Below are 57156 nucleotides of genomic sequence, written 5' to 3'. Positions count from 1 at the left end.
GGCATACGGCCTCTACGGCCTGGCCTTCACGAGCTGCGGGCGTCCAGCTCGCCGATGTCCTCGTTCCACACGGCGGGATTCTGGTCGATGAAGGCGCGCATCATCGCGGCGCACTCCTCGGAGTCGAGGTTGACCACTTCCACGCCGTGATCGCGCAGCAGGTCCTCGGCGCCGAGGAAGTTGCGGTTCTCGCCCAACACGAGCCGGGGGATCTTGTAGAGCAGGACCGCTCCAGTGCACATGTGGCACGGCGAGAGCGTGGTGTACATGGTCGAGCGCGCGTAGACGCTCGCCCGGAGCCGGCCGGCGGCCTCCAGGGCGTCCGTCTCACCGTGCCGGATGGCGCTCCCGTCCTGGAGGCGGCGGTTACGACCCGCCCCGAGGACCGTCCCATCATCGGCGACGAGAACTGCGCCGATCGGGATCCCGCCCTCCGCGAGTCCGGACCGCGCCTGCTCGAGGGCTAGCTGGAGAAAATGTTCGTCGTTCATGGCGCTCCTTCGAGGGGTCACGTGCGGCGGTAGGGCTTGAGGTAGGCGCCCGGGTAGCGGAGGCCCCGACCCGCAACCGCGAGGGCGATGATCACCGCCAGGTAGGGCAACGCGATCATCAGTTCGCGCGGGACATGGGCGAACGTCGGGGTGATGGCCAGCTGGAGCTGCGCAGCGTCGACGACGGCAAACAGGAGGGCGCTCGCGACCGCGGGCCAGATCCGCCACCGGGCGAAGATGACCAAAGCGATCGCGACCCAACCGCGACCGTTGGTGATGTTGAGGGTGAAGGTGCCGAGGACCGCGAGCGTGAGGAAGGCGCCACCGACGGCCATTAGCGCGCCGCCTATGACCAAGGCGACATAACGCGTCCGCTCGACACTGATGCCGGCGGCGTCGGCTGCCTCGGGATTCTCCCCCACGGCCCGCAGGCGCAGCCCTAGCCCGGTCGATCGGAGAAGCCACCATGCCAGCGGGGCCACCACGGCGAGCCCGAGCATAGTGAGCAGGTACATCTCCAGCACGGGTACCCCCGTGAACAGGAGGGCGAACTTCGCGGTCTGGGTGAGCGAGCCGCCACCGAAGAGCAACCGGTTGCTGAACTCGCTCGCACCGATCAGCAGCAGAGTGGTGCCGATCCCGGCGACATGCTGGTTGACCCCGAGCGTGACAGTGAGCAGGCCCATGAGGCCGCCCGCGAGCATCCCGGTGACGACCGCGGCCAGCAGCCCGAGCAACGGGGAGCCGGTGTTGGCGGTGACGATGAAGCCGCCGAAGGCTCCGGCATACATCGTTCCCTCGATGCCGAGGTTGAGGATGCCGGACCGCTCCGTGATGATCTCGCCGATCGTCGCGTAGAGCAGCGGGGTCGCGGTGACCAAGGTGGCGGCGATGAGGGCAACGACGTTCATGAGGGGTCTCCCGCGCTTGAAGGGGCACGAGCGCGCCGGCGCCGCAGGGCGGGGAAGGTGACACGATACCTGCGCAACAGCATCAGGCTGACGGCGCTGAGCAGCAGCGTCGCCGTCACGACCCTGCCCATCTGGGGCGGGAGCTGCAGGACCCGGTTGGCCATCTCCGCGCCAACGACGATGTCGGCGAGGAGCGTGGCGACAGCGATCGCCGCAGGGACCGAGAGCGCTGCAAGGGTAGCGACGACGATCCCGGTGTAGCCGAAGCCGGTCGAGACTTCACCGGTGAGGCGACGTTGCAGACCCATGACCTGAACCGCTCCGCCGAGACCGGCCAGGCCGGCCGACGACAAGGCGGCCCCCAAGAGAGTGCGGCCCACGGAGATGCCGGAGAACTGCGCTGCCCTTGGGTTGAGGCCAGCAGCCCGCAAGGTCAGGCCGATGCCCGTCCTGCTCAGCACGAGCCACAGGGCGAGCGCGACGAGCACGGCCAGGACGAAGCCCCAGTGCAGCCGGTGGCCCGTGAGGATGGGAGCCAGCTCGTAGCCGGATCCGATCCGCGCCGACTCGGGAAACTGCGTTGTCGGGTTGCGAAGGGGGCCGTTGAGCAGGCCCTGCAACAGCAGCAGCGCGACGGGATTCAGCAACAGGGTCGTCACGACCTCGTCGACCCCGAGGCGCACCCGTAGCAGCGCCGGCACGAGCCCCCACAGCGACCCAGCGACGACGCCCACACCGAGTCCGAGCGGGAGGGCAAGCGGGGGTGGCAGATCCGGCAAACCCGTAGCGACGACCGCGGCCGCAATGGCTCCCGCGATGAACTGGCCCTCGGCTCCGATGTTGTAGAACCCGGCTCTGAAGGCCAGCAGAACAGCGAGCCCGGTGAACAACAGGGGCGTGGCAGCGAGCAGAACCTCGAGGAAGGTGTACGTCGAGGACAGGGGGCGCAGCAGGTAGAAGTCGTAGGCCGACCCGGGGTTGGCGCCGGCCAGCCGGATCGGGCCAGCCGTCAGGATGAAGGTGCCGAGTGCGGCTGCGACGACCAGCGCCGGGGTCAACCATCGGGGGGCGTGTCCGCGCAGGAGCAACCTCATGCGCTCAGCTCCGCGAGGGGGGTCCCGGACATGAGCAGGCCGAGCTGTCCGCGGCTCACGACGGACGCCGACACCACGCCCATGATGCGTCCCTCAACGATGACCGCGATCCGGTCGGACAGGGCGAGGACTTCGTCGAGGTCTTCGCTGATCAGCAGGATCGCCGCGCCGAGCGATCGGCGGCGAAGCAGCTGCTTGTGGACGAACTCGCTGGCCCCCACATCCAGGCCACGGGTCGGCTGCGCCACCACGATGGCTTGCGGATCCCGTTCAAAGACCCGGGCGAGCAGTACCTTCTGCATGTTGCCGCCCGACAGGCCGCCGACAGGGTCGGTCGGAGCTGCCTTGATCGAGAACTGCTCGATCAGGCGCTCCGCGTGTCTGCGGATGGCGCCGCGGTCGAGGAAGGGGCCGCGACGGAAGCTGTTGACGTTCTCGAGGATGAGGTTGTCCTCGACGGAGAGGTCCTCGACCACGACACCGTGCCGGTCCTCGGGCAGCCGCCCGAGGCCGGCCTGGACGATGCGGGCGGGGCCGGCGCCTGCGAGCTCGACGCCACCAAGCGTCACGCTGCCCGAACTGGGCTCGAGCACCCCTGAGAGGACGTCGGCGAGCTCCCGCTGGCCGTTGCCGCTCACGCCTGCCAGCCCGAGGATCTCGCCACCGCCGACGTCGAGGTGGATGCCGTCAAGGCGTGGCTTTGCTCCCGAGCCGGGCACGGTGAGCGCGGAGATCCGCAGCAACACCTCACCATTCGGGCGGGCAGCGGCGAGGGAGGACCGGTCGTCGGCGCGCTCCGCGGCGATGAGCGTTGCACCGACGCTGCCCTCGTCATCAGGGCGAAGGACGGCCCGGCTCACCCCGCTGACCGCCCGCCCGACCAGCAGTTCCGCGAGCTCCCCGGTGCTGGCGGTCTCCGTCGGGACCGTGGTCACGACACGACCGTGGCGCAGCACGCTCACCCGGTCGCTGATCGCCTTGACCTCATGCAGCTTGTGGCTGACGAACAGGACCCCGATGCCGTCGTCGGTCAGGCGCCGCAGTGACTTGAAGAGTGCAGAGCACTCTTGGGGGACGAGTACGGCTGTCGGCTCGTCCAGGATCAGCGCCCGTGCGCCTTGGTAGAGCGCCTTGACGATCTCGACGCGCTGCTGTTCCCCGACCGACAGGGTCCCGACCACGGCATCGGGATCGAAGGGCGACCCCAGTTGGGCCGACAGCTCGGCGATCCGCAGGCGGGGCTCTTCGGTGCTGACTGGTCCGAGCGGCAGCGAGGACAGCAGGATGTTCTCGAGGACAGTCATGGGGCGGACGAGGGCGAAGTGCTGAGTCACCATGCCGATGCCGCAGGCCAGGGCATCCTTGGGGCTGCGGACCATGACCGGCACGCCGTCGACCTGCATCACCCCGTCATCAGGGACGGTGAGGCCGTAGATGATCCGCATGAGCGTTGTCTTGCCCGCGCCGTTCTCGCCGAGGACGGCGTGGACCTCGCCGGCGCGCACCGTGAGGTCGATCCCGTCGTTGGCGACCAGATCTCCGAAGGTCTTGCGAATCCCGCTGAGGGACAACAACGGTGGAGTGGAGTCGGCCTCCTCTGTCAAGAGAGCTCCACCGAGCCGGCTGGGGTGGTCTCGATCACTGGTGTGGTGAAGGCGCCTGACTTCATCTCGGCTTTGCGGGCCGCGACCCTGCCAACCAGGTCCTGCGGGATGCCGCCGGCGACGGCCGTGTTCACCTCGGTGAGGTCTGAGCCGCCGTTCTTCATGAAGCTGTGGTCCTTGAGGTTGGAGGCACTGAACGTGCCTGACTGCACCGCCTCGATGACTGCGCGGACCGTGGGCTCCATGTTCCAGGTCACGGATGCCATGACGGATTCGGGTGCTTGCTCTTTCTGGTCGCCCATGCAGCCGATGGAGAGCAGGCCCTTCTCCTTCGCGGCCTCGATGACGCCGGCGCGTTCGGCGAACAGCACGTCTGCCCCTGCGGCCACCTGGGCCAGCGCGGCTTGCTTCGCCTTGGCCGGGTCGAACCAGCTGTTGATGAAGGTGACCTTGACCGAGACTTTGGGGTTGACCTCCTGCGCTCCCTTGATGAACGCGTTGACGATCCGGTTCACCTCGGGGACGGGCAGGCCGCCGACGACGCCGAGGACGTTGCTCTTGGTCATGCCCCCGCACAGCATGCCGGCGAGGTAAGCGGGATCGTGGATCCAGTTGTCGAACACCGAGTAGTTGGGCGCAACCTCTTCCTCACCCGAGCCGAACGCGAACGCGACGTCGGGGAAGTCCTTGGCAACCGCACGGGTGGGATCCTCGTTGCCGAAGGCGTCGCCGAAGATGATGGCCGGCTTGTCCGTGTTGCACACGTCGCGCAGGATCCGCTCCATGCCGCCGTCGTAGCCGATGTTGTCCGAGTGGGTGTAGGTGATCAGCCCCTCGTCAGCCACCTTCTGCAGGGCCTGGTGGATGACGCCATCCCACGGCTCCTCGATGGGCGTCGCGTAAGCGCCGAAGACCTTCAGCTTGCTGCCGGCGCCGCCCCCGGTGCTTCCCTGGGCTGGGGCTGTCCCTGCAGGGACATCGCCCGTGCGGCCGCCGCAGCCGGTGAGGGCCAAGAGGGCGCCGCCGAGGCCCGCGCCGATGAAGATGCGACGAGAGGGGTTGACATGCGCAGCCATGGTTTCCTCCGTGAGCCGGGGACGGTGGTGGCCATTCCATCGTCTCGGCTGGATGGGGACAACCACCCGCCGGGTGCACCGAACCGGACCAGATCTGGACATGATGTCCATAGTCGGTGAGAGTGGTCCATGCTCATGCGGCCGGACGCCCTGACAGTGGCGGAGATCTTGGACCTGGACGTCGTCGTGGCCGCCCGCCCTGAGCTGGTCACCCCGGTGGAGACGGCGCAACGGCGCGTCAGATGGGTGCACACCTCCGAGATCTACGAGATCGGTCCGCTCCTCAGAGGCGACGAACTGCTGCTCACGACCGGGCTCGGTCTGGTGGGTGCCAGCCCTGAGCGGCTGCGGAACTATGTCGACTCGCTCGCCGACCGCGGCGCGGCCGGCTTGTGCCTCGAGCTGGGGCGCCCGTTCGAACGCATGCCGCCACCTCTTGTGCAGCAGGCCCGGGACCGCGGCCTGGCCCTCGTCGCGATGCACTCGGTGGTGCCCTTCGTCGAGGTCACCGAGGCCGTTCATGAGCTGCTCGTATCGTCGCGTCTTCGTCGGGCCCGAGCCGTTGACCTGCTCGCCGACGACCTGCTGGCGCAGATCCTCGGCGGGACGACGGTCGAGGCGCTGTTGCGCTCGGCCTCGGTGCACGTCGGATGCGCCCTGCGCCTGCTCGACAGTCGAGGCGGGCTCATTGCGGAGTCGCCGTCCGTGCCAGGTTTGCGCCCGATCGCTGAGCTGCCGGCCGGGCCCTCTCCAGCCGGCTCGTCGCTGGAGGCCGACGTCGTCGTCGGGGGACGAGTCTGGGGGCGCCTGGTCGGCGACGCGCGGGCTGGGCGGGACGCGCCGGCCCTGTTGCACCGGGCTGCCTCGCTCGTGGCGGTCATGCTCCTGCGGACCGACGCCGCGACGACGACGCGCGGGCTGGCCCGTCGGTCCTTCATCCACGCCATCAGTGGCTCGGTCACGCCGCATTCGGGGGCGCTGGAGGAACTGGCGCGTCGGGCCGGCATGACCCTGCGTGCCGGGCAGCAGGTCGCCGTCGCCGGACTCGACGTGGCTCATGTCGAACCGTCGCTAGCCGCTGCCTCGGTCGAGGCGGCTCTGCGTCGCAACCTGGGGTCGGCCATCGCGAGTGAGCTCGACCAGGGGGTGCTGGTCCTGGCGGCGGTGCCCGGTGGCTCCCCTCAGGCCGGCCGAGCGCTGCTCGTGGACACGTGTGACGCCGCCATCCACACTTCTGGTGGACGCGTGCGCGCGATCGTGATCGGTCCAGCAGTGGCCGACCTCGGCATGCTGCACGGCGCTGTCGGGGAAGTGCGGGAGGGGCTGGGGGTGAGCCCGGCATGGCCGCACGCGGCCGGAGAGGGCTGTCCCGTCCTGTCCACCACCGACCTTGCGTTGGCCATCCTCCTTGCACGGGGACTGCCCACGGGGGCAATCGACCAGCTGGTGGACCGGACCCTGAGACGTGTGCTGGAGCATGACGCGCGCCGGAGCGCGCCACTGCTGCCCACGCTCGAGGCGTATCTCGCAGCGGGCGGTAACAAGCGAGGCGCGGCCGCGGCGCTGGGCGTACAGCGGCAGACCCTCTACTCCCGTCTCGCGCGTCTCGCGGAGCTGATCGACCTCGACCTGCTCGATCCGATGTCTCGGACCACGCTGCACGCCGCAGTACTGGCCTGGCGCCTGCGCTCTGGCGGCAGCGGATTCCGGATAGGAGCCAAGACCTCGCCAAGCTCGCCCCGCTGAAACCGTGCCTAGGTGCCGAAGCGAGCTCAGCGGCATACAGCAGCGTCTGGTGTGTAGCGGGTCGTCGAGCGGGTAACTAGGGGCATATGAAACTGAGCCACCTGCCCCTGCGCCTCGCGACGGGCGCGTTCATCCTCAACTCCGGTCTCGGGAAGCGTGGCCTCCAAGGTGAGGCCGCCGAGGGGCTGCACGGGATGGCCTCCGTGACGCTCCCCGGCTCCATGAAGCAGATGGACGCTACCGAGTTCGCCAAGCTGCTGTCGAGCGCCGAGGTGGCCCTCGGGGTCGCGCTGCTCGCGCCGTTCGTGCCGTCACGGTTGGCGGGGGCGGCGCTCACGGCGTTCGGTGGCGGGCTGCTCAGCGTCTACATGCAGACGCCGGGGATGCGCGAGGAGGGCAGCATCAAACCTACCCAAGCGGGCACGGCGCTGGCCAAGGACGTCTGGCTCGTGGGCGCGGGACTCAGCCTGCTGCTGGACTGAGCGCTCAGCCCTGCTCGATGGTGGCGGTCAGCCCCAGTGAGTTGAAGAGCTCCGTGAGGCTCTGCTTCGTGTTGACCGCAGCCTGGGCGCGCAGCTCGGACTCCGCGGCCGCGGCGGCGATCTTCTGCTCCGCGAGGAGATAGACCTTCTGCTGGTCCTTGGGTGAGATCGCGTCCTTGAGGCGGTTGTAGATGCCGCGGTCCTGCGAGAAGAGCCGCGTCCGCTCCATGTCGAGATTCGGCTTGTCGAGCTGCGGCTCCGGGATCCGGACGGTCACCGCTTTGCCGTCCTCCGACAGGGTGAGGTCGTCGCCGGCGAGGTCGGAGAAGTCGACGTAGGCGTTGACGGTGCCGTGTGCGACGAAGAGTGACCGCTCTCCCGCGATGAAGTCCGGCACCCAGTTGACGTCGTCCTCGACGTCGACGACGACCTCGAAGGTCCCCACCGCGGCGTGGTACTGGCTCAGGTTCTGGATGGACTGCAGGAGGACGGGCTGGCTGTGGTCCGTGGTGCGGGTCTGGAACGGCAGCCAGCCCATGGCCCCTGCGATTCCGATCAGGGCCAGCGCGCCCACCAGCGCCCCACCGATGACGCGCGCCACTCCGCGCAGACGTGAAGATGCCACTCCGACTCCTTGATTGAGGGTTTGTGCTCAGGAAATGGGGAAGACCCGCTTGGCCACTTTGCCGATCGAGGTCGTGAGCGTCGCATCGATGGCGCCTCCCACGAGGGCGCTGACACCAGGTACCACCTTGGTGAGGGTGAAGGCGGCGCGCTGAGTGCCGTACTTGGCGACGAGGTAGAAGCCGACCTTCTTGTTGATGGACCGGATCGTCTCGACCGATACCTTGGCGATGGCCCTTCTGCTGAGTTGCTCACCGACCTTGAGCCCGAGGGCCGCGGCGGCGGACTGGGCGCTGCTTCCCGCCACCACCAGAGGGAGCATCGAGCGCACGAACGGGTCCTCCAGCGAGTACCCGCGCAGGTAGGCGATCGCCCCCACCATGCGTGCGTTGATGACCAGGTTTCCCGCCACGTTCGCGGGGATCGAGACTGGCATCGTGATGAATCCGCCCAGACCTGTGAGGAATCCGTTGGATCCGGCGGTCAGCTGTGACTCGCGGATGATGCGGCGGATGGCGGCCTCTGCGTCTGGCCCTCCAGCGCCGGAGAAGATCGTGGGAGGCGCGCCGCTGTCTCCGCTGGCGAAAGAGTGCGTCGTCGCGGTCTTGGGTAGCCTGCTGATGGCGTAAGCGACGGACCCGGTCACGGGGCCCACGCCGTCGGTGACGGCTGTCATGACGAGCTTCTGCAGCCGGTCCCCCGCCTTCACGATTACACCTGCAGGTTCGGCTGTCCCCTGTGCCACGTTGTTGCCCTTTCGCGTCCGACGTCGGAGCAACACATATCAGGCGAGGACGACATCCGGGCCAAAATGCTTCGGTTTGTGCCGAGGGACTCGTCCGGACCCGACGCTGCTCGTAGGAGTGAGCCTTCCGGGTCGGGCGAGTCGCCTAGGCTGGCGCCTCGTGAGTGCGACTCTTGTGGCCAAGGACCTCTCCGGAGGGCATGCCCATCGCACCCTCTTCGAGCACCTCGACCTGACGGTCGCCCCCGGTGATGTCGTCGGGGTGGTGGGCGCCAACGGTGCGGGCAAGACGACCCTGCTCCGTATCTTGGCCGGCGTGGCCGCTCCGCTGGCCGGGGCGGTGATGACGGCGCCGTCCGATGCGTTCGTCGGGTGGCTGCCGCAGGAGCACGAGCGGGTGCCGGGGGAGACGGTGGCGGGCTACATCAGTCGACGGACCGGAGCGGCTGCCGCGACGGCGACGATGGAGGCGGCGGCTGCTGGTCTCGGCAGCGGCAGTCCTGCGGCCGACGAGACCTATGCGGTGGCGCTGGAGCACTGGCTTGCCAGTGGGGCTCCCGACCTCGAGGACCGGATCCCGCCGATGCTGGGGGAGCTCGGGCTCGACGTCGGCCCCGATGCCCTGATGACGGCACTCTCGGGTGGTCAGGCCGCCCGCGCGGCGCTCGCGGCGCTGCTGCTCAGCCGGTTCGACAACGTGCTGCTCGACGAGCCGACCAATGACCTCGACCTCGCCGGGCTCGAGCGACTCGAGTCGTTCGTCCGCGGGTTGCGGGGCGGAGCGGTGCTCGTCTCGCACGACCGTGAGTTCCTCAGCCGGTGCGTCACGCGCATCGTCGAGCTCGACCTCGCGCAGAACTCCGTCATGGTCCACGACGGCGGCTACGAGTCCTACCTGCAGGAGCGGGCGGTGGCGCGGCGGCATGCCCGGGAGGCCTACGAGCAGTACGCCGACACCAAGGCCGACCTCGAGTCCCGGGCCCGCACCCAGCGCGAGTGGAGCAGCAAGGGCGTGCGCAACGCGATGCGCAAGAGCCCCGACAACGACAAGATCCGCCGCGCCGCCGCCACGGACTCCGCCGAGAAGCAGGCCCGCAAGGTGCGCCAGATGGAGTCACGGATCGCCCGGCTGGACGTCGTCGAGGAGCCGCGCAAGGAGTGGGTGCTGCAGTTCTCCATCGGGGCCGCGCCGCGGTCGAGCTCCGTCGTCGCGACGCTCAACGAGGCGAGCGTGCGGCTCGGGGGGTTTGAGCTGGGGCCCGTGTCGCTGCAGGTCGAGGCGCGCTCCCGGATCGGGATCACCGGTCCGAACGGGGCCGGCAAGACGACGCTGTTGCGGCTCCTGCTCGGGCGCTTGTCTCCGGACGCCGGGTCCGCTGCACTCGGGGCGAGCGTCGCCGTCGGCGAGATCGACCAGGCGCGGACGGGTCTGCGGGAGGACCTGACCCTGGGTGACGCGTTCGGGGAGGCCGTGCCCGACCTGGCGCCCGCGGACCGCCGCACGCTGCTGGCGAAGTTCGGCCTGCGCGCCGACCAGGTGAAGAGCCTCGTGTCGCGCCTCTCACCGGGCGAGCGCACCCGGGCCGCCATGGCGCTGCTCCAGGCGCGCGGGGTCAACCTCCTCGTCCTCGACGAGCCGACCAACCACCTCGACCTGCCCGCCATCGAGCAGCTCGAGCAGGCCCTCGACTCCTACGACGGCACCCTCTTGCTCGTCTCCCACGACCGGCGCCTCCTCGAGAACGTCCACCTCGACCAGCGCTGGCACGTCGAAGCCGGTCAGGTCACCCGTCGCTGACCGCAGGGGACTCTGGAAGCCAGCCCAGCGGCATACGGACGATGCCGTATGCCGCTGGGCTGGGACCGCGCCCACCCGCGGTCGCCGCGCTCCCGTCAGGGATGCAGGCCAGGCATGGTCATGCACCCGACAGGGGTCCGGCGCATGTACATGGGGACAATCGGGTTGCCGGAGATGATCCGCGCGGCCGCCGTGCCGTCGTTGCACGCCGCGTCGGGGAGCATCTGATAGAGCGGAGCGTCCGCAAGGGCGGGCGACGCGCCGACCAGGACGAGACTGGCGCCAACAGCCAGTGAGACGAGAAACCTTCGCATGGCGCTCCCTTTCTCTGGGATCAAGAGGGTCGCAAGCGCGGCACCACTTCGAGCGTAGAAAGTCCGAACTGCCGCGGGTATTCGCCGTTCGGCGTATGTTTTGTCAGGAGGGGAAGCGATGACCTACCTGGCACGGAGCGATCTCGAGTCCCTCCTCGACTTCGTGGGCGACGTCGGTGAGCTGGACTTCGACGAGCCGTACCCACTGGAGCTCGTCAGGAGGCTGATGGACGTCGTGCCCTGCGACGCCATCACGTACCAGGAACTCGACCCCAGAGCCCAGATCTTCACCGTGGAAATCGGGTTCGGTGCCGACGAGGATGACGATCCCGACGGCTACTGGCGCCACGGCCCCTGCCCGACCCTCGCCTATCGAGAGCGGACGGGAGACCTCGAGGCGGTGAGGACCTCCGACCTGATCGGTCGACGCAGCTTCGTCGAGCTGCCGGTGTTCCGCGACTACTTCAAGCCGGCCGGGCTCGAGCACGTGCTGGACCTCGGGCTGCCCTCGGCCCGACCGCAGCTCCGCTCCTTCGTCCTGTTCCGGCGACTCGGTGCCAGGGACTTCTCAGAGCGCGACCGCGTTGTCCTCGAAGCCCTTCGGCCGCACCTCTATCGGCTCGAAGCGCACGCCGCCCTGCGCAGGCGACTCGCCGAGGCGCTGCAGGAACTCGACAACGAGGCCAGCCTCGATGCCTACTCGGTCCTGACGCCGAGGGAGAGCCAGATCGCCGAGCTCCTCGCGGAGGGCAAGACCAACGCACAGATCGCCGCGGTCCTCTGGATCGCGCCGAGCACGGTGAAGAAGCACCTCGAGCACATCTACGCGAAGACGGGTGCCGTCAGCAGAGCCGCCGTGGTGGGACGTTCCCGGCATTCATGATGTGGGTCGTCGATCCGTGGGCGGCGCCCAGGCATAGCGGAGCAGCTGCGACAAGTGATGGTGAGCGACGCGGTGCCATTCGCCTGAGGACACTTCCCCCGGCTCTCGCCTGGCAGCTGACGATCAGGTTGGTTGGTGGCGGCCGAAGACCGCTGTGAGTGCTTCAGTAATCTCCCCCACGGTGGCGTAAGCCTTGACTGCCTGAATCGTGGCGGGGATGAGGTTGGCCCCGCTCCGCGCATCCGACTGCAGGCGGGCGATGGCCTCGGCAACGACGTCCGCGTCACGTTCAGTGCGAAGCGTGGCGAGCCCGGCGACCTTCGAGTCCTCTCCTGACCTGTCAACGCTGAAGGGACGAACGGGCTCTGATGAGTCCTCGCGATGGACGTTCACGCCCACGATCGGAGTTCGTCCAGACTCGACATCGAGCTGGAACCGGTAAGCTCCTTCAGATAGTTCGCCGGCGAAGTAGCCATTGTGAATGCACGTGAGCGCTCCGCCCATGGCATCGATCTTTTCCAGTTCCGCCCAGATCCGCTCGGCCAGCTGCGTTGTCAGGGACTCGATGGCCCAGCTCCCTCCAAGGGCGTCGGCCACGCCTGCTACGCCGCTCTCCTCGAGAATGACTTGCTGCGTTCGAAGCCCCAGCATCGCGGCTTCCTTCGTCGGCACCCCGAGAGCCTCGTCGTAGCCCGAGACGTGAAGCGTCTGAACCCCGCCGAGTACCGCTGCGAGTGATTCCAGCGCGGTGCGCACAGCATTGTTGAGGGGTTGCTGTGCAGTCAGCGAGGAACCCGCCGTGAAGGCAAAGATCCGTAGCGCTCCGCTCCGGGGATCCTGCGCCGCAAAGCGCTCTGATATCACGCGAGCCCAGGTGAGGCGGGCCGCGCGGAACTTGGCTACCTCCTCCAAGAAGTCAATGTTGGTCGAGAGGAAGGTGAACAGTGATGGCGCGACTGAGTCGACGCTGAGGCCCTTGTCAATGGCCGCTTCGAGGTAGGCAATCCCATTGGCGATACTGAATGCGACTTCCTGTACGGCGTCCGCCCCGGCCTCTCGGATGTGATAGCCGCTCAGGGTTACGGGCGTCCAGTTGGGCAGGTTGTGCGCGCAGTACTCGATAACGTCTGCCACGATGCGCATTCCCTCCTCAGGAGGGTGGATGTAGGTGCCCCTGGCGAAGTACTCCTTCAGGACGTCATTCTGGATGAGCACCCCAATGTCGTTGGGGTCCGTGCCGTTCTTCTCGCACAGGGCGACGATGAGTGCCAACCAGATGTGTCCAATGGCGTTCGCCGTGGTGCGGATCTGCCTGAGGGACGTGAGGTCGACGCCATCAAACAAGATCTCGATGTCTCGAAGGCTGTCGATGGGTACGCCTACTTTGCCGACCTCCCCGTGGGACAAGGGGTGGTCCGAGTCGAGGCCCATCTGGGTAGGTAGGTCCAGCGCGACGCTGAACCCCGTCTGGCCGGCCGCGATGATCTGCTTGAGACGCTCGTTGCTCTCTTCCGGCGTGCCGAAGCCACCGTACTGACCCATCACCCAAGGTTGCGAGCGATAGCCGTCGGGAGTGATTCCCCGGACGAAGGGTGCCTCGCCGGGGGGGCGAAGCACGTTTTCGCCCACAGGTGATGAGGACGCGTCGTAGTAGACCTGCAGGGGCAATCCGGATCGAGTGGTCCGCTCAGTCATCTGGGACGCTCCTCACTTCTCGACGTGGTCAACTGCCGGGGCGGTGCTCTTCGACAGGAAGGCTGAGACGCCCGCCTGAAAATCTGGGCTCGTCATGAAGGCCCCGCGCACCGCCCGGCCGAGCTGTGTGGCGGACTCACGGGGCAAGCCGTCGATGTCGTGGAGGAATGCCTTTCCGAGCGCCAGCGTGACTTTCCCCAGCGCGGCCAGGTCGGTGGCACGCGACCGTGCCGCCTCCAGGAGGACTTCGTCGTCCACTGTCTCGTGGACGAGGCCGATTCGCAGGGCTTCGTCAGCAGAGAAACGGCGCCCTGTCAGTGCCAGCTCTCGCGCCCTTCGGGGACCGACTGCTTGGCTCAGGGCTGGAAGGATCATGAGCGGGAAGAGGCCAATGCGAACCTCACTGCTCGCGAAGGTCGTCTTCTCAGCAGCGAGAGCGACATCCGCAACGGCGAGAATCCCCACACCACCCGCCATGGCGTAACCGTGCGCCGCCACCACGACCGGTTTGCTCAGTCGCGGGATCAAGGTGAGCAGTGACGCCCAGGCGTCGCCAGTGGCATGAAACTCGTAGGCACTCCCATCCAGCTGGCTGCTGAACTCCGCGAGATCGGCCCCGGCGGTGAACGCTCCACCTTGCCCGTAGATGAGCACGCAGCGCACCTCGTCCGACAGGTCCGCACGGCGGAGTGTGTCGACCAGCCCCGTGACGGTCCGGTAGCCCAAGGGATTGCGCCGCTCCGGTTGGTTGAAGGAGAGCTCCAGGACTGCGCCGTTGAGCGCCAGGTCGAAGAACGCCCCGTCCGGTACATGCAGTAGTTCGTTCATCTGGACCCCTCATCAGGCTAGCGTGCGATTGTTCGTATGGTTATAGTAGGTCGCAGCGAGGCGGAAAGGAAGCACCATGTCAAGCATCGAAGCTGTCGGAGTCCTGTCCGACCGATGGGCCCATGGACGCTCGCGCACAGCGGGACTCGTGGTGGCGGGAGCGGCGTTGACGGGCCTGCTGGCCCAGGTCGCACTGCCGGTCCCCGGGACTCCGGTGCCTTTCACCTTGCAGACGCTTGGGGTGATCCTCGCCGGAGCGACCTTGGGCACCAGACGTGCGGTCCTCTCGATGGGCCTCTACGTCGCCTTGGGGGCGGCGGGTGTCCCATGGTTCGCGCACAACTCGAGCGGTCTGCATCTCCCGACCTTCGGCTACCTCATCGGCTTCATCCTGGCCGCAGCGTTCGTGGGCCAGTTGTCGGCGCGGGGGGGCGGGCGGGGCTTCTGGTCCGCGTGTGGGCTGATGATCGTCGGCAGCCTGGTCATCTACGCCGTTGGCGTCCCTGTCTTGGCTCTCGCTACGGGGGCCTCTTGGGTGGACGCCCTTCTTATGGGTGCAGTGCCCTTCCTGATCGGCGACTTCGTGAAGATCCTGATGGCCGCAGGCCTCCTCCCGGGCGCCTGGGCCTTTGTCAATAGAGGAAGTGATCCAGTGTGACCGCCCAACCACGCCCCTTTGACGGCATCAAGGTCCTGAGTTTCGAACTCCAGGTCGCGGGCCCGTACTGCACGATGATGCTGGCTGACCAAGGCGCCGAGGTGATCAAGGTCGAGCGCCCCGACGGCGGTGACACTGCGCGTGGGGGGGCGCCGATGGTCACCAACGACGCCGGCGAGAAGCAAAGTGGCTACTTCTTGCGGTTCAACCGGAACAAGCGCAGCCTCACCTTGGACTTGAAGTCCGAGGAGGGCCGTGAGATTTTCCGCCGCCTGGCGTCCGAGGCAGATGTTCTCGTTGAGAACTATCGTCCTGGGTTGCTACAGGAGATGGGACTTGGGTATGACGTCCTGTCGGCGGCCAACCCACGGCTGATCTACGCCGCAATCTCCGGGTTCGGGAGCCTCCCCGAATACGCGGGCAAGTACAGCAAGCGACCCGCGTACGACATCGTCGCGCAAGCGATGGGCGGTCTGATGAACACCTGTGGCCAAGCAGGAGGGCCACCTACGTGGCTCGGCGTTGCCCTCGGAGATGTCGTGTCTGGGATGAATGCAGCGCACGCGATCGCCGTCGCACTCTTCCAGCGCGAGCGAACGGGGCGGGGCACCTTCCTGGACATCTCGATGTACGACTCCATGGTCGCCCTCGCGGAGAGGTCAGTTACTGCCTATTCCCTGACCGGCCATGTCCTGCAGCGGGGGGTTGAGCCATACATGGCTCCTTGGGGCCCCTTCCGGACGAGCGACGGCTGGATTGCGCTCGTCGTGGCGACTGATCGCGACTGGGCGAAGTTCTGCGACGCGATGGGTCGGCCCGACCTCGTGGGAACGGACCAGACCTCATCCGGGCCGGCACGCGCGGCCAACATGTCGGGTGAGCTCGGTGCGCAGGTCCGCGGGTGGATGGAGGCCAGAACGACGGCGGAGGTGACCGAAGCACTGCTGTCGCGCGGACTCCCCGTCGGGCCAGTCCAGGATGCCCAAGAGGTTCTGAACTGCGAGCACCTGGCAGATCGCCAGCTCTTCATCGACGTCCCAGACCCCGTGATCGGCTCCGCGAGACTCGTTGGTCCGGTCGTCAAGTCCGCCGACGCGCTCCCTCCCAGGGTCGAGCCGGCGCCGCTGCTGGGGGAGCACACCGACGAGATTCTCTCGGAGCTCGGCCTCGCCGCGACCGAGATTGAGCACCTGCGCAGCATGCGCGCCGTCTAGCACCACGCCACCCAAGGATTGACTATGGAACAAGAAGACATTGCAGTCATCGCTGCGGCCCGCACGCCGTTCGGCAAGTTCGGGGGGACCCTGCGAGACCTTACGCATCCCCAGCTGGGGGCGCATGTGGTCAGGCATGTGCTCGACAGAGCCGGGGCCGACCCGAGTAGCGTCGACGAGGTCGCTTTCGGGGTGAACCTTCCGGGTGCGGACCGGTCCATCGCCCGCCAGATCCTCGTTGACTCGGGCATTCCTCCCGAGAAGGTGGCCTATACGGTCGACCGCGCCTGCTGTTCCTCGTTGGCGGCCATTACGCTGGCCAGCCGGTCACTACGGGTCGGTGACGCGGACGTCGCAATTGCGGGCGGTGCCGAGAACATGAGCCGCACGCCGTACTTCCTCACCCAGCAGCGCTGGGGCCACTCGCTGGGCGACATCACCCTCAAGGACCAGCTGGTCATCGCGTGCCCCATGACTGGCCGCCCGCGAGCCGTCCAAGCCGGCGAGGAGGCCGTCGAGTACGGCATCACCAGGGAGCAACAGGACGTGTGGGCTGCTCGGAGCCATCACCGGTACATCGAGGCTCGGGATGCCGGCAAGTTCGCCGAGGAGATCGTTGCCATTGACGTCGACGCGGGCCGCCAGGGCATGGTCTCGTTCGCAGAGGACGAGGCCGTGCGGCCGGACACCACCGTGGAGAAGCTCGCCAAGCTCAAGCCCATCTACGGCAATCCGACTGTCACTGCCGGCAACGCACCGGGTCTGAGCACTGGCGCAACGGCCATGCTCCTGACCAAGGTCCGAACCGCTGAGGCCCACGGAATGACGCCCCTGGCTACGTTGCACGGGTGGTCCATGGCGTCTGGTCACCCCGATCGGATCGCGTCGATTCCCGCTGAAGCGATCCGTATGGCGCTGAAGAAGACTGGTCTGACTCTCGACGACATGGACGTCATCGAGATCAATGAAGCATTTGCCGCAGTCCCATTGGTCAGCTCGCACATTCTTGCCGGTCACGATGAGGCTGCGGCGGAGAAGCTCCGAGAGCGGATCAACGTCAACGGCGGAGCGATCGCCATCGGTCACCCCACTGGCGCCACGGCCGCCCGGCTCGTCATGACTGCCATGTACGAACTGCGTCGCCGATATGCAGCTGACCCCTCGCGGCCCTACTACGGCGTGGTCGGCATCTGCGGAGGAATTGGAGAGGCCGAGGGCGTCGTCGTCCGGGTCGGCGCCTGACCGGCCAAGCCCAACAACTACTCGAGAAAGTCAGTTCATCCCATGAGCAGAACAGTCCGCATCGGCTCAGGATCCGCCTACTGGGGCGATGTCCTCGAGCCCGCAATCGATCTCGCCCGTGATGGCAAGCTCGACTACATCGCCTTCGACCACTTGGCCGAACTGACCCTGGCAATCCTTCAGCGGCAGCGGGCCAAGGATCCCGACAGCGGCTATATCGCAGACATCATTCCCTGGACTGAGGCGATCCTCCCCATTGCCCGTCAGAATGGGGTTCGGATGCTGACCGACGCCGGCGGGGCGAATCCCCTCGCGGGAGCCAAGAAGGTAGTTGAGATCGCGAAGCGCAATGGCTTCGACGGAATGAAGGTCGGGGTCGTCACGGGTGACGACGTCCTGGAACAGGTGCTCCGTCTGCATGCGGAAGGGCACATCTTCGAGAACCTGGACAACGGGGACACTGATTTTGCCATCATCAAGGACAAGATCGTGGCCGCGAACGCCTACATCGGCGCTGAGGGAATGGTGGAGGCCCTGGACGCCGGTGCTGAGGTCGTGGTGGCTGGGCGCGTGAGCGACAACGCCATGTATGTGGCCCCGCTGATGCACGAGTTCAAGTGGGGCTTCGACAAACCCGAGCTGATCGGGGCGGCGGTCACCATCGGCCACCTTCTGGAGTGTGCAGCCCTGATGACTGGCTCCCTGTCGAACTTCTGGTCAGAGGCCGGCGAAACGTGGAACATCGGGTTTCCCTTTGCCGACGTGTCCGAGGACGGAACCGCAGTCTTCTCCAAGCTCGAGGGGACTGGCGGATTGGTCACGGAGATGACCCTGAAGGAGCAGCTGGTCTACGAGATCTCCGACCCCGCGCGCTACCTGATGCCCGACGGAATCGCGGACTTCACCAAGCCGCACTTCGAGCAGGTGGGTCCGGACAAGGTGCGCGCGACCGGTATGACAGGGATCGAACGGCCTGAGACGCTGAAGGTCTGCATCGGGTACATGGACGGTTGGATCGGCGAAGCGATCGCCATGTTCTCTTGGCCGGACGCCCGCGAGAAGGCTGAGAAGGGCGCCGAGATCGTCCGGAGACGACTCGACAGTCTGGGCGTGAAGCCGCTCGACATCGCGTTCGAGTACCTCGGGATGAACACGCTCCACGGCCCCGTCGCGCCGGCTCTGCAGTGCGAGCCCAACGAGGTGGGGCTACGGATAGCGGCGCGTTGCGCCACCCGGGAAGAAGCGGACATCGTGCGCCGCGAGGCCCTCCATCTTTGGACGTTGGGAGGCGTTGGATCGGCGATCCTTCCCCCTGGGCGGCCGCGGCCGGTCATCGGCCTCTGGCCCACGCTCATCCCGCGTTCGGAAGTTCAGGTCGACGTCGAGATCCTCACGGTCTAGGAGCCACACGATGGGACGAATTCTCGCTGACATTGCCTACGCCCGTTCTGGCGACAAGGGGGACGTGTCGAACATAGGCGTCCTGGCAAAGGACGAGGGCAGCTACCGCGAACTGCTTGAGCTGCTCACCCCCGAACGGGTCAAGCGGCACTTTGGGGACTGGGTCAAGGGTGAGGTGACGGTGTATCCCATGCCGAACATCCATGGCTTCAACGTGCTTTGCCGACAGGCGCTTGGGGGAGGTGCCACCCGGACCGTGCGGTTCGACCAGACCGGCAAGGCGATGTCCACGGCCCTTCTTCGCATGCCGATCGACTGATACGCCGACCTACCCAGCCAAAGGACAGCCATGCCAGAAGCCGTCATTGCAGCAGCAGTCCGGTCGCCCATCGGGCGCGCCGTGAAGGGGTCGCTCAGGGACGTCCGCCCCGACGATCTGGCGACTCAGGTGGTCCAAGCAGCATTGGGCCAAGTGCCCATGCTCGATGCCGCGCAGATGGACGACCTGATGCTGGGCTGCGGGCTCCCCGGCGGCCAGCAGGGTTTCAACATGGCGCGTCGGGTGGCCGTGCTGGCCGGCCTCGATGACGTCGGCGGGACGACCGTGAACAGGTACTGCGCCTCATCCGTGCAGACCGCGCGCATGGCGATGCACGCGATACGGGCGGGTGAGGGCCACGCCTTCATTTCCGCTGGGGTGGAGAGTGTCAGCTCCTACCAACTCGGCACCAGCGACCGGCCGCCGGCCGGTTTGGCCGACCTGCCACAGATGCAGCAGGCCGTCGAACAGTGGCGCAATCCTCACTTCGCCGAAGCTCGACAACGCACGCAGGACCGTAGTGCGGGCGATTATCGTCCCTGGTCGGATCCCCGCAGTCAGGGCCGAGTGCCCGATGTCTACATCTCCATGGGCGAGACGGCCGAGAACGTGGCGGAACTGCGAGGTATCAGTCGAGAAGAGCAGGACGAGTTCGCGTGCAGGAGCCAGAACGCCGCGGAACGTGCACGCGATGAGGGCTTCTGGGACCGCGAGATCACGCCGATCACGCTCCCGGACGGGACACGTTGTGTTGCCGATGATGGGATCCGGGCCGGAACGAGCCTTGAGAAGCTGGCTGCGTTGGAGCCTGTCTTCCGCCCCGATGGAACGGTTACGGCAGGGAATGCCTGCCCACTCAACGACGGTGCGGCCGCACTCATAATCGTCTCCGACGTCCGAGCCAGGGAACTAGGCATAACGCCACTTGCTCGCATTGTGGCCACAGGCGTGTCGGCGCTTTCACCGGAGATCATGGGCCTCGGGCCGGTCGGGGCCTCCCGACGCGCCCTGGCCAACGCGTCGATGACCATGCAAGACATCGACCTGGTGGAGATCAATGAGGCTTTCGCCGCTCAGGTGATTCCCAGCGCACGCGATCTGGGCGTTCCGCTCGAGCGTCTCAATGTCTTCGGCGGCTCCATAGCCGTCGGCCACCCGTTCGGAATGACGGGTGCGCGTCTGATCACCACCATGCTCAATGGACTGCGGACCTTGGATCGCGAGCTGGGCCTGGTGACCATGTGTGTCGGAGGCGGACAAGGCATGGCAATGATTCTCGAGAGGCTTCGCTGATGGCACTGGGCACAAGGGCGCCGGTGAGGGTGATCGTGGCCAAGCCTGGCTTGGACGGTCATGACCGCGGAGCCAAAGTCGTTTCGCGAGCCCTACGCGACGCGGGTTTTGAGGTCATCTACACAGGTCTGCATCAGACGCCTGAGGAGATCGTCACCGCGGCACTCCAGGAAGACGCTCAAGGCATCGGGCTCTCGGTTCTGTCGGGAGCGCACATGACTCTCTTCCCTCGTGTTCTCGAGCTGCTCAAGGCCCAGACTGCGGAGGACGTCGTCGTCTTCGGCGGAGGGATCATTCCGGATGAGGACGTGCGGGAACTCGAGCGCATGGGTGTCGCGCGCGTCTTTACACCTGGTGCGTCGACGAGGGAGATCGTCGAGTGGGCCATTGAGCATTTCAGCTAGAGCGAAGGGCTTGGAACCAGCGGACCACGAGAGGGCGTGCAAGTAACACCGCTGGTGCCTGGATCGTCTAGCCCCGCGGTGCCAATCCTGACTTCTTCAAGGAGTTCTCCAGTGTCAAAGACCACGGCTGATCCCCGCCTCTTCCAACCCATTGACCTCCGCGGGCTACGGGTCCCGCATCGTCTCTGGGTGGCGGCCATGTGCCAGTACTCGGCTTCTGAGGGCGTGCCGGCGCCATGGCACCACGTCCATCTGGGCTCCTTCGCCATCGGACGCGCTGGCTTGGTGATCACTGAGGCCACGGCCGTCTCGCCGGTCGGCCGCATCAGCAGCGGTGACACTGGGATCTGGACGGATCAGCAAGCCGACGAGTGGGCATCCATCGTCGACTTCTCCCATGGTCAGGGAGTCCCAATGGCAGTGCAGCTTGCACACGCCGGACGCAAGGCGTCGACGCGCACGCCGAGTGAAGGTCGTGGCGCGCTGCCGTTCGAAGAGGGCGGGTGGCCAACCGTTGGGCCCTCGCCCATCCCTTATGGTCGCCTCCCCGCGCCACGCGAGCTGACCACTGCCGAGATCGGCATCGTAGTGGCGGACTTTGCGGCGGCCGCTGCCCGGGCGACTGCTGCCGGCTTCGACGCTGTCGAGATCCACGCTGCCCACGGGTACCTCCAGCACCAGTTCATGTCGCCGCTGTCCAATGAACGGACCGATCACTACGGCGGATCGTTCGAGAACCGGATCAGACTGACCTGCGAGATCGTGGACGCCGTCCGCGCCGTCATCCCCGCCGCGATGCCCCTCTTGATCAGGGTTTCGGCCACCGACTGGGTCGAGGGAGGATGGTCCCTGGCCGATACGGTCCGCCTCGCAGGGGAACTTGAGCAGAGGGGGATTGACTTCATCTCCGTGTCCTCGGCAGGTAACGACCACCGCCAGGAGATAGCCGTGGGGCCCGGGTATCAGCTGCCCCTCGCACGAGAGATCCGCAGGGCAACGTCACTGCCAGTAGGCGCTGCCGGGCTGATCACCTCGCCGCAACAGGCGGAGACAGCCCTGGTGGATGAGGCCGCAGACGTCATCTTCGCGGCACGACAGTTCCTGAGGGAGCCATCCTTCGCGTTGCGAGCGGCCGCAGAGCTCGGCGGATTCCTTGAGTGGCCCGTGCAGTACCGCATGGCACGATTCCAGGGAAGCATTCCGTGAGGCGACCACTGCCTCCGGTACATGGATCACGTTGAGAGGCGGCCGAGAGGGCCTCACCGAGCCCGGTGAGATCTGCGGGCCAGGCTTACGGAACGGAAAGAGACGATGACGGGTATCACAACCAGCGGGCAGCAGACGGCGGCGGCGATCAGGCGTGAGGCTGCGGCCAGCTTCTTCGCGCATGGCTACGAGGCGACGAGTCTGCGGCAGGTCGCCTCAGCGGTCGGCATCAAGGTAGGCAGCCTCTACAACCACATCAAGAGCAAGGAGGACCTTCTCCAGTCGATCATGGGGGGCACCATGGACGACCTCAATGAGCTGATGGGGAAGGCGCTGGACGGGCGGACGGACCCCGTCGATCGGTTGATTGCCTTCATCGAGTGTCACATACGCTTCCATGCCGAACGTGCGCAGGAGGTGTTCATCGGTAACAGCGAGCTCCGCTCGCTCCAGGAGAGCGCTCGCCACGAGATCACCGCAAAGCGACGCGCATACCGGATGCAGCTCGAGGGCCTGATCACGGCATGCGGCGAGGCAGGGCAGGCACATGTCCTAAACGCCCAACTCCATGCGTTCAGCATCGTCGCCATCGGCACTCACGTAGCCAGCTGGTATCGACCGGACGGCGGGTATGCGCTGGAAGAGATCATCGAGACCTACACGAAGATCATCATGCGCAGCCTCGGAATCGCCGACGCCGAGAGGCGTGTTGACCGCTACCTGACTGCGGCGGGCTGAGACCCCTTGCGCGGGGCAGTGAATGTACTACACTCAATAACTACGAACGGTCGTACGTTTTTATCCTTGGAGTATAGATGCGCACCATCGGAGAGTGGACTCGCCTGAACGCACGCAGGAACCCGGCGCGCGAGGCTTTTGTCGGCATCGATGGGCGCGTCACCTTCGGCGAGGCGGCCGAGCGTGCTTGGGCTCTCGCCCGTGGTCTCACGGGCCTGGGCGTCAGCAGGGGTGACCCAGTCGGCGTCCTGGGCGGAAACACAGTGTTCAACGCCGAGGTGTTTCTGGGCGTCGCAGTCTCGGGAGGCATCTATACGGCCTACAACTGGCGTTGGTCCGCAATGGAACTCGCAGAGGGCATACGCGAGAGCCAGCCACGCATCCTCGTGGTGGAGGATCGGTTCTCCGACTTGCTGTCGACGGCTCTGTCAATCGTGGCGAGTGACGACACGACAACGGCCCTTCCGCGAGTGATCAGCCAAGGCGAACTCGACCACTTCCGAACAGGCGAGGGGACCTTTCCCGATGTCGTTGGTGCTGAGGACTCGCTGTGCCTCATCTACACCGGTGGAAGCACTGGCACGTCGAAGGCGGTGGTCCTGTCCCATCGTGCCGCCACCGCCAACGCCCTGAACGAGTACATCGACGTGGGCATCGGCGCGTTGCCGGAGGAACGGGGTCTTATGGTCACACCACTGTTCCACTCGGCAGGACTGCTCACGTGGCTGGTCACGCATTTCGTTGCCGGCAAGACCACCGTGCTCGTCGACAAGTTCGATGAAGGGCAGTTCGTAGAGTGGGTTGGTCGGGAGCGAGCCACCAATAGCTTCATGATTCCGAACATGATGCGACGACTGCTGCAGGCCGGCGCTTTTCAGGCTCCGGAGGTCCAGGAGTCCTTCCGTGCTCTCCACACCGGAGCGGGCTTGCTCCGTATGCCGAACAAGGTCGAGTTCGTGGAGACACTCCCGCAGGCCAAGCTGTTCTACCGCTACGGTCTCTCGGAGGCTGGGCCGATGGTCACGCGCCTCCTGCACGAAGACATGCTCGACCCGACCGTCGATGGGTCCATCGGCCAGGAATACCACCTCGTCGAGGCAACGCTGCTGAGCGTGGATGGAGACGGTCGGGAAGTGGAGCCGGGCGAGCTGGGCGAGATCTGCGTCAAGGGGCCAAGTCTCATGAGCGGCTACTTCCGACGGCCGCTGGCGACGGCCGAGACGATCGTCGACGGATGGCTCCACACTGGCGACCTCGCGACACGGGATGAGCGTGGGTTCTACTTCTTCAAGGACCGACTCAAGGAGATGATCAAGTCCGGTGGCGAGAACGTCTACTGCGCCGAGATTGAGCAGGTCCTCTATCTTCACCCGGCCGTGCTCGAGGCGGCCGTTGTCGGTGTCTCGAATGATGAATGGGGCGAAGAAGTTCGGGCCGTCGTCTCACTTCGCCCCGAGATGAGGGCCTCCGCCAACGAACTCCAAGAATTCCTGCGTCAGAGCCTGGCCGGCTACAAGATCCCGAAGGAGTTCGTCTTCATGGATGCCGGAGAGCTCCCCCGCTCCGGCGCGGGCAAGCTCGTCAAGGCGCGTCTCAAGGACAGGCTGGGCTGGAGATGATGCCCGCTACCCACCGGCTCGAGCGACAAGAGGATGTGCGAAATGTTTGAGAAGATCCTGATCGCCAATCGCGGTGAGATCGCGGTGCGGATCATGAGGACCTGTAGAGAGCTCGGCATCAAGACCGTGGCCGTCCACTCGGCCGCAGACGCCCACTCATTGCATGTGCGCACGGCCGATGAGAGCGTCGATCTTGGCGATGGGCCAGCCAGTTCGACGTACCTCAACACCGCGGCAATCATTCGCGCCGCCAAGCGCACGGGGTGCCAAGCGGTGCATCCCGGGTACGGTTTCCTGGCGGAGAGCGCCGAGTTCGCCGGCGCCGTGACGGACGCGGGTCTGGTCTTCATCGGGCCGTCGGCGCACGCCATCGCCACCATGGGGGAGAAGGTTGCATCTCGCGCCGTCGCGCTCGCGGCCTCCGTTCCCTTGGCCCCCGGATCAGAGGGCTCCATTGCCGATCCGTCGGCCATCATCGAGTTCGGGGACGAACATGGGTACCCGGCACTCGTGAAGGCTTCCTACGGGGGAGGCGGCCGCGGTATGCGTTTGGTGGGCTCCGCGTCAGAGGCGGTCGAGGCATTCGGTGCGGCTGTTCGAGAGGCGACGGCTGCGTTCGGCAATGGCGAGGTCTACTGCGAGCGCTACCTCGTCAACGCACGCCATGTGGAGGTCCAGGTCTTTGGGGACTCCCACGGCGACGTCGTCTACCTCGGTGACCGTGACTGCTCCGTGCAACGGCGCCATCAGAAACTCATCGAGGAAGCGCCGGCGCCAGGGCTCAGCGATGAGGTCAGGCGCAGCATGGGCGAGGCTGCCGTTCGCCTGGCACGCCAGGTCCACTACGTGGGAGCGGGGACGGTTGAGTTCCTGTATGAAGAGGGCAAGTTCTACTTCCTCGAGATGAACACGCGAATTCAGGTCGAACATCCTGTCACCGAGGCAGTAACCGGACTGGACTTGGTTGCGCTGCAATTGCGGGTCGCCGCGGGGCAACCGCTCGGGATCACGCAGGAGTCTGTCCGACCAGAAGGCGCAGCGATAGAGGTCCGTGTCAACGCAGAGGACCCGTCGGAGGGAATGTTCGTCCCATCGCCAGGGCTGATTGCCACACTCGAGGTACCCGAAGCCGAGGGCCTCCGGTGGGACGCGGGGTACCAATCCGGGGACGAGGTCCTTCCTCTGTACGACAGTCTCGTCGGCAAGCTCATCGCCTGGGGCCCTACCAGGGATGCGGCGATCCAACGGCTGCAATCAGCGATGGCCCAAGTGCAGATCGAGGGGATTCGAACGACCATCCCCGCCGCCCAGCACATCTTGGCGCTGGACGCCTTCAAGTCAGTGGACATTGGCACCACCTGGCTCGAGGATTCCGTTGTCCTACCTGACTTCTCCGAGGATCAGGGCGACGAAGACGCGCGTTTCGACGTCGAGGTCGCAGGTCGCTATTACCGAATTCCGACCTTTCCCGAAGATGGCGTGATGGCTGCCCCGGCCGGAGCGGCCGCACCCACCGCTGATGCGGAAGCAGGGTCGGCCCGGGCCGGTGGACGCTCGGGGACCCGCCGGCGTCGTAGCCGCGCGAGCGATGGCACGGTCAAGGCACCCATGCAGGGGACGATCGTCAAGGTGAACGTGGAGGCAGGTGACGATGTGACGGCCGGTGCGCTGCTCTTCGTGCTCGAAGCGATGAAGATGGAGAATCCGATCAAGGCCACGCACGACGGCCGTATCGAGGCAGTCCATGTGTCGCTGGGCGATTCGACCCCAGCGGGCACTCTGCTTGCCTCCTACGTGGCTGATGGGGTCTGACATGACTCACAGCCCGGACGAACCACTGCTGCCGAGACCTCAGGGGGCCGCCCCCTTCGTCCACCTCAAGATCGACGAGACGCAGGATGAAGCCGACCTTCGCGCGTTGATTCGGGACGTTCTCAGGGACAAGGCAACTCCCGATCGGATCCGGGAGTTCGATGAAAACGAGAAGTTCGATGAGGACCTGTATCGAACTCTTGCCGATGCCGGCTTGATTCAGCTTGAGGCCGATACGGAGGGCAACCCCCCAAGCCATATGAGCCAGACCATTGTGTTGGAAGAGCTGGGCGCCACAGCGACGTCCATGGCGGTGTCCCTGGTGGTTCAGTACATGGGTGTCACACTTCTGGCCCAACACGGCACAGCAGAGCAGCGCAAGCAGTACCTGGTCCCGCTGCTCTCCGGCCGATCACGGGTGGCTTTCGCTTTGACCGAACCCGGTGGGGGGACTGATGTCGCGCGCGTGATGCGGACCCGGGCAACACAGGAATCTGATGGCACCTGGAAGCTCAGTGGCAGCAAGATGTGGATCTCCGGCGCGAGTGATGCAACTTTCCTACTGGTACTTGCCCGAACGGCACCGATCGAGCGGTCTGCAATCTCGGGCATCACGATGTTCATCGTTCCAAGAAGCGCCAGTGGCGTCACCGTGAACGAAATGGACACGATGGCGATTCACAGCCTCTCCACGTGCGAGGTCGGCCTCTCCGACGTTCGCGTGCCGCACGACGCTGTGTTGGGAGAGGTGAACTGGGGGTTCCGGCAGGTCCTGGCCACGCTGAACGGGGAGCGGCTCAACGCCGCTGCGGTGGCTCTCGGTATCGCTCGTGGTGCCCAGGATGCGGCGCTCGAGTACGTCCGTAGCCGCGAGGCATTCGGCAGGACGATCGGCTCCTTCCAGATCCTGCAGCACCGACTCGTCGACGGCGTAGTGAGGCTCGAAGGGGCCCGCTCACTTCTCCAGCGTGCCGCCCGTGCGGCCGACCACGGCGGCGCGGCAGAAACGCTCTCGGCCATGGCCAAGCTGGCGGCCTCCGAGGCCGCGACAATGATCACGGATCACGGCATGCGCGCCATGGGTGGGTCTGGCCTCAGCCGAGAGTACTCAATGCAACGGTTCTTCCGGGATGCGCGCCTCTACACCTTCGCGCCGCTCACGGACGAGATGATCCACAACTTCATCGCCGAGCACCACTTCAAGCTGCCCCGTTCTTACTGAGCCACGCATCCGTGTGAAACGTCGATTCCGCCCTTGAGACAACCGTGAGAGGAACCACAATGACGATGTCTTCCAGCAGCCCGCGGACGGTTCTCGTCACTGGGGCAGGAGGTGGGATGGCGGCCGGTATCAACGCTCGGCTCGCCGCTGCGGGCCACCGAGTGTTGTGCGCGGACGTCTCGGGTGAGGGATCGGAACGGGCGGCACAAGCCGTCAGGGATGCAGGGGGCCGTGCGGACGCGTTCACCGTCGATGTTGGGGATAGCTCGAGTGTCAGGGCGCTCCGTGAAGAGGTCGCCCGAGCAGCGGTCGATGTCGATGTCCTCGTGAACGCGGCTGGGATCTTGGACCGGAAGTTTCTCGTCGATCACGACGACTCGTCATTTGAGCGCACTATCGCTGTGAACCTCGTCGGACCGTTTCGCATGATCCAGGCCTTCTCGCCAGGGATGATCTCCCGCGGCTGGGGACGCATCATCAACATCTCATCCATCGCCGGCGTGACGGGGTACGCCTACCCCAGCTACGCCGCCTCAAAGGCCGGGCTGTCCAACCTGACAAGGTCGCTCGTCATCGACCTATGGGGTACGGGCGTGACAGTGAACTCGATCTGCCCCGGCGTCGTTGACACTCCGATGGTCATTGACGCGGTCCGAGAGCAGATTCCGCGCAAGGTGCCGACCGAGGAGATCATCGATCCAGCCGAGATCGGCGCCCTGGCCGCATTCCTGATCAGCGACGAAGCCTGCAACATCAACGGTGCGAACCTGGTCATCGACGGAGGGGCGACGAGCTACTTCCAGCTGTTTGACCGCCCGTGAAGCGGTCGCCGACCTCTTTGGTGGCCCTGCTCTTCCTCGGCGTGGGGCTTTCTTGGGGTGCCAGCTTCCTCTTCATCAAGGTTGCGGTGCAAGGCGTCTCGCCGGTGCAGCTCGTGCTGGCTCGAACGACTCTTGCCACGTTGGTGCTCGCAGTGGTGATGGTGCTGACCAAGCGCCGATGGCCTTCCGGCGCCTTGGCTTGGCGACGGATTCTCGTGCTGGGGGTCGTCGGCTGCGCCGTGCCGTTCTTGCTGTACGCATGGGCCGGCCAGCGCATCCCTAGTGGTCTGTCGAGCATCTACAACGCCTCCGTTCCGGTCTCGACCACCGTTCTCACGGTAGTTGCGATGCGCCAGGAGACGATCCGCGGACGGAGTGTGGCGGGTGTAGTGCTTGGGGCGCTGGGTATCCTCATCGTCTTGGCGCCCTGGCGTCTGGGTGCCGAGTCCTTTGACCTGGCCGGGCAGGTGGCGTGTGTAGGTGCCGTGATCGGCTTGGGGTTCGCCTTCGCCTATACGAAGAAGTCGCTCAGTCCCTTGCGGTTGGACCCCGTCGGCATTGCCTTCGGCCAGATGCTCGTAGCGGCGGCACTCATGATTCTCATCGCTCCGTTCACTGCGCTCACACCGGTGACGCTCGACCTGCCCATCACCCTGTCGATCCTCCTCCTCAGCGTCCTGGGCACCGGGTTCGCCTACGTGTGGAACTTCAGGGTCATCGACTCCTGGGGCGCGGCACCGGCATCAATGGTCACCTACGTGACGACACTGGTGGGGGTGGGGCTCGGCATCTCGGTGCTGGGCGAACCGCTCACTCTGAACCAACTGCTGGGGGCGTTGGTCGTTCTAGGTGGCGTGGCGCTTGGTGTGTCGCGCCCACGAGTGACTCCTGGGACCGGAGTACCTGCGTCATCGTCGGCTCAGGCCTCGAGCCAACCCGGGTCCGGATCCAGCATCTGATAGTTGGGCGCCTGGGGCGGCACGCCGACCAAGGGGTCGATGCGCGTGCGCACGAGTCTGGAGAAGCAGATGCGCCATCCCTCATCGGTCGGGGCGTACTCGTCCTCGTAATACCCGTAGCCGCGCAGCCCGTACATCCCGGGCAGTTCAATCCCTTTGTAGATGCGACTACCGGGCTCCCACGTCAGGTAGTCGTGCATGCTCCAGATGCCCCGGACATGATCGCCGATCGATGTGAAGCGCGGCATGAAGCCCTGGTGCTGACTCCGGACGTCCTTGAGAAAGGCGGAGACCGTGCCTATGAACTCTTCGGCAGAGGCGGCATCGTCAAAGGCGTAGCCCTCGAAAGTCGCGTCCGGGGTGTACAGCTCGCGCAGTCGGTCCCACTGCTTGTTGTCGAGGTACTGGAAGTATCGCGCTTTGAGGTCGGAGACAGCCAGCGCGACGGTCGGTGAAGGTGGCAGTGACATGGTGCCTTTCCACTTCCTTTCGGTCCCGGTCTGGTTTGCCAAGCAAGCGCACGGCCGGCACCGGGTGGATCATCCCCGATGCCGGCCGTGCGCTTGGGTGCCGATCAGTAGCTCTGCTCGACCTTGAACGCGCCGCTCTCCACCTTCAGCACAGCCAACCCACCGAGTGAGAGCGAACCGTGGAATTCCGGCGTGAAGGTGTAGATCGAGTTGACGCCGACGACGTCCTTGGTGTTTGCCTCCAGCGATGCGCGGAGGGCGTCCCGGGTCGCCTGCACGTCTTGAGGGTCGTGCGACGAGGCCTTGGTGATCGCGTTCTCCAGGAGGATTGAGCCGTCCCAACCGTTCGCAGCGAACTGGCCGGGCGCGCCAGCATTGGCCGCCTTGAAGGCCTCGACGATCCGGTTGGTGGCCTCATACTGGGGGTTGTCCTGCTTCAGTGACGTGGGCGCGAGAACGACCGAGCCCTGGAGGTATGTGCCGTCGGCCGCGGCCCCGCTGTTCTCGATGTATGCGGGTGACCCGGCTCCTGGGGAGTTGAACAGGACCGGCTTGAAGCCGATTGACTCGGCGCTCTTGGCCACAACGGCGTTGGCCGGGTTCACCGCCCAGACGAGTACCACGTCGGGCGAGCCGCCAGCCAGCTTGCCCAGCTGAGCGGTGACGTCGGTCGTCGTAGCGTCGAACGCCTCCTTGCCGGTGACCTGGATGCCGAACTCCGAAGCGACGGCGTCGATCCGCTTGGCGGGGTCCTGACCGTACCCATCGTTCGTGTGAAGGAGGCCGACCTTGGTCCAACCCTGCTCCTTGGCGAACTGGATCTGCGCCTTCAGCGACTCATTGGTACCCGTGTACTGCTTGAAGATGTAACCGGCCTCTTCAGCCGGGGTCACGATGCTCGAGGACGAAGCCAAGGCGATGGTCGGCACCTTGAGCTGATTGCTGAAGGTCCGCAGCGCAATGGACTCCCCGCTGGAGCTGGGCCCGATGATGGCGTGGACGTTCTCCTCGATCGCCAGCTTGCGGTACTGGTTGACGGCCGTGCCCTCGTTGCTGCCGCTGTCGACAACGACGAGCTCGATGGGACGGCCGTTGAGCCCGCCCTTTGCGTTGACTTCCTTGAAGTACAGCTCTACGGCCTGACGCTCCGGCTCGCCGAGTGCGGCGTAACTGCCGGTGAGGCCGACGAGGACGCCGACGCGGTAGGGCTCAGAGTTGCCGCCCCCGGTGGCCCCTGTGCCCGGGCCCTCTGAATCGGCGCCGCAGCCAGCGACGCCGAATGTCAGCGCAGCCGCTGCTGCTGCTGTGATGATGGCCCGGCGCGGGACCACGGACCTTCGCACTTGGTTCTTCACTGGGGTGCCTCTCTGGTTGGAGCTCGTCATTGAAATCCAGAATGGCCTCCCCGTTGCACGGAGCCCCTTGGGCATTGACGCGAGCAGGACCGCCATCTATCTTGATTCAAGCGAACGTGCGCTCGTATGTCAAGGAACTTCGGCGTCTCGGAAGAGGCCCGTCCGGATCGAGGAGCTCCAGTTGGAAGTGGTAATGCAGCTGCTACTCACGGCGCTGGCCTTGGGGGCGCTCTACGGCGCGATCGGGATCGGGTTCGTGATCGTCCACCGGCTCACCGGCATGGTGAACTTCGCGATGGGCGACATCGCAGTGGCTGGGGGCTTCGGAGCCGTGGTCGCTTCGGCGGTCCTACCGCCCCTCGGGGCGATTCTCGTTGGTGCAGTCGTCGGAGCGGTGGTCAGCGTGGTCATGTACCACCTGGCGATCCATCCGCTCCGAAACCAGAGCCTCATGGTGCAGACCATCGTGACCCTGGGTGTGGGCATCGCCATTCGCTCACTCATCCAGCTCTACTTCGGCAGCGGCCCCCGACAGTTCCCAGCGATCACCTCGGGCCCCTCGGTGGACATCCTGGGGGGCCGCATCCCCCAGCAGTCCCTCTGGCTGATCGGCATCACCCTGCTCGGCTACCTTGGGCTGGCCTACTTCTTCGACCGCACGCTCTCAGGCAAGGCCTTGAGCGCCTTCTCCGTCAACGCTTACGCCGCGGGAATCGTCGGGATCAGCCTCACCACGATGGCCACCATCGCGTTCGCTCTCTCTGGCGCCATCGCCGGTGGCGTGCTCGCCGCACAGGTCCCCACGTCGTTCATCGCGGCCGGGGCCGGGCTCGCGTTGGGTCTCAAAGGTTTCATAGCGGCAATCATGGGCGGATTCGACAAACTCGGGCTCACCCTTATCGGCGGATTCCTCGTGGCCCTCGCAGAAGTCGTCGTGGCGCGCTACGTCTCAGCCGCTCAGGCTTCCACCGTTGTGTTCGTCCTGCTGATTGTTCTGCTCATCCTTCGCCCGCAGGGGCTCACCCGACAGGTGGTGGCTGACCGTGTCTGATACGCCCAGGCAGTCCAGCTCGGCCATCGGATGGCGCCATCTGGTCGGCGCGCTCGTCTGGATCGCCGTCGTCGCCGCTTTTGCCTTCTCGACCAACGAGTACTACGCCGGTCTCGGCGCATCGGTGGGGCTCCTTGCGCTTCTGGGTCTAGGCATGGTTCTCGTCACTGGCTATGCCGGCCAGTTCTCCCTCGCGGTGGGTGCGGTTTACGGAATTGGCGCGTACGGATCGACCCTGCTGACGGTCAACTACGGCTGGGCTGGGCTAGCAGCCATGGCGGTCTCGGCCATAGTCGCGGGGATCCTCGGCTTCGCACTCGCGCGCCCGCTCTTCCGGCTGCGCGGCCACTTCCTCGCTATGGCTACCTTGGCCCTCACCGAGGTCTTCTACCTCCTCGTGAACAACGCTGAGTTCACTGGGGGGTCCACCGGGCTCGGCGGCATCCGACCCCTGGAACTGTTCGGCTTCACGTTCCTCTCGAGCCAATCGCACATGATTCTCAACTGGGTTGTCGTTGGGATTGTGCTCTGGGGCATGTTGATGCTCCGAAGGGGTCGAGAGGGCCGCGCCCTGCTCGCCATTCGGGGGCATGAGGCCGCGGCGGCCGCGGCGGGTATCAACATCGCGTCGTCGAAGGCCCGAGTCTTCACCGCCTCTGCAGTGATCAGCTCAATCGCCGGCTCGCTCTACGCGCACCAAGTCCTGTATGTGAACCCGCCGCCTTTCGGCCTCATCACCGCGATCGAGGTCCTGATGATCGCGGTGCTAGGTGGCATGCGAAGTCCCTGGGGCGCCATCGTCGGTGCGATCGTGCTCGAGCTGCTGCACCAGCTCATTGACGCCACGCTGCCGAGCATCCTCGGAAACGCGGCCGTCGGTGCTGGCCAAGAGCTTGTGATGGGTCTCCTCCTGGTGGTCATCCTGGTGCTTCGGCCGGATGGCATCATCGGAGCCATCAGCGCCGCGGCCCGCTTGGGTCGCCGGTACACGCGCGAGCCGGGGCTCGAGGCCGATGCTGAATCGAACGCCCCGCCCGGCGATGACGCACCTTCAGACATGGCCTCCCAGCGGCGCGCTCAAGACCTTGTCGGGATCCCTCGGCTTGGCGAGGTGGTTCTCTCGGCCGAGGGGCTGGCCAAGCATTTTGGAGGCGTAACGGCTGTCGACGGAGTCAGCTTGAACATCCGAGCCGGGGAGGTTCTCGCCGTGATCGGCCCGAACGGCGCGGGCAAGTCCACTTTGGTCAACCTGCTTTCGGGCAATCTGGTCCCGAATGCCGGCTCCGTGCACATCGACGGCGTCGACACGACCGCGATGAAGGCGCACCAAGTTGCGGCCCACAAGCTGAGCCGCACCTTCCAGACCCCCTGCCTCTTCGAGGGAATGGATGTTGCGGGAACCGTGGCCGTTGGGGCACACCTACGAGGGTCCGTCGGGATGCTCCGTTCGTCCGTACCCACCTTCGGATCGCTCAAGGAGGAGGAGACCCTCGCGACGGAAGCGGCCACAGCCTTGAATCGGCTCGGGCTCTCACGCCTGGCAGACCGTGACGCCAAGAGCCTCTCGCTCGGCCAGCAGAAACAGGTCGAGATCGCACGAGCCCTTGTCGCCTCTCCCCGCGTCCTGCTCCTGGATGAACCGTGCGCAGGGCTCAACAAGGCAGAGAAGGCCTCGCTCATGAGGTTGCTGCGGTCCCTGGGTCGCGAGGGCATGGCCGTCCTGGTCATCGAACACGACATGGAGTTCGTCATGGCGGCGGCTGATCGTGTTCACGTGCTCAACTTCGGTTCAACTCTTCGGGTTGGTACCCCGGAAGAGGTCCAGACTGACCAGGACGTCATCGACGCCTACCTCGGCGTGGCGCACGACCCGCAGTCGGGGCACGCCGGGCATGAGGACCACATGACTGATGAAGGGGTGAAGCGATGACCGCCGCGCTCTCGGTGAAAGGGGTCAGCTTCTCGTACGGAAGGGCCAAGGTGCTGCGTGACGTCTCGCTCTCCGTGGCCGAGGGTGAGATCGTCACCGTGATCGGGCCCAACGGTGCGGGCAAGAGCACCCTGCTGAACGTGATAGCCCGCAGTCATCGGCTGCGACACGGAGACGTGGCGCTTGGGGGAAAAAACACCGCTGGGATGCGACAGAGCCAAGTGGTTCGAGAAGGTTGTGTTCTGGTGCCGGAGGGCCGTCAGGTGTTTACCACGCTCTCCGTGTCGGACAACTTGGTGCTTGGCGGATACACCCGCCGCAAGGACTCCAGGACCAAGCAGCTCATGGACGAGGTCTACGCGTATTTCCCCAGGCTTGCGGAGCGCTCGCACCAGCTCGCAGGAACCCTCTCGGGTGGGGAGCAGCAGATGCTGGCAGTGGGTCGTGCTTACATGAGCCAGCCCAGGGTCATGCTCTTGGATGAACCGAGTCTCGGCCTTTCCCCGCAGATGACCGCACAGGTCATGAGTGTGCTCGCCCAGCTGCGAGCTGAGCGGAACCTCACTGTGGTCGTCGTCGAACAGAATGCGCTGGCTGCCCTGAGCCTCGCCGACCGGGGGTACCTGCTCAGCGGGGGACAAGTCATGCTGGAGGGGACGGCCGAGGAACTGCGTAACAACCCGATGATCCAGCACATCTACTTGGGAGGCGCTCCCTCGGCGGAGCCCGTCTCCAAGGGCATCGCTGAGGCCATCGATCACGGTCAGGCTGAGAAGTAGGGATGGTTCGCCCTGACGTGATTCCGACAAGTCCGGATCAAGTGAGGGCGTGGGCCGAGCGGCAGCTGCCAGATCTCGAGAGGGTGGCCCCCGACGTCTGGGCCATCCCGGTCCCTGTCGACAACCCGATCCGCTACACCTTCGCCTACTTGGTGGCGGGTCCGCACGACGCGGTTGTCATTGATCCAGGCCCCGACTCCCCGGAAGCGGCCGCAGCCTGGGACGCGGCCTTTGCCGCAATCGGGATCGCTCCCCATCGCCTCCGGGGGATCGTGGTGACGCACTTCCACTTCGACCATTGGGAAGGGGCAGGCCAGCTAGCGGCAAAGACCGGAGCTTGGGTGGCCTTGGGAGCGGCAGAGACTGATTGGGTGCAGGGTCTCACTGATCATCAGGTGGGGGAGCACTCAGCCACCGCGCGATTCACGGCGTGGGGCGTCCCGGCAGCCGAGGCCCGCGTGCTGGCTCAGACGGAGGACTACGGCCACGCCCGTCGCTATTTCCAGCCGGATCATCACCTGTTGCATGGGCAAACGCTTCCCTTGGCGGGTGAAGACATCCAGGTGCTGCACACCCCCGGGCATACACCTGGCCATGTCTGCTTGCATGACCGCCGCCGTAACCTTCTCTTCAGCGGAGACCATCTCCTGCCGACGATCAGCTCCCACGTCGCCCTCAACCCCTTCGGGTACTCGGATCCGCTGATGCAGTACCTAGAGAGCCTGGTGATGTTGCGGCACCTAGAGGATGCCGAGGTGCTGCCGGCTCATCAGTATCGATTTGCTGGTGTTCATCGGCGGGTCGAGGAGTTGGAGCAGGAGGTGGCCGCGCGTTTGTCCGAGGTCAGACGACTGCTTCACGCCGACGGCGGTGCAACCATCTGGGAGCTCGCCCAGCGGCTGTCCTGGTCGCGACCCTGGACGGAGTTCAATGCATTGTCGCGCCGTATGGCAGTCGGAGAGGCGGCGGCGTTTGTGGCGCATGTGCGGTCTGCCAGTGGTGACGAAGGCCTGACCGGAACGAGATGATCTTTCCCCACCCGCCAGTATGGGAAGGCCCGGTCAGGCCCGCCGAACCAGAAAGCTGGACGTGAACGTCATGACCACGTCGCCATGCTGGTTGCTGGTCACATAGTCGATCACCCACACTCCGTGAGCCGGGTTGCTTGTCTCGCGAGCTTCCCGGATCGTCGCCCGGACGCGGATGGTGTCTCCGATGAAGACGGGCTTCTTGGCGCGGACCGAGTCGAGTCCAAGCCAGGCGACCACATTGCCGAAGTAGCCGGTCTGGGTGACGAGTCCCAGTGAGGTTGACAGGGTGAGGGGGCCGTGAGCGACCCGGTGTCCGAACTGTGTCGACGCAGCGTACTCGGCATCCAGGTGGAAGGAAACGACGTCGCCGGTGAGGCCGGCCCACGTGAGCAGGTGAGCCTCGGTGATGGTCAGACCGGTGGTGACCAAGCAATCGCCAAGCGCCAGAGATTCCCAGTAGTGGGGCTCCGGAAGGGACCTTGCCGACGGGTTGGCCGATCTGGCTGGCTGTTCGTGCGACATGTCTACCGCTTCCTCTCAAGGGGCCACACACCGACGCGGAGATACGCGGGGCTTTCTCTGCGAGAGATACTAGCGTACGCTAGTCTCAACTGCCAGTACGACAGCCAGGAGGGCTCGTCATGACGCATACCGCATCCGCCCAGACGCACTCTGAAGGTGAGCGAGCGGAGGCGCCCACGGTCCACGACGTCCTGGCGAACCAGACAGAGTCCGCACGCTTGGGCGGGTCCGAGAAGAATCGAGAGAAGATCAAGGCCGCGGGCAAGATGCTCGTCCGTGAGCGCCTTGAGTTCTTTTTTGACGATGGCGAGTACGTGGAAGACGGACTGCTCGCGCGGTTCAGTGAGGGTATGCCCGGTGACGCTGTGGTGTGCGCCTACGGCAATGTGGACGGGCGCCAGGTTTGCGTGATCGCCAACGACTACAGCGTCAAGGCCGGCACGTGGGGCAAGCGCACGTTCGAGAAGATCACTTTCGCGCAGGAGACGGCCGTTGCAGCCGGTATCCCCATCGTTTACCTCTTTGATTCGGCCGGCGCTCGTATCGACGAGCAGTTCGACAGCTTCGTGGGCCGGCATGCGTGGGGCAACATCTTCTACAACCAGGTCCAGATCTCGGGTCGAGTTCCACAGGTGTGCGCGCTTTTCGGACCCTCTCCGGCCGGATCGGCTTACGTGCCAGCGCTGTGCGACATAACGATCATGGTGCGAGGTCAGGCGACCGCCTACCTCGGTTCGCCCCGCTTGGCAGAGATGGTGACTGGCGAGCAGGTGACCCTGGAGGAGATGGGGGGCGCCGAGATGCATTGCACCGTTTCCGGCCTTGGGGATGTTCTGGTGGAGGACGACACCGAGGCGCTGAATGCGATCCGGGTCTGGCTTTCCTTCCTCCCGCCCAACTGGGAGAGCCAGGCGCCGGTTGCTCCGGCGACCGAGCCCCGAGATGGGCGGCGGCTCAGCGAGATCGTTCCGCTGAGGGAGGCCGAGGTCTTCGACATGGAGGAGTTCATCGAGTCGCTCGTGGACGAAGGCACTTACTTTCCCTACAAGGAGCTCTTCGCCCAAGAGATGATCACGGCCTTCGCCCGAATCAATGGCCAGCCGGTCGGTCTGGTGGCCAATGACCCCCGCCACATGGGTGGGGTGATCTTCCCCGACTCATCGGACAAGGCCGCGCGATTCATCTGGATCTGCAATGCCTACAACGTCCCCATCATCTTCCTCGTTGACATCGCGGGCTACATGATCGGCTCGGAGGTGGAGCGGCAAGGGATCATTCGCCATGGCGCAAAGATGATCTTTGCTGTCTCTGAATGCCGCGTCCCACGGATCACCGTGCTGGTCCGTAAGGCATATGGGGGAGGCTATCTGGCCATGTCAGGCGCACCCATGCATCCCGACGCGGTGATCGCCCTGCCCACCGCCCGGCCCGCCCTGATGGGCCCGGATGCTGCAGTCAACGGCGTGTACTACAACCAGATTCATGCGATTCAGGACGACGATGAACGTCGTGAGTTCGTCGCTGCGAAACAGGCTGAGTATGCCGAGGGTATCGACGTCTTCAAGATTGCTGACAACAACGCAGTGGAAGCCGTCGTCCCCTCCGACCAATTACGCGAAGAGCTGACGAAGCGGCTGCGCCTCTACAAGAAGCGGAAGGTCGTCCCGGTGGAGCGCCGTCAAGCAGTCACCCCAGTCTGAGGCGCGAGATGTACAAGGTTGTCGTGCTCGTGATCCGCAAGGAAGGCACGACGCGCGATGAGTTCCTGCGCAGCTGGCGCAGCGAGCATCCACGCTTCGTGGAACAGATGCCCGGGATCCTTCGATATCGGCAGAGCCCGGCCATTCAGCACAAGTCGGTCTGGCCTTTCGATGGAATGGCGGAGTTGTGGTTCGCCAGCCTCGGAGACATAGCTGCCGCCTTCAAGGGCCCCGAGGCCAAGGCGCTCTTTGATCACGAGGAACACTTCATCGGTGACCTGAAATGGTTCGTGGCCGAAGAGTTCGAGGTGCCTTTGAAGGAGCGGACGTGATCATGCCAAAGAGAATCACATACTTGGAGAAGAAGGATGGGCTGAGCCGCCAAGCCTTCCAACAGCACTGGCGCACGGTCCACGCGGACATTGCGCGTCAGCTTCCGGGAGTCGTGTCCTACAGGCAGAACCACGTGATATCCACGCACCTGGTCCCCGTGGACGACCTGGCCTACCCGGTGGATGGAATTGTCGAGCTCTGGTTCACGGACGACGCCGCAGCGGGTGCCGGGTTCGGATCCCGCGTCGCCGATCTCCTCATCGAGGACGAACCGAAGTTCCTCTCAGGCCTGGTTGGCGCGGCCGTCGACGCGGTAGGGGCGACCCCGGAGTGGCCGGGGAAGGTCTGGCTGCTCGGACGATGGAGCGGACCACCCGACGAAGACGCGCTCCGGACCTGGGTTCAGGAGACCGCGGCAGCCCTCGCGGCGCCCGGGTCTGACGTCAACGTCCTGGTCCCCGACGCTGCGGTCCTGATGCGCGCTGGCCTTCGTCACGACGGTGCCCTCCCGCAGGTTGCCATCGCCTTCGGGTTCGCATCGGTTGACGAGGCAGGCCAAAGGGTCCCTCAGCTCGAAGCCGCCTTCAGGCGTTACACCGGCCTCCAGCGCAAGCAGGTTGTCGTCGCGAGGGAGGAGGTTGTCGTCTGATGGGATCGAACATCCACGAGGCGCCCGCCACCCGGCCGGAGTTCGACGTCATCGGCGCCCTCTCCCCGCGCGGGCGCGCGGCCCTGATCCGAGGGTGGCAGAACGCCAGTCAGGAGCTCGACCCCGACCTGATCGGCCAGATGGCCAGGACGGTGGAGGCTGTGCTCGGCCAGGAGCGACTGACGCGGCCGACCTCCTCGGACGACGTTGAGGACGCGGTGCTTTCTCTCACGGAGCAGTTCGTCGACTACGTGCCGGACGTCGACCGGCACCAACTTGCCTTCGTCGAGCAGCGGCTCGGAGACCGAGCAGTTCGACACCTCGTACACGCCATGTACATCCTCGACCAGAACGTCCGATTGCGGATCGCGCTCCAGAGGCTGGACCTCGGGCGACCTGGAGGTTCCGGGGGGACGGCGGCGGTGGAGATACCCGAGGCCAAGCCAGGAGTCGTTCGAGCCGCCGCTGAATGGCATCACTCCGTTTATGCCTTGCGTGACGGACTCGACCTCCGGACAAATGAGCTCCTCCGGTTGCGAGCCGGCGATTACCACCAGTGCGCCTTCTGCTTGTCGCTCAGGCGGATCGCGGGTGGCGAGAGGGTCGTCGATCCGATGCTGGAGCACTTGCTGCTGAATTACGAACAGAGTGACATGCCGAGGCAGTTCAAGACGGCGTTGAGACTGGCTGACATCTACATGTCGGATCCGGTCCGATTGGGATCGGACCTCCGCGACGTCCTGCTGGGTGACTACTCCCGTGAAGAGATCGTAGAGATCCTCATGGTTGTGTCCGCGTGCAATCACCAGAAGATCAGGGTGGCGCTGGGAACTGCCATGCCGGCGCGCCCTCAAGGCTTGTCCGAATACGTCGTCCACGACGACGGAAGCATCGAGGTCGGTGCCCTCATATCGGGATAGCACATCGCGTCCCAGTCAGGCCCGCTGAGCAACTCGAGTTGGCCTCGGTGTCGAGGGCCACGGGAGTCCGTTGCCAGGCCCCAGACTAGATGGACAAGGATGACCAGCCCACATTGGCCGACGAGATCAGCGCAGATGGCGGAGACTGAGGCCACCGGCCAGGAGCCTTGACAAGCACGCGCTCGACGGGCCGTGCCGACGTGGGAACGCCGAGGGGAGGCGAAGGTGAGCAGCGGACAGGCCAACGGGCAGGTCGTCCTCGGTGGTTATCCGGCCAAGCGTTGTGCGCGTGCCGTGCACAACGACTTCTCCCCGTCCTCGCCGCCGAAGCCGCCGGTCGATGAAGCCACCCAGCGACTGTTCGACGCGGGGAACGCATTCGAGGAGCTGGTCAACCAACGTCTTGCCCAGGCGCCTGGCGCGGTCCTGCTGTCGGATGAGGAGGGTTGGCGGGCCAACGCCGACGCCACCCTTGCCGCCATGCGGGAGCGCCGGCCGGTCATCGTCAACGGCCGCCTGCCATCGACCAGGCCGAAGGTGGGAGCGCCCGACGTCCTCGTGCTGATGGGTGACGGCTACGTGCCGGTGGATGTGAAGCTGCACGGCACGCGCAACAACGCCAAGCGAGGCTCACTATGGGTCTCGTCGCTGGACAGCCCATCCGACAGGTGGCTGCAGAGCGGTCTCTCCGACGCGAGCGCGTCGATGGAGAATGATGCGTTCCAGCTGTCCCACTACACGCGCATGCTCCAGACGCTCGGTCTCCATGCGGGCGACGACCTCGTGGTCGGCGGCATCATCGGCCAGTCGGACTACACCGACCTGGGCGGCGACCCGTGGCTGGTCGCCTGGTACGACCTGGGCACACCCCGGAAGGACACCTTCTCCGCGAGTGCGCGCGAGGGCCGCGCGAGGCGCACCCTGTTGGAGCGCTACGACCACGAGTTCGCGTTCCGCTTGCAGGTGGCCGAGGTCGCGGCGAGCGGCGGTGAGCTCGTCCGTCCGTTGCACGTCAGCGAGTGCGACCGCTGCGTCTGGCTCGAGTACTGCGCCGAGGTGGCGGGGGCTGACGATGCCTCCTTCGGGATCCGCACGGGTCTGCCGACCGCGCAGCAGTGGCGGTTCCTCTACGACCGGGGGTTGACGACGGCGGCGGCGCTCGCAGCAGCGGATGACGAGCCTCCCGACGGGTGGTCGCCGCGCGACTCGCAACCGGGGCCCAGGGCAGACGCCAAGTATCGTGCGCTGGTCCGGCGGGCCCGGATGGCCGTCGAGGGCATCGACTTCGAGCCGGTCGTCGACTGGCCGACGATCCCGGCCGCCGACATCGAGGTCGACTTCGACATCGAGTGGGACCTCGAGCAGCGGATCTACCTGTGGGGCCTGCGGCTGCGGCAGGGGCAGGACGAATCCTCGGCCGTCTTCGACCCGGTCGTCTCCTACGAGCCGCTCGATGACGATGGAGCCGCCCGGCTCGCAGAGCATTTCGCGTCGCGCCTCTCTCGGGTGATCGAGGACGCCGAGGCAGCCGGCCGGTCGGTGACGATCTTCCACTGGTCGCATCCCGAGCGGAGCATGACCAGGAAGTTCGCCGCGGTGGACGCGCTCCTCCAGGGCCGCGCCCAGGACCTGCACCAGTGGTTCGCGACCCACTTCTTCAGTCGCGATGGCACGTCCATCAAGACGGTCGCGCCGATCTTCGGCTTCCACTGGGCTGTGGACGACGCGGGCGGCGTGGAGTCTCAGCTCCGGATCGAGGCGGCTCGCTCGGAGGGTGACGAGGCCGTGGCCGCCAGGGACTGGCTCGCCCGCTACAACGAGTCCGACGTGGCGGCGCAGGCCGCCATCAGGGACGGGCTCCGTGCCGCGGCACGGCAGCAGCGGACATGTCCGTGACGCCGTCGCGCCGAGCGCCCTTCACTCGCCTGCAGTAGCGGCCCGCCAGAGGGCACCGCGCCTCAGCGGGTCGGGCAGACCAAGCCCGTCGTATGCCGCTGGGCCGGCTTGCGCTCCGAGCTTCCGTCGCGCCTCCCGGTCGAAGTGCTCACGACATGGTCCTCACTAGTTGACGCAGCCAGAGACTTGAGGCTGCGATGGCTTCATGCAACGGCCAGACCCGCCCACGGTGACGCAGGCGCCCGCCGTGGACACGGACACGGTCCTGGGGAAGGTTGTGGCCGTGCTCTTCGCCTTCACGGCTGACGACGCAGGCGTGCCGTTGGCCGAGATCGGCAGGCGGACTGGCTTGGCGAAGGGGACGCTTCACCGGGTGGTTGGGGACCTGGTCGCGGCGCGCTTGCTGGAGCGGACGGCGAACGGCTATCGGCTCAGCGGTCTGGTCTTCGAGCTGGGAATGCGTGCGTCGGTCGAGCGGCGGCTGCTCGAGGTGGCGACGCCGTTCATGGAGGACCTGCGCGAACGAACGCACGAGACGGTGCATCTGGGGCTGCTCGAGGGCAGCGAGGTGGTCTACGTGGCGAAGATCGGGGGTCACCGTCAGGCGGCCGCGCCCTCCCGTCTGGGCGGCCGAATGCCTCTCTACTGCACGGCGATCGGCAAGGCCCTGCTGGCGAACTCGCCCCCGCAGCTGTTCGCCGACGTCGTGGCCGCAGGGCTCGTCCGCAAGACGCCGCGAACCATCACGGCGCCCGGGTTGTTGCGTCGCCAGCTCGACCGCGTGATCGAGACCGGCGTCGCCTACGAGCGGGAGGAGTCCGCGGTGGGCCTGCTGTGCATCGCCGCTCCCGTTCTTGACACGGAGGACCACCCGATCGCTGCCATCAGCGTCACGGGTCCGGTCAGCCGTTTCCACCCGGAGCGACACGTGGCTGCCGTTCGGGCCGCAGCCGCCGGCGTCGCGGCCACCTTGGCCCGGCGGTCCTCGATGAGGCGGAGCTGAGCCCGTCTCCGGCAACGACGTTCCACTGAGTGGACCTTCCGTATAGGACCGGAGCCGTCGCCGCCCCCACCCTGAGGGCTGGACGACAAGGAGGTCCCAGTGACTGTCTCAACGACAACCTCGAGCGGCACGGCGAGCGACGCCGCCGTGACCAAGTCAGCTGATCGGCTCGAGCATGCAGTTCGGACGGGACAGCCCTGCGCCCCCGTCCGTGAGCTCATCGGCGATTCGGACCTCGCGGCGGCGTATGCCGTGCAGCAGCAGCTGGCCCAGCGGCGGGCCACTGCGGGTGCCCGGGTGGTGGGTCGGAAGATCGGGCTCACGTCACCTGCGGTCCAGCAGCAGCTGGGCGTCGACCAGCCGGACTTCGGGGTGCTTTTCGACGACATGGACGTCTCGGGCACAGGCGCAGTCCCGGCCGGCGCCCTGCTCCAGCCGCGGGTCGAGGCAGAGGTCGCCTTCGTGCTCGGCGCGGACCTCGACCGTCCCGATCTGGACCTGGCGACGGTCCGCGCGGCCGTGGCTCACGCAGCGGCGGCCATCGAGATCGTCGACAGCCGGATAGCCGGCTGGGACATCCGGATCACCGACACCATCGCGGACAATGGCTCGAGCGGCCTGTTCGTCGTCGGTGTGCAGCGGCTCTCCCTCGACGAGTTCGAGCCGGTCGACGTGACGATGCGGATGTACGCGGAAGACGTGCTCGTGTCCGAGGGCACCGGCGCCGCCTGCCTCGGCGACCCGCTCAACGCACTCCTGTGGCTGGCCCGCACGGCACAGCAGGTTGGTGACCCGCTGCGCGCGGGACAGGTCGTTCTGTCCGGCGCCCTCGGCCCGATGCACTCGGTCACTGGGGCCACCACCATCCGCGCGGAGATCAGCACGCTTGGCAGCGTCGGGGTCACCTTCGCGGCCGCGCCCACCCAGCCCAAAGAGACGAGGGACCAGCGATGACGAAGACGAAGGTGGCCATCATCGGCCCCGGCAACATCGGGACCGACCTGATGTTCAAGGTGATGCGCCTGTCCAGCACCCTCGAGATGGGTGCGATGGTCGGCATCGACCCCGCCTCGGACGGCCTGCGCCGCGCGGCGAGCATGGGCATCCCGACGACCCACGAGGGCGTCGACGGGCTCATCGCCATGGACGGGTTCGACGACATCGAGATCGTCTTCGACGCCACCTCCGCGAAGGCGCACGTGGCCAACGCAGCCAAGCTGGCGGCATACGGCAAGAAGCTGGTGGACCTGACGCCGGCAGCGATCGGCCCCTACATCGTCCCGACCGTCAACCTCGACGAGCACCTCGACGACCGGGCAGGGGAGTTGGACAACGTCAACATGGTTACGTGCGGAGGCCAAGCGACCATCCCGATCGTGGCCGCGATCTCCCGGGTGACACCTGTCCCCTACGCGGAGATCGTCGCCTCGATCGCGTCGAAGTCAGCCGGCCCCGGCACTCGCGCCAACATCGACGAGTTCACCGAGACGACGACAGCCGGGATCGAACGTGTCGGTGGCGCACAGCGGGGCAAGGCGATCATCATCCTCAACCCGGCCGAGCCGCCGCTGATCATGCGAGACACCGTCCTGGCGCTCATCGGCGACGTCGACCACGACGCCATCCGTCGCTCGGTCGACGACATGGTCGCCAAGGTGCAGGAGTACGTGCCGGGCTACCGCCTCAAGCAGACGGTGCAGTTCACCCCGATCCCTGAGGACGAGCCGGTGCACACGCTGCTGCCCAAGGGCAGCCCGAAGGTGACGACGAAGGTCACCGTCTTCCTCGAGGTCGAGGGGGCGGCCATGTACCTGCCCGCTTACGCCGGCAACCTCGACATCATGACCTCCGCCGCCCTGCGGACGGCCGAGAGGATCGCCTCGCGGGCCGGTGCCCGCTCCATGCGGGCCGGTGCCCGCGCCCCCCAAGAGGTGTCGGCATGAGCTCCAGCCCCGTCCTCTACATCCAGGACGTCACGCTGCGCGACGGCATGCACGCCGTGCGCCACCGGATCAGCCCCACCGACGTGGGCCGGATCGTCGCCGCCCTCGACGCGGCAGGCGTCGACGCAATCGAGGTGGCCCACGGCGACGGCCTGGCCGGCGGCAGCCTGAACTACGGCCCCGGGTCGCACTCCGACTGGGCGTGGATCGAGGCTGCCGCGGAGAACATCCAGCAGGCCACCCTGACGACCCTGCTGCTGCCCGGCATCGGCACCATCTCCGACCTCGAGGACGCCTACTCGCTCGGAGTTCGCTCGGTCCGCGTCGCCACCCACTGCACCGAGGCGGACGTCGCCGCCCAGCACATCAGCAAGGCGCGCGAGCTCGGGATGGACGTCTCCGGCTTCCTGATGATGAGCCACCTGAACTCGGCCGAGGGCCTGGCCCAGCAAGCGAAGCTGATGGAGTCCTACGGCGCCCACTGCGTCTACGTCACCGACTCCGGTGGCCGGCTCACCATGGACGGCGTGCGTGCGCGGGTCCGCGCCTATCGCGACGTCCTCGACCCGGGCACCCAGATCGGCATCCACGCCCACGAGAACCTCTCCCTCGCGGTTGCCAACTCCGTCGTCGCCGTCGAGGAGGGCGTGACCCGAGTCGACGCCTCGCTGGCCGGGCACGGCGCCGGCGCCGGCAACTGCCCGATCGAGCCGTTCGTCGCGGTGGCGAACCTCAACGACTGGAAGCACCGCTGCGACCTCTTCGCCCTCCAGGACGCCGCCGACGACATCGTCCGGCCACTCCAGGACCGGCCGGTGCAGGTCGACCGCGAGACCCTCACTCTCGGCTACGCCGGTGTGTACTCGAGCTTCCTGCGCCATGCCGAGGCGGCCTCGGCCCGCTACGGCATCGACGTGCGCACGATCCTGCTCGAGGTCGGCAAGCGCAAGCTCGTCGGTGGCCAGGAGGACATGATTGTCGACATCGCTCTCGACCTCAGCGCAGCGAAAAGGCCTGCCTAGCAGCGCACATGGATGGTGCAGTTGCTACAGCCCATCATTCGAGATCGCCATTTGAAACTGTAGTAAGCACTACAGATAATAACTAGATTGACGACCACCGGCACTCCCGTGCCGGTGGTCGCCACAGTTGTGGCGGGGTCCATTGACGCACCCCCGGAGGTTCACGCTTCATGCCCCTTTCCCCTTGTCCCCACCGCTGGCTCGCCGCAGGCGCGGCCGTCAGCCTCGCCGCCTTCTCCGCCATCGCGGCGGTCCTGCCAGCAGCCGCTGCGCCCAAGGACCAGACGCCCGCAGTGGCCCTCGAGGCATTCCTGGATGGGCCCGCCAGTCCCGAGGACATCGTTGAGGTGCCCGGTTTGGGCGTCGCCGTCGTCAGCGGCCTCTCGGATGACCCGCTCTCGACGAGCAGCGTCGGGCACCTCTATGCCGTCGACGCAGCCAGCCAGGCGGTGACCGAGATCTGGCCCGAGCGGGACTGGTCGGTCGAGTGGGACCAGACTCGCTATCCGTCGTGCCCCGGCGCGCCGGATCCCGCGATCGCCTCACCGCACGGCATCAACCTCGAGGAGCGCCCGGATGGCGCCTTCGACCTCTACGTCGTCAACCATGGCGGGCGTGAAGGGGTGGAGGTATTCCGGCTCGACCTCAGCGAGGGCATCCACCTGACCTGGACCGGCTGTGTGACGATGCCGCGCGGAACCTTTGCCAACGGAGTCGCGCCGCTCCCGGACGGCGACGGGCTCGTCGTGACGAACTTCTTCGACCCGACGAAGTCCGATCCCTTCTCGCAGATCTTCAGCGACACGCCCAGCGGAAACCTGATGCGGTGGGAGCTGGAGTCCGGCTGGAGCGTGGTGCCGGAGTCGGCGATGGCCGGGCCGAACGGCGTCATCGTGACCCGCGACGGACGCACCGCGTTCGTCGCCGAGTGGGGCGGTCGCAAGCTGCACCGCATTCCGCTCGACGGCGCGCAGGGTGCCGCGACGTCGGCGGTCGGGCGTGTGAGCGTCGACGTGCCCCTCATGCCGGACAACCTGCGCCTCTCCGCCCAGGGCGAGGTCCTCGTGACCGGTCAGGACTTCACGCCGACCAACGTGATGGCCTGCCAGCGCAACGACCTGGCCAACTGCCCCACGGGCCTGGAGGTCCTCGCGGTCGATCCGAAGCGCATGACGGCTCGCACCATCTACGCCGGCGACCCGGCAGACTTCCGCGCGCCGACGGTCGCGGCGCCGGTGGGCGATCGCATCTGGGTCGGCGCGGTCAAGGGGAGCCGCATCGCGCTGCTCGGCTGACCAGTGAGCAGAGGGCCGGTGCCCGCGGCAAGGCAGGCACCGGCCCTGTCTGCCCGACCTGACATCGAAAGAGCAGTTCGCGACAACTGCCTCGTCGCAAACTGCTCTTTCGATTGGCGGTGGCCGGCTACCAGATGCGGCATACGCGATCAGTGCTTCAGAACTTGCCGGCGATGAGGCTCTCGAGGAGGAAGACGAACGTGTCGTGCGCCTCGATCTGCGTCCAGTGCCCAGAGTTGGGGATGATGTGCAGCGTCGCGTTCGGCATCGTCTTGGCCAGGTAGGTGCTCGACTCGACCGGCACGATGATGTCGTCCCGGCCGTGCACGCACAGCGTGGTGTGCGGCAGCGAGGTCAGCTCCTCGTCGGTGAAGGCGGGAGGTCCCGCCTTGGGGTCGAACATCGCGGCGTGCGACCGCTTGACGTCGGCTCGCTCGATGTAGGGCATCCGCTCGGTGACGACCCGGTCGACGACGCCGGTCAGCGTGTCCATGTCGTAGACGAAGGACTCGAGCAGCGCGCGCAGCGAGTCGGGCGTGGGGTCGGCGTAGAAGGTGCGCAGGTGCTGCAGTCCCGGCGTGATCGGCAGGTCGGGGGCGCCGCCAGAGCCCATGAGCAGCATCGTCTCGACCCGCTCCGGCTGTGACAGCGCCATCCGGATCGAGATCATCCCACCCATCGAGTTGCCGACGAGGTGGACCTTGTCGACGCCGAGCTTGTCGAGCAGCTCCCACAGGGTCTGCGCCTGCAGCAGGTTGAAGGCCTTCATCCCCGACGGAGGGTTCTCCGGGTGCTCGGAGTCGCCGAAGCCGAGCATGTCGGGCGCGATGCAGTAGTACCGCTCACCGAGCTCCTCGATGACGGCCTTCCAGTTGGACGTGCCGGTGGCGCCCGGGCCCGAGCCGTGGAGGAAGAGCAGTGCCGTGGGGCTGGCCTCCCCTGTCGAGTGGACGCGGTAGGTGACCTCACTGAGGGTGACGTCGGTGCTGTTGACGATGGCCATGGGCCCTGCCTCTCTGCTGTGCTGGTTTCTTCCGCTCTGAAGCAACCACTACACGATACGAAGTGCCCCGTGGATCGACAAGCGGGGGCTCAGGGCGTGGACACGACCAAGTGAAGTTTGTGAGACGGGGCTTGCACCTACTGCTCCATTGGATAACAGTCTGTTGCGTGCACTACAGAGAAGCAGTGTATTCACGGACCCGAAGGGATCAACGATGATCAGGGAACTCGCCTACCTCGGCGTGGGATCGCCCCGGTATGAGGAATGGCTGACCTATGGGACGACGGTGCTCGGATGCGCTCTCGCGGCGCGAGGCGAGGACGGCGCCGTGCGGTTGCGGGTGGACGATGCCGTCCACCGCATCACGGTCCGACCCGGAGAGCAGGACGAGCTGCTGTACACCGGTTGGGCCTTCACAAGCGAGGTCGAGCTCGCTGCCTACGTCGACCGCCTACGGCTCGGCGGGATCGAGGTCACGCAGGGCACGGCCGAGGAGTGCCGCGACCGCGGTGTCGCCGTCATGTCCTGGGTCACCGACCCCTGGGGGGCCAGGCTCGAGTTCGTGGCCGGGCAGCACCGCAGGCCGGGAACGTTCTGGCCGGGGCGCCAGCTGTCGGGCTTCGTCGCCGACGACTTCGGCCTCGGCCACGTCGTGCTCATCGTTCCCGACCTGGCTGCGGCCGACGCGTTCTACGCCGACGTCCTCGGCTTCACGCTGTCGGACCGCGTCGACGAGGAGCACATGAAGGTTCGCTTCTATCACTGCAACGGGCGGCACCACTCCTTGGCCGTAGCCCAGGTGCCCGGCAAGGTCGGCTTCAACCATCTCATGCTCGAGGTGAAGAGCCTGGACGACGTCGGGACGGGCCTGGACCTGGCCAGGGCGGCAGGAGTGCCCGTGCTGCGCGGACTTGGTCGACACACGAACGACCTCATGACCTCCTTCTACATGGCGACGCCGTCGTCCTTCCAGATCGAGTACGGCCACGGGGGGATCATCGTCGACGACCTGACGTGGATCGCGGCCACGAACGATCGGCCCTCGCTCTGGGGGCACGAGCTGACCGAGGCCGGCCGGGCGACCCCGCCCGGCATCCTGCACGACGTCGAGGCGGTGCTGGCATGAGGTTCGCCAACCGTGCCGGCCGCGCGTTCGTCATGAAGGGTGAGGACTCGGGCTGGGACCTCGAGAAGGAGAGCAGTGGCCGCTTCTCGTCGGAACCCATGCAGATGTGGGCGCGACACGCGGAGATCCGCGAGTGGCTCGAGGGGGTCGACGGGACGACCGCCGAGGCGGTGCGTGCGGAGGGGCTCGATGCCCCCGTGCCAGTGCCGCCCGCGATCATCGCGATCGGCCTCAACTACGCGGAGCACGCTCGGGAGACCGGCTTCGAGCCGCCGACGGAGTTGCCGCCGATCTTCGCGAAGTTCCCGTCGTCGATCACCGGGGCGTATGGCGAGGTGGAGCTGCCGGACGGCAACGTCGACTGGGAGGTCGAGGTCGTGGCGGTGGTCGGCTCGCAGATGCACCACGTCGCCGAGGAGGATGTCTTCGACCACCTGGCTGGGCTGACGATCGGTCAGGACCTGTCCGAGCGGGTGCGGCAGTTCTCCGGCCCGGCGCCGCAGTTCGGACTGGCCAAGTCCTTCCCCGGCTTCGCGCCGATCGGCCCTTGGGTGGTGTCGCTCGATGAGTTCGACGACCCGAACGACATCGGGCTCGGGTGCAGCATCGATGGCGAGGTCGTGCAGTCCGGCACCACGGCGGGGCTGATCTTCTCGATCTCGCGGTCCATCGCGGAGCTGTCGAAGGTCCTCGTCCTGCGGCCCGGGGACCTCGTCTTCACGGGGACCCCGGACGGCGTCGGGATCGGCCTGCAACCGCCGCGGTTCCTGCAGCGGGGCGAGGTCCTGGAGACCTGGGTGGAGGGCATCGGTCGGATGTCGCAGCGAATGGTGTGACCATAGCGATCACTACACGAAACGATTGCTCCAAACTCTTGCATGACAACAGAACGTCTGCTTCCCTGTAGCAATCACTCCAATGACTGTTGGGCTTTGGTCCTTCGGTCATCCAGAGCCACCGGCGTGGCCGGACACAGCACGGCAAAGGAGCCGAATACATGTCTCGTTCCATCACCCGCTCCCGTCGCGTACGGGCCCTGGCGGCGACTGCGGTCGCCGTCTCCCTGATCGGCGCGTGCGGCGCCGGCGAGCGTGAGACCCCCACCAGCCCGACCGCGAGTGCCGCGAGCGCCGAGGGTATCGACCAGGCCAAGGAGGCGATGGCGGGTTGGTCCAAGGCGCCCGAGTGGCCCGAGGTCACCAAGATCGCGAACTCGGTCGACCTGACCGGAAAGCGGTTCACCTACGTCGCGCTCGGAGACCAGATCCCGGTTATCCACGGCATCGGGGTGGGTGTCGGCGAGGCGCTGACCGCCGCCGGTGCCGAGGTCAAGATCTGCGACGGCAAGTTCAACCCGACGGCGGTCGCTGACTGCCTCAAGGCGGCCGGCGATGAGCAGGTGGACGGCGTCATCAGCGCCTTCGTCGACTACCAGATGGCGGGCCCGGCCTTCGACGCGCTTGCAGCCAAGGGAGTCAAGGTCGTGGTCGGTGGGGTCGCCCCGTCCGGTGGCCGCCAGGCTGACGCGAACCTCGCGTTCTACGACAACACGCCGCGCGTCTTCGCCCTGCACGAGGCGATGTCGCACGCGGCCATAGCCGAAGGAGGCGCGGACACCAACGTGCTCTGGGCCCGTTTGATGGACTCGACGACGACCACCGAGGCGGGCAAGAAGGGTGTCGCCAAGTTCAAGGAGCTGTGCCCGAGCTGCGGCATCGCCGAGACGGAGTTCACCACGGCGAACCTGGACAAGCTCGCGACCTCGATCAGCGCCGCTCTCGTGTCCAACCCGGACACGAACGCGATCATCGTCCCCGTCGACAGCTACGTGCCTCCCGTGCTCCAGGGCATTCAGGCGGCCAAGTTCGCCGGCAAGGTCAAGGTCCACTCCTCGAGCTCGGACCTGGCCGGACTCCAGCGGGTCAAGGACGGTCAGCAGGTCAGCGACCTCGGCACCCCGGTGCTCTACGAAGGCTGGAAGTTTGCCAATGCCATGGTGCAACTCATGGCTGGCCAGGACGTCGAGAAAGGCACACAGTTCGTGACCCGCGCCTTCACGCAGGCCAGCGTCGGTGAGCTCACGCTCGACGACAAGTCCTACCTGACGGACGACTGGTTCGGCGGCAGCGCCTACAAGCAGAAGTTCCTCGCTGCCTGGGGCCTCGACTGACCATGGCTACCACGATGAGGCTGGAGGCTCGCCACGTCTCCAAGACGTTCGGGTCCACCACGGTCCTGCGCGATGCCTCCCTCGAGGTGGCCCCGGGCGAGATCCACGCCCTCATCGGCCAGAACGGATCGGGCAAGTCGACGCTGGTCAAGATCCTCACCGGCTATCACGCGCCGGACGCGGGCGCGACCATCTCCGTGGACGGGCAGGACCTGGACCTGCCCGTCCGCTGGGCGGACGCGACAGACGCGGGCGTCTCGGTGGTCCACCAGGACCTGGGCCTGCTGGACCACCTCTCCGTGTCGGAGAACATCGGCATCGGCGGCTTCCCCTACCACCGAGTGACGCGACGGATCGACTGGAAGGCCCAGGATGCCGCCGCACGTCGGGTCCTCGACCGCCTCGACGTCCCGATCAAGCCGAAGGATCCGGTGGGGCCGCTCAACGCGATGCGTCGCGCGGAGGTCGCCATCGCCCGGGCGCTGCGTGACCAGCGCCCCGGCGAGGGTCTGGTCGTCCTCGACGAGGCGACGAGGTCGCTGCCGCGAGAGGAGCTGCGACGCTTTCACGAGCTGCTCCGCAAGGTCGTGGCCGAAGGGACCTCGATCCTCATGGTGAGCCACAACCTGGAGGAGGTCCTCGAGCTCGCCGACCGCGTGACGGTCCTCCGCGACGGGGCGGTCGCGGCAGCCGGGCTCCCCACGGACGGCCTGACCGAGCATGACCTGGCCCGGCACATGCTGGGCAAGACCGTGGAGGCGGTAGGGCGAGAGGAGCGCGGGACCTGTCACACCGAAGTGGCCGCCCGGGTCGACGGGCTGTGCTCGGACACACTCGACGGCCTCACGTTCGAGGTGGGGCGCGGAGAGGTCGTCGGGCTGACGGGACTGCCCGGCTCCGGGTTCGAGGCGGTGGCCCAGCTGATCACCGGGGGTCGCCGGCCAGACGGCGGTGTCCTCACCACCGCCGTCGGGTCGCTCGACCTGTCGAAGGCCGACGTCGCCTCGTGCATGCGGCTCGGGGCGGCCCTGGTCCCGGAGAAGCGGATCCTCGAAGGCCTCGCCGTCGAGCTCAGCATCCGCGACAACATCGCCATCCCCAGTATCCGGCGCCGCGGCAGGCCGTGGCACGTCGCCCGGCGCTGGCAGGAGGACGAGGCCCGCTCGTCGATCCGGCGACTGGGCATCAGGTCCCGCTCCCCCCACATGCTCATCAAGGAGCTCTCCGGAGGCAACCAGCAGAAGGTCCTCTTCGCGAAGTGGCTCTCCGTCGAGCCCGACCTGCTCGTCCTCCACGAGCCGACCCAGGCCGTCGACGTCGGCGCCCGGGTCGACATCCTGCGGGCCATCCTCGAGACGGCCGGCCGCGGGGTCGGCGTCCTGCTCGTCAGCATCGAGCCCTCCGACCTCGCCGAGGTCTGTGACCGGATCCTCGTGCACGGTCACGGGGGAGAGCTCCGAGAGCTTCGCACCGCGGACCCCGACGAGGTACTGCACGCCATCTACTCCGAGTCCGCGCTGACCGCGGGAGGAACGCCTCATGAATGACAGCCAGACCAAGAGCTCAGCCGAGCGGTTGAGCGAGCAGACCGGCCTCACCGAACGCATCATCAGCGACACCGGGCAGCCCGAGCAGCAGACCACTCGTCCTCGCCGCGTGACCCTGCGAAGCCAGTACGAGCCGGCCTGGTTGCACACCATCACCAGCAAGTACGCCCTCGTCCTCGTGTGGGCCGCGATGGCGCTCGTGTACTACATCCTCATGCCGACCCGCTTCGGGTCGTGGGGCGCCTTCTCGTCGATCTTCGGCAGTCAGCAGGTGCTCGTCTTCCTCGCCATGTCGGCCATGATCACGCTGGTCGTCGGCGAGTTCGACCTCTCCATCGCCTCGGTGATGGGCATCGCGGCCACGCTCGTGCCCGTCCTCGCCGGAGTGCACGGATGGAACGTCTGGGTCGCGTGTCTCGTGGCTCTTGGGGTGTGCCTCGTCGCAGGCGCTGTCAACGCGTTCTTCGTCGTCGTCATGGACGTCTCCAGCTTCGTCGTGACGCTCGGCACCGGCACGCTGCTGATCGGCCTCGCACAGATGGTCTCTGGCTCCAACATCGTCTCGGTGAACAACCCGGCGCTGAGCAAGATCGCCATCCACGAGGTGCTCGGCATGCCGGTGTCGTTCTACTACGGCATGCTGCTCGCCGTCGCGATCGCCTACATTCTCGGCTGGACCCCACTGGGTCGCAGCATGATCTTCGTCGGAGCCAACCCCGAGGTCGCCCGCCTGGCCGGCATCCGCGTGCAACGCATCCGAGCGAGCGCCTACCTGGCTGGCTCCCTGCTTGCGGGGCTCGCCGGCGTCATCCTCGTCGCGACAGTGGGCGGGTTCGACTCCTCGACCTCCGCCACCTACCTGCTGCCGGCGCTCGCGGCTGTCTTCCTCGGCACCGCCGTGGTCCAGCCCGGCATGTTCAACCCCATCGGCACCATCATCGCGATCTACTTCCTGACGACCGGCATCTTCGGGCTCCAGCTGCTCGGCTTCTCCGGCTGGATCCAGAACGTCTTCTACGGCGCGGGACTCGTCGTTGCGGTCACGCTCGCCAAGGTCGTCCGAGACCGCTCCAAGACCGACTGACCGTCAGCCCCAGCCACCCCACCCGATTTCAGCGACCCACGAGAGGGGGCGACCTCGCCATGCACGAGGCGACCCGATACATCCTCGATCACGCCGACGAGCTCCGCGCGGAGGCCGACCCCAGTGACGAGCTGGGCCGGATCACGGACCGCACCGTCGAGATCCTGCGCGCCTCGGGCGGCATGAAACTGCTGCAGGCCAAGGACTTCGGCGGCCACGAGGCACACCCGAACGACTTCATGGAGTGGGTCATGGCCGTCGGCATGAACCATCCCTCAGCCGGTTGGATCGCTGGCGTCGTCGGTATCCACCCGTGGGAGATCGCCATCGCCGACCCGCGCCTGCAGAAGGAGATCTACGGCGACGACCCCGAGACGTGGGTCGCCTCGCCATACGCACCCTTCGGCCGCGCCAAGCCCGTCGACGGCGGTTTCCTCTTCACCGGCCAGTGGCCCTACTCCACCGGTACGGACCACTCGGACTGGGTCATCCTCGGCGGCCTGGTGACTGACGCGGACGGTAAACCGCTCATGCCACCGGACGTCCGCCACTTCATCCTGCCGCGCGAGGACTACGACATCGTCGAGGACAGCTGGAACGTCATGGGCCTCGCCGGCACCGGCTCCAAGGACGTGCGGATGACGGACGCGTTCGTCCCCGACTTCCGCGTCCTGGACGGGGTCCACGTCCGTGACAACACCTACAGCGACCGATGGCGGCCCGAGAACCCGCTCTATGCCATGCGGTTCGGCGTGATGTTCCCCTTCGCCATCTCCGCGGGCACTTTCGGCATCGCGCGCGGGGCGGTCCGGGCCGCCTGGGACCACATCGAGGCCCGTGTCTCGTCGCAGGGAAGCGTCTCGAAGGCCGACCCCTTCGTCCTCGCGGCACTGGCTCGCGCGGAGTCGGACGTCGAGGCGAGCATCATCCACGTCCAGTCCATCATCGCCCGCTTCTACGACACGGTGGCGGCGGGTGGTGACATCACGGTCAAGGACCGGCTCCGCTTCCGGGTCGACCAGGTGCGGGCCACGGACCGGGCCATCGAGGCCGTCAACGAGCTCTACCGCCTGATGGGCTCGTCTTCCATCCAGAAGGGCTCCCCCCTCGAGCGTTACTGGCGCGACCTCCAGGTCGCCTCGACCCACGTCTGCAACAGCAGGGAGCCCTGCTACGTGGCGTGGGGACTTGACGCGTTCGGGGGCGACATCCCGCCCTCTGCGCAGTACTGACCAGCCCCGACGAACCGGCAGGGGGACGCACGTGGACCACCGTCGGGCCCGGGCCGTGCTCGCGGTGGTGTTCGCGGCGACCGTGCTCATCGGCCTCAACGCCACGATGCTCAGCGTCGCCCTTCCGGCGGCGATTCACGACTTGGATGCGAGCCCCGTCGAGGGCACCTGGATGCTGCTCGCCTATCTGGTCGTGGCGGGCTCGGGGCTGGTCCTGAGTGGCCAGCTGGCCGACTGCCTGAACCTGGCGGCCGTGTTCCGCGCGGGGCTGGCGGCCTTCGGCCTGTCGGCTCTCGGTCTCGCCCTCAGCTCCGATCCGCTGCCGTTCATCGTCGCCCGGGCCATGCAGGGTGCGGGCGCGGCCCTGCTGCTGAGCACGGCTGCGGCCATCATCGCGGTGAGTCGCCCCGGCGACCGGCGGCGCGGGGCCATGGCCATCTATCTGGCTGGCTTCTCCATCGCCCAGGTGTCAGGGCCGATGATCGGGGGACTGATCACGAGTGCCCTGGGGTGGCGGTGGCTCTTCATCATCGGCGCGCTGATCGCCGGTGGCGCTCTCGCCCTGGGCTGGCGACCACTGGCTGGACTACCGACTCGCGGGTTCAGCGGCCTACGGGTGGACCTACCGGGCAATGTGCTCATCTTCGCGATGACAACCCTGGTGATCGTGGCATTCTCCGGAGTCCAGCAGGTGGGCTGGGCTGATCCGAGGACGGCGGTGCCACTCGGGCTCACAGTGCTCCTCATCCCGCTCTTCGTCGCGGTCGAGCATCGGTCCCTCTTCCCCGCGATCGCGGTGGACCTGCTGAAGGACCGAGCCTTCGCGTTGGCCAACGTTGCCTCCTTCTGCCTGGCGGTGGGCAGGATCGTGCCTGCAGTCCTGCTCAGCCTCTGGTTCCAGGGACTCGAGGGAGACGACGCCGTCACCGCGGCTCTGAAGATCACGCCGCTTGCGGCTGCCGTCACCGTGGGGACCTTGATGGTCGAGCGCCTCTTCCGTGGCCGCGATGACGTCGTGACCTCCCGGATCACCGCAGTCACCGCAGTCGTCGGCAGTCTCGTGCTGCTCGCAGCGGTGCTGATGGGCGGCCAGTCGGTTGTGCTCCTCGTCGGCCTGGTCATCATCGGGCTCGGCACCGGCGGGTTCCAGACCGTCAACTCCACCATGATCCTCGGGATGCGCCCGCTGCACCAGGCCGGCACCGTCAACGGCATCCGGGCCACCGCGCAGCAGTCCGCGATCTCCCTCGGCACGGCCCTGCTGCTCTCGCTCGGGGCGAGTCACCTCTCGGCCTCTGCCTCGGCGGACTACTACGCCGGGCGCGCCGCCCTCCTTTCGGTCGCGGACCAGCACGCGGTCATCAGCGGGCACGTGACAGCACTCTGCGTCCTGGTGGCGTTCAGCGTGGTGGGGCTGGTTGCCGTGCTGGGGCTGCGGCACCCGCCGAAGTTCCGTGGAACGTGACGGACACATGGTGAGACAGACCCCTTGTGGGATCCCGCACGGCGGTCTACATTCCTTGTAGCGAGCACTACAGAAAAGCGAATCGTCTCAGTGGCGATCGCTGGAACCGCTCAGGAGAGGCAGCAATGGCGCTGACATTCGAGGAAACCAGCCGCACGGTGAATGTGGGCGCATGGACCATCCACTACAACGAGGCGGGCGATCCCGCGGCACCGGCCGTCGTCCTGTTGCACGGCTCGGGCCCGGGTGCCACCGGGTGGAGCAACTTCAAGACCAACATTGAGGCGCTGTCCGAGCACTTCCACGTCGTGGCCCCCGACATGCCGGGGTGGGGGAAGTCCGACGCCGTCACCAGGGACGAGATGGACCACGCGAAGGCAGCCGTTCAGCTCCTCGACGCCCTGGGTATCGAGAAGGCGGCCTTTGTCGGC

54 protein-coding genes are annotated in these 57156 nt (G+C 66.5%); 40 read left to right on the top strand and 14 right to left on the bottom strand.

Annotated elements, in window-relative coordinates:
• Nucleotides 1-26 precede the first annotated feature (26 nt).
• The 5 genes from OO014_RS04730 to OO014_RS04710 are packed head-to-tail and all read right to left on the bottom strand — an operon-like array spanning nucleotide 27 to nucleotide 5176.
• On the bottom strand, nucleotides 27-491 hold the full coding sequence (locus OO014_RS04730; RefSeq protein ID WP_272461126.1) for a nucleoside deaminase: 465 nt from the start codon (nucleotides 489-491) through the stop codon (nucleotides 27-29).
• 17 nt (nucleotides 492-508) lie between these two features.
• On the bottom strand, nucleotides 509-1402 hold the full coding sequence (locus OO014_RS04725) for an ABC transporter permease (protein ID WP_272461125.1): 894 nt from the start codon (nucleotides 1400-1402) through the stop codon (nucleotides 509-511).
• Nucleotides 1399-2496 carry an ABC transporter permease gene (locus tag OO014_RS04720; protein WP_272461124.1) on the bottom strand — a complete coding sequence of 366 codons (1098 nt, stop codon included), beginning with the start codon at nucleotides 2494-2496 and terminating at the stop codon, nucleotides 1399-1401. The genes OO014_RS04725 and OO014_RS04720 overlap by 4 nt, the downstream gene beginning before the upstream one ends.
• Nucleotides 2493-4100: an ABC transporter ATP-binding protein gene (locus OO014_RS04715; protein ID WP_272461123.1), complete on the bottom strand. Its 1608-nt coding sequence runs from the start codon at nucleotides 4098-4100 to the stop codon at nucleotides 2493-2495. Before OO014_RS04715 ends, OO014_RS04720 begins: the two co-directional genes overlap by 4 nt.
• Nucleotides 4097-5176 carry a BMP family protein gene (locus OO014_RS04710; protein WP_272461122.1) on the bottom strand — a complete coding sequence of 360 codons (1080 nt, stop codon included), beginning with the start codon at nucleotides 5174-5176 and terminating at the stop codon, nucleotides 4097-4099. Before OO014_RS04710 ends, OO014_RS04715 begins: the two co-directional genes overlap by 4 nt.
• Before the next feature lie 129 nt (nucleotides 5177-5305).
• Here OO014_RS04710 and OO014_RS04705 point away from each other — a divergent pair, with 129 nt between their 5' ends.
• Together OO014_RS04705 and OO014_RS04700 are read left to right on the top strand one after the other, a co-directional pair.
• Nucleotides 5306-6922, top strand: coding sequence for a PucR family transcriptional regulator (locus OO014_RS04705; protein ID WP_272461121.1), 1617 nt, complete (start codon nucleotides 5306-5308; stop codon nucleotides 6920-6922).
• An 86-nt stretch (nucleotides 6923-7008) separates the two neighbouring features.
• On the top strand, nucleotides 7009-7404 hold the full coding sequence (locus OO014_RS04700) for a hypothetical protein (RefSeq protein ID WP_272461120.1): 396 nt from the start codon (nucleotides 7009-7011) through the stop codon (nucleotides 7402-7404).
• A gap of 4 nt (nucleotides 7405-7408) precedes the next feature.
• On the opposite strand, the gene OO014_RS04695 is transcribed toward OO014_RS04700, so the two are convergent.
• Both OO014_RS04695 and OO014_RS04690 read right to left on the bottom strand, forming a co-directional pair.
• Nucleotides 7409-8029, bottom strand: a complete 621-nt coding sequence (locus OO014_RS04695) for a DUF4230 domain-containing protein (protein ID WP_272461119.1) — start codon at nucleotides 8027-8029, stop codon at nucleotides 7409-7411.
• A gap of 27 nt (nucleotides 8030-8056) precedes the next feature.
• Nucleotides 8057-8737 carry an EcsC family protein gene (locus tag OO014_RS04690; RefSeq protein ID WP_272461118.1) on the bottom strand — a complete coding sequence of 227 codons (681 nt, stop codon included), beginning with the start codon at nucleotides 8735-8737 and terminating at the stop codon, nucleotides 8057-8059.
• A 196-nt stretch (nucleotides 8738-8933) separates the two neighbouring features.
• On the opposite strand from OO014_RS04690, the gene OO014_RS04685 reads away from it, so the two are divergent.
• Nucleotides 8934-10571, top strand: coding sequence for an ABC-F family ATP-binding cassette domain-containing protein (locus OO014_RS04685; protein ID WP_272461117.1), 1638 nt, complete (start codon nucleotides 8934-8936; stop codon nucleotides 10569-10571).
• A gap of 95 nt (nucleotides 10572-10666) precedes the next feature.
• Here OO014_RS04685 and OO014_RS04680 read toward each other — a convergent pair whose 3' ends face one another.
• Nucleotides 10667-10885: a hypothetical protein gene (locus tag OO014_RS04680; protein ID WP_272461116.1), complete on the bottom strand. Its 219-nt coding sequence runs from the start codon at nucleotides 10883-10885 to the stop codon at nucleotides 10667-10669.
• Nucleotides 10886-11003: 118 nt separating this feature from the next.
• On the opposite strand from OO014_RS04680, the gene OO014_RS04675 reads away from it, so the two are divergent.
• Entirely contained in the window at nucleotides 11004-11768 is a 765-nt protein-coding gene (locus OO014_RS04675; RefSeq protein ID WP_272461115.1) for a LuxR family transcriptional regulator, read from the top strand.
• Nucleotides 11769-11891: 123 nt separating this feature from the next.
• Here the strand turns inward: OO014_RS04675 and OO014_RS04670 are convergent, their stop codons facing one another.
• Nucleotides 11892-13463 (bottom strand): acyl-CoA mutase large subunit family protein, encoded by a 1572-nt coding sequence (locus tag OO014_RS04670; RefSeq protein WP_272461114.1) that lies wholly within the window; start codon nucleotides 13461-13463, stop codon nucleotides 11892-11894.
• 12 nt (nucleotides 13464-13475) lie between these two features.
• Complete coding sequence (locus OO014_RS04665) at nucleotides 13476-14291, bottom strand: enoyl-CoA hydratase/isomerase family protein (RefSeq protein WP_272461113.1); 816 nt, start codon at nucleotides 14289-14291, stop codon at nucleotides 13476-13478.
• A 76-nt stretch (nucleotides 14292-14367) separates the two neighbouring features.
• Here OO014_RS04665 and OO014_RS04660 point away from each other — a divergent pair, with 76 nt between their 5' ends.
• The 14 genes from OO014_RS04660 to OO014_RS04595 all read left to right on the top strand — a co-directional run bounded on the left by OO014_RS04660 (nucleotide 14368) and on the right by OO014_RS04595 (nucleotide 29199).
• Nucleotides 14368-14949 carry a biotin transporter BioY gene (locus OO014_RS04660; protein WP_272461112.1) on the top strand — a complete coding sequence of 194 codons (582 nt, stop codon included), beginning with the start codon at nucleotides 14368-14370 and terminating at the stop codon, nucleotides 14947-14949.
• Nucleotides 14946-16163, top strand: coding sequence for a CaiB/BaiF CoA transferase family protein (locus tag OO014_RS04655; RefSeq protein WP_272461111.1), 1218 nt, complete (start codon nucleotides 14946-14948; stop codon nucleotides 16161-16163). The genes OO014_RS04660 and OO014_RS04655 overlap by 4 nt, the downstream gene beginning before the upstream one ends.
• 24 nt (nucleotides 16164-16187) lie before the next feature.
• Nucleotides 16188-17405, top strand: a complete 1218-nt coding sequence (locus OO014_RS04650) for a thiolase family protein (protein WP_272461110.1) — start codon at nucleotides 16188-16190, stop codon at nucleotides 17403-17405.
• Nucleotides 17406-17447: 42 nt separating this feature from the next.
• Nucleotides 17448-18806: an acyclic terpene utilization AtuA family protein gene (locus OO014_RS04645; RefSeq protein ID WP_272461109.1), complete on the top strand. Its 1359-nt coding sequence runs from the start codon at nucleotides 17448-17450 to the stop codon at nucleotides 18804-18806.
• A 10-nt stretch (nucleotides 18807-18816) separates the two neighbouring features.
• Nucleotides 18817-19125: a hypothetical protein gene (locus OO014_RS04640; protein WP_272461108.1), complete on the top strand. Its 309-nt coding sequence runs from the start codon at nucleotides 18817-18819 to the stop codon at nucleotides 19123-19125.
• A 30-nt stretch (nucleotides 19126-19155) separates the two neighbouring features.
• A complete protein-coding gene (locus OO014_RS04635) occupies nucleotides 19156-20418 on the top strand; it encodes an acetyl-CoA C-acetyltransferase (protein WP_272461107.1) in 1263 nt (420 codons plus the stop codon).
• The gene (locus OO014_RS04630) at nucleotides 20418-20822 is read left to right on the top strand and encodes a cobalamin B12-binding domain-containing protein (protein ID WP_272461106.1); all 405 of its coding nucleotides are present in this window, start codon (nucleotides 20418-20420) and stop codon (nucleotides 20820-20822) included. Before OO014_RS04635 ends, OO014_RS04630 begins: the two co-directional genes overlap by 1 nt.
• Before the next feature lie 78 nt (nucleotides 20823-20900).
• Nucleotides 20901-22028, top strand: a complete 1128-nt coding sequence (locus OO014_RS04625) for an NADH:flavin oxidoreductase/NADH oxidase (RefSeq protein WP_334685029.1) — start codon at nucleotides 20901-20903, stop codon at nucleotides 22026-22028.
• Nucleotides 22029-22133: 105 nt separating this feature from the next.
• Nucleotides 22134-22766, top strand: coding sequence for a TetR/AcrR family transcriptional regulator (locus OO014_RS04620; RefSeq protein ID WP_272461104.1), 633 nt, complete (start codon nucleotides 22134-22136; stop codon nucleotides 22764-22766).
• A 77-nt stretch (nucleotides 22767-22843) separates the two neighbouring features.
• Entirely contained in the window at nucleotides 22844-24385 is a 1542-nt protein-coding gene (locus OO014_RS04615; RefSeq protein WP_272461103.1) for a class I adenylate-forming enzyme family protein, read from the top strand.
• 42 nt (nucleotides 24386-24427) lie between these two features.
• The gene (locus OO014_RS04610) at nucleotides 24428-26197 is read left to right on the top strand and encodes an acetyl/propionyl/methylcrotonyl-CoA carboxylase subunit alpha (protein ID WP_272461102.1); all 1770 of its coding nucleotides are present in this window, start codon (nucleotides 24428-24430) and stop codon (nucleotides 26195-26197) included.
• 1 nt (nucleotide 26198) lies between these two features.
• The gene (locus tag OO014_RS04605; RefSeq protein ID WP_272461101.1) at nucleotides 26199-27419 is read left to right on the top strand and encodes an acyl-CoA dehydrogenase family protein; all 1221 of its coding nucleotides are present in this window, start codon (nucleotides 26199-26201) and stop codon (nucleotides 27417-27419) included.
• Nucleotides 27420-27478: 59 nt separating this feature from the next.
• Nucleotides 27479-28240 (top strand): SDR family NAD(P)-dependent oxidoreductase, encoded by a 762-nt coding sequence (locus OO014_RS04600; RefSeq protein WP_272461100.1) that lies wholly within the window; start codon nucleotides 27479-27481, stop codon nucleotides 28238-28240.
• Nucleotides 28241-28260: 20 nt separating this feature from the next.
• Complete coding sequence (locus OO014_RS04595; protein WP_272461099.1) at nucleotides 28261-29199, top strand: DMT family transporter; 939 nt, start codon at nucleotides 28261-28263, stop codon at nucleotides 29197-29199.
• Here OO014_RS04595 and OO014_RS04590 read toward each other — a convergent pair.
• Together OO014_RS04590 and OO014_RS04585 are read right to left on the bottom strand one after the other, a co-directional pair.
• Nucleotides 29160-29669, bottom strand: coding sequence for a nuclear transport factor 2 family protein (locus OO014_RS04590; protein WP_272461098.1), 510 nt, complete (start codon nucleotides 29667-29669; stop codon nucleotides 29160-29162). The genes OO014_RS04595 and OO014_RS04590 overlap by 40 nt on opposite strands.
• 104 nt (nucleotides 29670-29773) lie before the next feature.
• Nucleotides 29774-31054, bottom strand: a complete 1281-nt coding sequence (locus OO014_RS04585) for an ABC transporter substrate-binding protein (RefSeq protein WP_272461097.1) — start codon at nucleotides 31052-31054, stop codon at nucleotides 29774-29776.
• Nucleotides 31055-31211: 157 nt separating this feature from the next.
• On the opposite strand from OO014_RS04585, the gene OO014_RS04580 reads away from it, so the two are divergent.
• The 4 genes from OO014_RS04580 to OO014_RS04565 are packed head-to-tail and all read left to right on the top strand — an operon-like array spanning nucleotide 31212 to nucleotide 35812.
• The gene (locus tag OO014_RS04580; RefSeq protein WP_272461150.1) at nucleotides 31212-32075 is read left to right on the top strand and encodes a branched-chain amino acid ABC transporter permease; all 864 of its coding nucleotides are present in this window, start codon (nucleotides 31212-31214) and stop codon (nucleotides 32073-32075) included.
• Complete coding sequence (locus OO014_RS04575; RefSeq protein ID WP_272461096.1) at nucleotides 32068-34005, top strand: branched-chain amino acid ABC transporter ATP-binding protein/permease; 1938 nt, start codon at nucleotides 32068-32070, stop codon at nucleotides 34003-34005. The genes OO014_RS04580 and OO014_RS04575 overlap by 8 nt, the downstream gene beginning before the upstream one ends.
• Nucleotides 34002-34784, top strand: coding sequence for an ABC transporter ATP-binding protein (locus OO014_RS04570; protein ID WP_272461095.1), 783 nt, complete (start codon nucleotides 34002-34004; stop codon nucleotides 34782-34784). Before OO014_RS04575 ends, OO014_RS04570 begins: the two co-directional genes overlap by 4 nt.
• Nucleotides 34785-34786: 2 nt before the next feature.
• A complete protein-coding gene (locus tag OO014_RS04565) occupies nucleotides 34787-35812 on the top strand; it encodes an MBL fold metallo-hydrolase (RefSeq protein WP_272461094.1) in 1026 nt (341 codons plus the stop codon).
• 33 nt (nucleotides 35813-35845) lie between these two features.
• On the opposite strand, the gene OO014_RS04560 is transcribed toward OO014_RS04565, so the two are convergent.
• Entirely contained in the window at nucleotides 35846-36337 is a 492-nt protein-coding gene (locus tag OO014_RS04560; protein ID WP_272461093.1) for a MaoC/PaaZ C-terminal domain-containing protein, read from the bottom strand.
• A 119-nt stretch (nucleotides 36338-36456) separates the two neighbouring features.
• Between OO014_RS04560 and OO014_RS04555 the strand changes: the two genes are divergently transcribed.
• From OO014_RS04555 to OO014_RS04510, 10 genes are all read left to right on the top strand, one after another.
• Nucleotides 36457-38037 carry an acyl-CoA carboxylase subunit beta gene (locus OO014_RS04555; RefSeq protein WP_272461092.1) on the top strand — a complete coding sequence of 527 codons (1581 nt, stop codon included), beginning with the start codon at nucleotides 36457-36459 and terminating at the stop codon, nucleotides 38035-38037.
• Nucleotides 38038-38045: 8 nt separating this feature from the next.
• Entirely contained in the window at nucleotides 38046-38369 is a 324-nt protein-coding gene (locus tag OO014_RS04550) for an EthD family reductase (protein ID WP_272461091.1), read from the top strand.
• 2 nt (nucleotides 38370-38371) lie between these two features.
• Nucleotides 38372-39019: an EthD family reductase gene (locus tag OO014_RS04545; protein ID WP_272461149.1), complete on the top strand. Its 648-nt coding sequence runs from the start codon at nucleotides 38372-38374 to the stop codon at nucleotides 39017-39019.
• On the top strand, nucleotides 39019-39939 hold the full coding sequence (locus OO014_RS04540) for a hypothetical protein (protein ID WP_272461090.1): 921 nt from the start codon (nucleotides 39019-39021) through the stop codon (nucleotides 39937-39939). Before OO014_RS04545 ends, OO014_RS04540 begins: the two co-directional genes overlap by 1 nt.
• A gap of 225 nt (nucleotides 39940-40164) precedes the next feature.
• Nucleotides 40165-41835 (top strand): ribonuclease H-like domain-containing protein, encoded by a 1671-nt coding sequence (locus OO014_RS04535; RefSeq protein ID WP_272461089.1) that lies wholly within the window; start codon nucleotides 40165-40167, stop codon nucleotides 41833-41835.
• A 205-nt stretch (nucleotides 41836-42040) separates the two neighbouring features.
• Complete coding sequence (locus OO014_RS04530) at nucleotides 42041-42838, top strand: IclR family transcriptional regulator (RefSeq protein WP_272461088.1); 798 nt, start codon at nucleotides 42041-42043, stop codon at nucleotides 42836-42838.
• Between the two features lie 99 nt (nucleotides 42839-42937).
• The gene (locus tag OO014_RS04525) at nucleotides 42938-43792 is read left to right on the top strand and encodes a 2-keto-4-pentenoate hydratase (protein WP_272461087.1); all 855 of its coding nucleotides are present in this window, start codon (nucleotides 42938-42940) and stop codon (nucleotides 43790-43792) included.
• Nucleotides 43789-44781, top strand: coding sequence for an acetaldehyde dehydrogenase (acetylating) (locus OO014_RS04520; RefSeq protein WP_272461086.1), 993 nt, complete (start codon nucleotides 43789-43791; stop codon nucleotides 44779-44781). Before OO014_RS04525 ends, OO014_RS04520 begins: the two co-directional genes overlap by 4 nt.
• On the top strand, nucleotides 44778-45803 hold the full coding sequence (gene dmpG / locus OO014_RS04515; protein ID WP_272461085.1) for a 4-hydroxy-2-oxovalerate aldolase: 1026 nt from the start codon (nucleotides 44778-44780) through the stop codon (nucleotides 45801-45803). Before OO014_RS04520 ends, dmpG begins: the two co-directional genes overlap by 4 nt.
• Nucleotides 45804-45973: 170 nt before the next feature.
• Nucleotides 45974-47098 (top strand): SMP-30/gluconolactonase/LRE family protein, encoded by a 1125-nt coding sequence (locus tag OO014_RS04510; protein ID WP_272461084.1) that lies wholly within the window; start codon nucleotides 45974-45976, stop codon nucleotides 47096-47098.
• Between the two features lie 157 nt (nucleotides 47099-47255).
• On the opposite strand, the gene OO014_RS04505 is transcribed toward OO014_RS04510, so the two are convergent.
• On the bottom strand, nucleotides 47256-48101 hold the full coding sequence (locus tag OO014_RS04505) for an alpha/beta fold hydrolase (protein WP_272461083.1): 846 nt from the start codon (nucleotides 48099-48101) through the stop codon (nucleotides 47256-47258).
• A 214-nt stretch (nucleotides 48102-48315) separates the two neighbouring features.
• Here OO014_RS04505 and OO014_RS04500 point away from each other — a divergent pair, with 214 nt between their 5' ends.
• The 8 genes from OO014_RS04500 to OO014_RS04465 form a co-directional block, all read left to right on the top strand.
• Nucleotides 48316-49227, top strand: a complete 912-nt coding sequence (locus tag OO014_RS04500) for a VOC family protein (protein WP_272461082.1) — start codon at nucleotides 48316-48318, stop codon at nucleotides 49225-49227.
• A complete protein-coding gene (locus OO014_RS04495; protein ID WP_272461081.1) occupies nucleotides 49224-50063 on the top strand; it encodes a fumarylacetoacetate hydrolase family protein in 840 nt (279 codons plus the stop codon). The genes OO014_RS04500 and OO014_RS04495 overlap by 4 nt, the downstream gene beginning before the upstream one ends.
• A 161-nt stretch (nucleotides 50064-50224) precedes the next feature.
• Nucleotides 50225-51397 carry a substrate-binding domain-containing protein gene (locus tag OO014_RS04490; RefSeq protein ID WP_272461080.1) on the top strand — a complete coding sequence of 391 codons (1173 nt, stop codon included), beginning with the start codon at nucleotides 50225-50227 and terminating at the stop codon, nucleotides 51395-51397.
• Nucleotides 51398-51399: 2 nt separating this feature from the next.
• Nucleotides 51400-52944, top strand: a complete 1545-nt coding sequence (locus OO014_RS04485; protein WP_272461079.1) for a sugar ABC transporter ATP-binding protein — start codon at nucleotides 51400-51402, stop codon at nucleotides 52942-52944.
• Nucleotides 52937-54028, top strand: a complete 1092-nt coding sequence (locus tag OO014_RS04480; protein ID WP_272461078.1) for an ABC transporter permease — start codon at nucleotides 52937-52939, stop codon at nucleotides 54026-54028. The genes OO014_RS04485 and OO014_RS04480 overlap by 8 nt, the downstream gene beginning before the upstream one ends.
• A gap of 59 nt (nucleotides 54029-54087) precedes the next feature.
• Nucleotides 54088-55260 carry an acyl-CoA dehydrogenase family protein gene (locus OO014_RS04475; protein WP_272461077.1) on the top strand — a complete coding sequence of 391 codons (1173 nt, stop codon included), beginning with the start codon at nucleotides 54088-54090 and terminating at the stop codon, nucleotides 55258-55260.
• Nucleotides 55261-55291: 31 nt separating this feature from the next.
• Complete coding sequence (locus OO014_RS04470) at nucleotides 55292-56725, top strand: MFS transporter (protein WP_272461076.1); 1434 nt, start codon at nucleotides 55292-55294, stop codon at nucleotides 56723-56725.
• 125 nt (nucleotides 56726-56850) lie between these two features.
• Nucleotides 56851-57156 (top strand): alpha/beta fold hydrolase (locus OO014_RS04465; protein ID WP_272461075.1); only part of this gene is annotated, 306 nt, incomplete at its 3' end.

The sequence above is a fragment of the Intrasporangium calvum genome (genome assembly GCF_028446585.1).
Classification (GTDB): Bacteria; Actinomycetota; Actinomycetes; order Actinomycetales; family Dermatophilaceae; genus Intrasporangium; species Intrasporangium calvum_A.
This window is presented reverse-complemented; position numbering and strand designations above follow the sequence as displayed.

Bases quoted from the DNA above. Each gene is read 5' to 3' on its own strand.
- OO014_RS04730 (WP_272461126.1), bottom strand. From the start codon at position 491: ATGAACGACGAACATTTTCTCCAGCTAGCCCTCGAGCAGGCGCGGTCC.
- OO014_RS04725 (WP_272461125.1), bottom strand. From the start codon at position 1,402: ATGAACGTCGTTGCCCTCATCGCCGCCACCTTGGTCACCGCGACCCCG.
- OO014_RS04720 (WP_272461124.1), bottom strand. From the start codon at position 2,496: ATGAGGTTGCTCCTGCGCGGACACGCCCCCCGATGGTTGACCCCGGCG.
- OO014_RS04710 (WP_272461122.1), bottom strand. From the start codon at position 5,176: ATGGCTGCGCATGTCAACCCCTCTCGTCGCATCTTCATCGGCGCGGGC.
- OO014_RS04705 (WP_272461121.1), top strand. From the start codon at position 5,306: ATGCTCATGCGGCCGGACGCCCTGACAGTGGCGGAGATCTTGGACCTG.
- OO014_RS04700 (WP_272461120.1), top strand. From the start codon at position 7,009: ATGAAACTGAGCCACCTGCCCCTGCGCCTCGCGACGGGCGCGTTCATC.
- OO014_RS04680 (WP_272461116.1), bottom strand. From the start codon at position 10,885: ATGCGAAGGTTTCTCGTCTCACTGGCTGTTGGCGCCAGTCTCGTCCTG.
- OO014_RS04675 (WP_272461115.1), top strand. From the start codon at position 11,004: ATGACCTACCTGGCACGGAGCGATCTCGAGTCCCTCCTCGACTTCGTG.
- OO014_RS04670 (WP_272461114.1), bottom strand. From the start codon at position 13,463: ATGACTGAGCGGACCACTCGATCCGGATTGCCCCTGCAGGTCTACTAC.
- OO014_RS04665 (WP_272461113.1), bottom strand. From the start codon at position 14,291: ATGAACGAACTACTGCATGTACCGGACGGGGCGTTCTTCGACCTGGCG.
- OO014_RS04660 (WP_272461112.1), top strand. From the start codon at position 14,368: ATGTCAAGCATCGAAGCTGTCGGAGTCCTGTCCGACCGATGGGCCCAT.
- OO014_RS04650 (WP_272461110.1), top strand. From the start codon at position 16,188: ATGGAACAAGAAGACATTGCAGTCATCGCTGCGGCCCGCACGCCGTTC.
- OO014_RS04645 (WP_272461109.1), top strand. From the start codon at position 17,448: ATGAGCAGAACAGTCCGCATCGGCTCAGGATCCGCCTACTGGGGCGAT.
- OO014_RS04640 (WP_272461108.1), top strand. From the start codon at position 18,817: ATGGGACGAATTCTCGCTGACATTGCCTACGCCCGTTCTGGCGACAAG.
- OO014_RS04635 (WP_272461107.1), top strand. From the start codon at position 19,156: ATGCCAGAAGCCGTCATTGCAGCAGCAGTCCGGTCGCCCATCGGGCGC.
- OO014_RS04630 (WP_272461106.1), top strand. From the start codon at position 20,418: ATGGCACTGGGCACAAGGGCGCCGGTGAGGGTGATCGTGGCCAAGCCT.
- OO014_RS04620 (WP_272461104.1), top strand. From the start codon at position 22,134: ATGACGGGTATCACAACCAGCGGGCAGCAGACGGCGGCGGCGATCAGG.
- OO014_RS04615 (WP_272461103.1), top strand. From the start codon at position 22,844: ATGCGCACCATCGGAGAGTGGACTCGCCTGAACGCACGCAGGAACCCG.
- OO014_RS04610 (WP_272461102.1), top strand. From the start codon at position 24,428: ATGTTTGAGAAGATCCTGATCGCCAATCGCGGTGAGATCGCGGTGCGG.
- OO014_RS04605 (WP_272461101.1), top strand. From the start codon at position 26,199: ATGACTCACAGCCCGGACGAACCACTGCTGCCGAGACCTCAGGGGGCC.
- OO014_RS04600 (WP_272461100.1), top strand. From the start codon at position 27,479: ATGACGATGTCTTCCAGCAGCCCGCGGACGGTTCTCGTCACTGGGGCA.
- OO014_RS04590 (WP_272461098.1), bottom strand. From the start codon at position 29,669: ATGTCACTGCCACCTTCACCGACCGTCGCGCTGGCTGTCTCCGACCTC.
- OO014_RS04585 (WP_272461097.1), bottom strand. From the start codon at position 31,054: ATGACGAGCTCCAACCAGAGAGGCACCCCAGTGAAGAACCAAGTGCGA.
- OO014_RS04570 (WP_272461095.1), top strand. From the start codon at position 34,002: ATGACCGCCGCGCTCTCGGTGAAAGGGGTCAGCTTCTCGTACGGAAGG.
- OO014_RS04565 (WP_272461094.1), top strand. From the start codon at position 34,787: ATGGTTCGCCCTGACGTGATTCCGACAAGTCCGGATCAAGTGAGGGCG.
- OO014_RS04560 (WP_272461093.1), bottom strand. From the start codon at position 36,337: ATGTCGCACGAACAGCCAGCCAGATCGGCCAACCCGTCGGCAAGGTCC.
- OO014_RS04555 (WP_272461092.1), top strand. From the start codon at position 36,457: ATGACGCATACCGCATCCGCCCAGACGCACTCTGAAGGTGAGCGAGCG.
- OO014_RS04550 (WP_272461091.1), top strand. From the start codon at position 38,046: ATGTACAAGGTTGTCGTGCTCGTGATCCGCAAGGAAGGCACGACGCGC.
- OO014_RS04545 (WP_272461149.1), top strand. From the start codon at position 38,372: ATGCCAAAGAGAATCACATACTTGGAGAAGAAGGATGGGCTGAGCCGC.
- OO014_RS04540 (WP_272461090.1), top strand. From the start codon at position 39,019: ATGGGATCGAACATCCACGAGGCGCCCGCCACCCGGCCGGAGTTCGAC.
- OO014_RS04530 (WP_272461088.1), top strand. From the start codon at position 42,041: ATGCAACGGCCAGACCCGCCCACGGTGACGCAGGCGCCCGCCGTGGAC.
- OO014_RS04520 (WP_272461086.1), top strand. From the start codon at position 43,789: ATGACGAAGACGAAGGTGGCCATCATCGGCCCCGGCAACATCGGGACC.
- dmpG (WP_272461085.1), top strand. From the start codon at position 44,778: ATGAGCTCCAGCCCCGTCCTCTACATCCAGGACGTCACGCTGCGCGAC.
- OO014_RS04510 (WP_272461084.1), top strand. From the start codon at position 45,974: ATGCCCCTTTCCCCTTGTCCCCACCGCTGGCTCGCCGCAGGCGCGGCC.
- OO014_RS04505 (WP_272461083.1), bottom strand. From the start codon at position 48,101: ATGGCCATCGTCAACAGCACCGACGTCACCCTCAGTGAGGTCACCTAC.
- OO014_RS04500 (WP_272461082.1), top strand. From the start codon at position 48,316: ATGATCAGGGAACTCGCCTACCTCGGCGTGGGATCGCCCCGGTATGAG.
- OO014_RS04495 (WP_272461081.1), top strand. From the start codon at position 49,224: ATGAGGTTCGCCAACCGTGCCGGCCGCGCGTTCGTCATGAAGGGTGAG.
- OO014_RS04490 (WP_272461080.1), top strand. From the start codon at position 50,225: ATGTCTCGTTCCATCACCCGCTCCCGTCGCGTACGGGCCCTGGCGGCG.
- OO014_RS04485 (WP_272461079.1), top strand. From the start codon at position 51,400: ATGGCTACCACGATGAGGCTGGAGGCTCGCCACGTCTCCAAGACGTTC.
- OO014_RS04480 (WP_272461078.1), top strand. From the start codon at position 52,937: ATGAATGACAGCCAGACCAAGAGCTCAGCCGAGCGGTTGAGCGAGCAG.
- OO014_RS04475 (WP_272461077.1), top strand. From the start codon at position 54,088: ATGCACGAGGCGACCCGATACATCCTCGATCACGCCGACGAGCTCCGC.